The organism is Variovorax sp. Varisp46, from assembly GCF_059491885.1.
Window position 1 is genome coordinate 5,238,468 of record NZ_CP168515.1, and the last position, 55,275, is coordinate 5,293,742.

Below are 55,275 nucleotides of genomic sequence, written 5' to 3' on the forward strand. Positions count from 1 at the left end.
GCGGGCGTTCCGGGGCAAGGGCCCCAAGCCGCAGGAGGACAGCGGCAATCTGGTGGCGCTGCCCGCGCCGTGGACGCTGGCACCCGTGCCGCTGGCACAGCTGCGCTGGCGCGACGTGGTCTGGATCGACCGGCGCGATATTGCGCTGGCCTACGACGGCGACATCCGCTTCGACCCCGGCTGGCGCCCGCGCCAGGCCCGGCTCGAACGGGCCGGCGCCACGACACTCACGCGGCTTCGGCTGGACCGCCTGGACGGGCAGGACCGCTGGCGCACCCGCATCGAAGTGGGCGGCGGCACGTGGAACGGCGTCGCCCGCCTCGAGACGCCGCCCGGCGGCAAATTGCGGGTGTCGGCCGAGCTGGAGCCGCGCCAGGTCGACATCGAAAGCCTGGTGCAGGCCTTTGGCCGCCGCACTTCGGTGGCGGGCAAGGTCTCGGGCCACACCACGCTCAGGACCGAGGCCGGCGATGCCGAGGAACTGGGCGCGCTGATCCGCGGCCTGCACACCCGCACCACCTTCTCGGTGCAGCCCGCCATGCTCACGCGGCTGGACGTGGCCAAGGCCGTCACCACCGCCGGCATCAGCCGCGGAGGCACCACCGCGCTGGACGAACTCACCGGCACGCTCGACACCCAGGGCACCGAAGACGGCGTGGTAATGCAGTACAGCAACCTCAAGGCCCGTTCCGGGGTGCTCACCGCGAGCGGCAACCTGAAGCTGTTCAACCGCAGGCTCGACGGCGAGATCGCGGTGGACCTCGTCGACGGCGTGGTCGGCGTCCCGCTCAAGGTGAGCGGCACCATGAGCGACCCCGAGCTGTCGTTGACCGGCGCTGCGCTCACCGGCGCGGCCATCGGCAGCGCGGTGCTGCCGGGCGTGGGCACGGCGATCGGAGCCCGGATGGGGCAGCAGGTGGAGAAGCTGTTCGGCGGCGGGAGCGAGCCGAAGAAGAAGGCCGCGCCCAGGCGCTGAAGCCAGGCGCTCAGTGCCCGAACTCGCCGTGGCGGCCGGCGCCTCTTGCGAAGCGCGCGGCGCCGGCTTCGCCCTCGGCGAAGACCATCGGCACGCCCAGCGCGCCTTCGCGGCGCAGCGCTTCGGCCAGCGGCAGGTCCCATTGTTCGTAGGCGCTGCGGCGGTCGGCCAGCATGCATCGCTGCGGGAACGCAGCGAGCTGGCGGGCCAGTTCCTGCGCGGCGGCCAGCGCGCCGCCCGGTGGCGTGACGCGGTTGACGAGGCCCATCGCCAGCGCCTCGGCCGCGCCCACCGCACGGCCCGAAAGAATCATGTCGAGCGCGCGGCCCATGCCCACGATGCGCGGCAGCCGCACCGTGCCGCCGTCGATCAGCGGCACGCCCCAACGGCGGCAGAACACCCCGAACACCGCGTCCTCGTCGGCCACGCGCAGGTCGGCCAGCAGCGCGAGTTCGAGGCCGCCCGCCACCGCGTGGCCGTTCACCGCCGCGAGCAGCGGCTTCGACAGCGCCATGCGCGTCGGCCCCATCGGGCCGCTGCCGCCGCCTTGGGGATCGAGCTCGTTGCGGCGGGCCGGGTCGCCCACGGCCGAGAGATCGGCACCCGCGCAGAAATTGCCGCCCGCACCGGTCAGCACCGCGACGCGCAGCGCGTCGTCGGCCTCGAAACGCTCGAAGGCTTCGCGCAGCTCGGCGGCCATGGGACCGTCGACGGCGTTGCGCTTGTTCGCGCGGTTCAGCGTGATCGTGCACACCGTGTCTTCGATGTCGTATGTGACGTGCTGCATGGCCATGTCTCCAACAGTCGGGATTCGGGGTTCAGCCCGGGCGCACCACCTGCGCGTCGCCGGACGCATGCAGCCGCGCCACGTCGGTCGCGCGGCGCGTCAGCACGGCGCGCTGGTTGATGTAGCCCTTGTCGGTGATCTCGCCCGCGTCGAGGCTTGGGGGCTCGGCCAGCACCAATGCGCAGGCCGGGCATTGCGAGGAGCCCGCGCCTTCGTCGCGCAGCGCGCGCAGCATGCCAGCGATGCGTTCGCGCAGGGCATCGGGCGCGAGCGCAGCGCCTTGCGGGCTGGGAAACACCAGCATGCCGATCTCGTCGCGGTCGTGGCCGGTGAGCACCACGTCCTGCGCATGCGGCGCAAGCAGCGACACCAGCTTGACGCGCAGCGTGCCCACCGACACCCAGGTGCCGCTCGAGAGCTTGAAGTCTTCCGCCACGCGGCCGTTGAAGATCACGCCCTGCGCGGGCTGCGCCGGGTTCGCGAGGAAGCCGGCGTCGCCGATGCGGTAGTAGCCCTCTTCGTCGAAGGCCTGCGCCGTCTCGCGCGGTGCATCGCGATAGCCCGGAAACACCGAGACGCCCTTCACGCGCATCTCCAGCTTCTCGCCGTTGGGCACGAACTTCAGCTCCAGCCCGGGCAGCGGCGCGCCGATGCAGCCGGCGCCGTCGAGCTTCCAGTGTGCGGAGGTGATGGCGGGCGAGGTCTCGGTCGCGCCCCACGAGGTGGTGAGCCACAGCGGCCGGGTAGGGCGTACGCGCGCAGCCACCGCTTCGAGCCGCTGCCAGGTGGAAGGCGCGAGCGCCGCCGCCGCGTAGAAGGCCAGCCGCAGGCGCGAGAACACCTCGGCGGCCAGCGCGTCGTCGGCTTCGAGAAAGGGCAGCAGCATGTCGAAGCCGCGCGGCACGTTGAACAGCAGCGTGGGCTTCACCTCGCGCAGGTTGCGCACCGTCTTCTCGATCAGGCCCGGCGCGGGCCGGCCCTCGTCGATGTAGAGTGCGCCGCCGTGGCACAGCACCATGTTCAGGTTGTGGTTTGCGCCGAAGGTATGGCTCCAGGGCAGCCAGTCGACCAGCACCGGTGCTTCCCGCGTGAGGAAGCGCCAGGTCTGCGCCATCATCTGCTGGTTGGCGCAGAGCATGCGGTGCGTGTTGATGACGATCTTGGGCTTGCCGGTCGAGCCTGAGGTCAGCAGGTACTTGGCGTGCGTGTCGGGCAGCACGTCGGCGAAGGCCTGCATGACGGCGGGCGTTTCCTTCGCCGCGAGCAGCCGCTCGAACGCCATCGCACCGGGATGCGCCTCGGCGTTGCGGCTGAACACGGTGACCGCCTCGACGCCGCAGCCGGCGAGCGAGCCGCCGTACACCTTCGCATCCGATGCGTAGATCAGCCCCGGCTTCAGCGCCTGCAGCATGCCGTGCAGCCGCGACGGGTCTTTCGCCATGCGCGAGTAGGCGCTCGACAGCGAGCACGCGGTGCGGCCGATGTGCATGGCGGCCAGCATCAGCACCGCGTGGTCGATGGCGTTGTCCGACAGGATCACGACCGGCTGGCCCTGAGGCAGGTTCATGTCGAGCAGCGCCTGGGCGACGGCGCCCACGGCGTGACGCAATGCGCGGTAGTCGAGCTTGCGCCAGCCTTCGCCTGTTTCGTCGCGCTCGGCGAAGGCCAGTGCGTCGGGTGTCTCATGCGCCCAGCGCTCGATCCATTCGCCGATGCAGCGCGCATAGGGCTTCAGCGCCATTGGCGATCGCAGCGCGAAGGAGCCATCGTCGAAGTCGATGCGCACCGTGCGGGGCGGGGCGATCAGGTTTTCGTCTTGGAGGAAGTCGGCCATTTCAATCGAGTCTGCCGGTGTTGCTCTTGGCGCGAATCAGGTCTAACAGCAGGGTGTCGCGGGCGGCTTCGAGGTCGGCCGTGCGTCGAGCGCCCAACTCCTCGGACACGCCTTGCACCACCTTCTGCCTGAGCTCGGCCGTCATCGACGGCGCACCCAAGTCTTTCCACCAGTCCTCGATCGGCCCGCCCAAATGCGCGAGCAGGTGCTCGATGCCGCCCGCGCCGCCCGACAGATGCAGGTTCATGAACGGCCCCATCACCGCCCAGCGCAGGCCGGGGCCGTGGGCGATGGCCGTGTCGATATCGGCCACGCTCGCCACGCCTTCGTTGACCAGGTGGAACGCCTCGCGCCACAGTGCGGCCTGCAGCCGGTTCGCGATGTGGCCTTTCACCTCGCGCTTCACGTGGATCGGCCGCTTGCCGATGGCCGCGTAGAAGGCCATCGTGCGTTCGATGACCTCGGCCGAAGTCTGCTCGCCGCCGATGACCTCGACGAGGGGAATCAGATGCGGCGGGTTGAACGGATGCCCCAGCACCACGCGCTGCGGGTGCGCGCAGCCCGACTGCACGCCGCTGATCGCCAGGCCCGATGAGCTCGATGCGAGGATCGTCTCCGCTGGCGCAGCCGCATCCATGCGTCGGAACAGGTCGATCTTGAAATCCATGCGCTCGGGGCCGTTCTCCTGCACGAAGTCGGCCACGGACACCGCGTCTTCCAGGCTGTCGTGGAAGCGCAGGCGGTCCGCCGACGCGCCCTCGGCCAGCCCGAAGCGCTGCAGCGTCGGCCAGTGCTGCGCCACCGCTTCGCGCAGCCGTTCTTCCGCGCCGGGCGAAGGATCGATCGCGTTCACGTCGAGCCCGTGCGCCAGGAAGTACGCAGCCCAGCTCGCACCGATCACGCCGGTGCCGACCACCGCCACCCGCTTCACGTCCGGGGCAGTGCGGGAAATGTTCATCTGCGTGTCTCCGTTCATTGTTGTCGTGTCACTCAGCCCAGCGCGAACTCGGGCCGCGGACCGCCCGTGCGCGGCAGGCCCATGATCTGCCGCGCCTCGGCCGGCGTCGCCACTTCCATGTCGAGCTCGCGGATCACCCGCACGATGCGCTCGGTGAGCTGCACGTTGGTGGCCAGCTCGCCCTGGCGGAAGTAGAGGTTGTCTTCCAGCCCCACGCGCGCATGGCCGCCCAGCAGCAGCGCCGCGACGTTGGCTTCGAGCTGCGACATGCCGATGCCGCTCACGCCGAAGATCGCCCCCTTGGGCAGCGTGTCGACCATCATCTGCAGGTTGCGCGGCGAGTAGGGCATCGCGTTCTGGAAGTTGCGGTGCACGTTCATCACGAGGTTGATGAAGTAGGGCTCGTCGTCGTGGCCTTCCTCGATCAGCGTGGTCGTGTCCTGCAGGATGTGCGTGGGGCTGAACACCTCCCACTCGGGCTTGATGCCGCGCGCCTTCATGCCGGCGGCCAGTTCGCGCCCGCGCGTGATGGGCGTGTCCATCAGGATCTGCTTGCCCTCGAAGCTCAGGTTGAGCGTGGTGGCGTCGAGCGTGCACATCTCGGCGCCGGCGTCCATGCCCTTGATGCGTTCTTCCCACGCGATCTCCCAGCGCTCGCCGGCCAGCGGTTTCACCATGTCGCCGTGCACGCCACCGCCGGTGGAGTTGTTGAGCACGATGTCGCTGCCGAGCGCGCGGATGCGGCTGTTGATGTCGCGGTACACCTCGGCGTTGCAGGTGGCGCCGTCGTCGGGGCGGCGCGCGTGGATGGCCACCACGCTCGCGCCGGCGTTCCAGCAGCGCAGCACGTCGGCGGCGATCTCGGCGGGCTGCGTGGGCAGGTGGGGGTTCTGCGACTTGTGCGCCATGCCGCCGGTGGGGGCGATGGTCACGATCACTTTGCGCTTCGACATGGTCGGTGGCTCCTGGTGTCTTTCATGGGGGGCGCGCTATTATTTTTGGCTGCGCGGGCACACTCAGTCATCGCGACGACATTTGGGCTCAGGGTTTACGCACCCGCGCCTTCAGGAGCTTTCATTCCATGCCCACGACGAAGCCGGCCCCCCAGGCGGCATCGCTGACGATTCCGCAATTGCTGCAAGGCTCGGCCTGGTTCCCGCTGCTCGATGTGGCGGCGGGCGAGCGCGTGCTCGACGAGATGCGCGAGGTCGAGGTGGCGGCCGGCGCCGCGCTGTGCCGGCGCGGCGACACGCCGGTGCACTGGTACGGCACGCTCGAAGGGTTGCTCAAGTGGTCGATCACCTCGAGCGACGGGCGCTCGGTGACCTTCGGCGGCCTGTCGGTGGGCAGCTGGTTCGGCGAAGGCACGCTGCTGCGCGCGCTGCCGCGTTCGGCCGACATCATCGCGCTGCGGCCGAGCAGGGTGGCGCAGCTGCCGCTGGAAACCTTCGAGTGGCTGCACCGCACGCAGCGCGGCTTCGATCACTTCCTGCTGCAGCAGATCAACGAGCGGCTGCACTGGTTCATGGGCAACTATGCGGCGCACCGGCTGCTCGACACCGACAGCCAGGTGGCGCGCGCGCTGGCGGGGCTGTTCCACCCGTGGCTGCATCCGGGCAGCGAACCGCACCTGCAGACTTCGCAGGAGGAGATTGCGAATCTCTCGGGCGTGTCGCGTCAGCGGTGCAATGCGGCGTTGAACCGGTTGAAGGAAGCGGGGTTCCTGCGGATCGAGTACGGGGGGATCACCGTGATCGATCTTGAAGGGCTGCGGCGGTTCATCGAGTAGCGCCGGCTCCCCCGCCGTCACACGCCCAGCAATTCCTCCAGCGCCTGCGGCTCGGCGAGCAGATCCGCCGAGGCCCCATGCCGCACGATCTGCCCCTTCTCCATCACCACCGCGAGGTCGGTGTGCGCCAGCACCTTGCGGTAGTCGCGGTCGACGATCAGCGTCGCGATGCCGGTCGCGCGGATCTCGCTGATCACGCGCCAGATCTCGGCCACGATCAGCGGCGCCAAACCTTCGGTGGCCTCGTCGAGGATCAAGAGGCGCGGGTTGGTCATCAGCGCGCGGCCGATCGACAGCATCTGCTGCTCGCCGCCCGACAGCTGCTGGCCGCCGTGCGACAGCCGCTCCGACAGGCGCGGAAAGGTGGCCATCACGCGGTCGAAGGTCCAGTTGCGCCGGCCGTCGATGCCCGCGCGCTCGCTCATCACGAGGTTCTCGCGCACCGACAGATTGGGGAAGATGCCGCGCCCTTCGGGCACGTAGCCGATGCCCAGCCGCGCCATCTTCTCGGGCGGCAGGCCGGTGACGGTGCGGCCGTCGACCTGCACTTCGCCCGAGGCGGGGCGCACGTAGCCCATCATCGTGCGGATCAGCGTGGTCTTGCCCATGCCGTTGCGCCCGAGCAGGCCCACCGAAGTGGCCGTGGGAATGCCGGCGTGCACGCCGCGCAAGATGTGGCTGTTGCCGTAGTAGGTGTTGAGGTCGCGAACGATGAGCATCAGTGGTCTCCCGCCGGGCCGCCCCAAGGGAGGCCAGCGCCTCCTCGGGGGGCAGCGAATACACGAAGTGACGAGCGTGGAGGCATCAGTGTTCCTCGCCCAGATACGCGGTGCGAACCTCGGGGTTCTCGCGGATCTCCTGCGGGTTGCCGGTGGCGATGACCGTGCCGTTCACCATCACGGTGATGCGGTCGGCAATGCGGAACACCGCGTCCATGTCGTGCTCCACCAGCAGGATCGCGTGCGTGGCCTTCAGCCGCGCGAGCAGCGTGAGCATGCGGTCGGTTTCTTCGGCGCCCATGCCGGCGAGCGGCTCGTCGAGCAGCAGCACGCGCGGGTTGGTGGCCAGGCACATCGCCACTTCGAGCTGGCGCTGCGCGCCGTGGCTCATGGTGCCGGCGATGCGGTGCGCTTCGTGGGCGAGGCCGGCGGCTTCGAGCGCGGCGTCGGCCGTGGCGTTGCTGGTGGCGCAGTCCTGCGACGGCTGCCAGAAGGCCCAGGGCCTGGGCGTGGCGGCCTGCGCGGCGAGCCGGCAGTTCTCGTGCACGCTGAACTCCGGGAAGATGGTCGTGCGCTGGTAGCTGCGGCCCACGCCGTCGCGCGCGCGCTTCGACTGGGCGCGGCCGGTGATGTCCACGCCGTCGAGAGCGATGCGGCCTTCGGAGGCTTCGAGCTCTCCGGAAAGCATGTTGATCAGCGTCGACTTGCCGGCGCCGTTGGTGCCGATCACCGCGTGGACCTCGCCGACGTGCAGGTCAAGCGTGACGGCGTTGACGGCGGTGAGGCCGCCGAAGCGGCGGGTGAGCTTTTCGACGGACAGCAGTGCGTTCATGGTGTTGCTCCTTCCCCCTTTGGGGGAAGGTTGGGATGGGGGCAGGCAGAGCGCGCGATGGAGGCGCCGCTTGCCCCCACCCCGGCCCTCCCCCAGCGGGGGAGGGAGAAATGCAGGGAACACCGCGCAGCCGGCTTTGCCGGGCCGCTGGTGTTGCTCCCGGTGAGGGGGGTGGCGAAGCGACACGAAGTGCGCGAAGCCTGGGGGAGAGCTGACTTCACACGGCCTCCTTCGGCGACAGGCGCTTCACAAGCCCGATCAGCCCCTTGGGCAGCAGCGCCACGAACACGATGATCGTCAGGCCCAGCGTCAGCTGCCAGTGGTCCGCCATCGGGCCCATCACCGCATGGGTCGAGAAGATCTCCTTCAGCAGCGTGAACGCGATGGCGCCGATCACCGCGCCGCGCAGGTGGCCGAGGCCGCCGAGGATCACCATCAGCAGCACCTCGCCCGAGTTGTGCCATGCCATCAGTTCCGGGTTGACCACGCCATCGCGCGAGGCCAGCAGGAAGCCGGCAAGCCCCGCCAATGCACCCGCCAGCACGAAGGCCGCGAGCTTGTAGGCATACACCGAGAAGCCCGCGGCGCGCATGCGCTGCTCGTTCACGCGGATGCCCGCCAGCGCCGCACCGAAGCGCGAGCGGCGGATGAGCGCCAGCAGTCCGTAGGTGAACACCAGCGAGGCCAGCACCACGTAGAACAGCACCGTGCGGTTCTCCATGTCGAGCACGCCGAGGGCGGGCCGCACGTACATGTAGATGCCGTCGCTGCCGCCGCCGACCTTGGTGTCGTGGAACACGAAGAAGGCCATCTGCGCGAAGGCCAGCGTCACCATGATGAAGTACACGCCGCGCGTGCGCAGGCTCAATGCACCGACGAACAGCGCATACAGCGCCGCCGCACCCATGGCCAGCGGCAGCAGCAGCGCGAAGTTGCCGCCTTCGCTGCCTGAAGCGAGCACCGTGACGTATGCGCCGATGCCGTAGAAGGCCGCATGGCCCAGGCTCACGAGCCCGGTCATGCCGACCAGCAGTTCGAGGCTCAGCGCGAAGATCGACAGGATCATGATCTTCACGACGAAGTCGGAAACGTAGTTGCCCATGAACGGGCCCGCCACGCCGATGAGCACGGCGCACAGCACCGGCACGAGGAATGCGGTCTTCTTCATGGCCGCCTCCCCATCAGCCCTTCGGGCTTCCATATCAGCACGATGGCCATCAGCAGGTAGATGCCGATGCCGCTCAGGTCCGCGAAGAACACCTTGCCGAAGGTATCGACGAAGCCCACCAGCAGCGAGGCCACCAGCGCGCCCGTGATCGAGCCGATGCCGCCGATCACCACCAGCACGAAGCAGATGATGAGCACGCTCGCACCCATGTTCGGGTACACCGAGGACATCGGCGCCGCGATCATGCCGGCCAGCGCCGCCAGCGCCACGCCCGCCGCGAACACGATGCGGTAGAGCCGCTTCACGTCGATGCCCAGGCCGCGCACCATGTCGCGGTTGCTCGCACCAGCGCGGATCATCATGCCCAGCCGCGTGCGGTTGACCACCCAGTACAGCGCCACGGCCAGCACGATGCAGGCGGCCGAGGCGAAGAGGCGATACCACGGATAGCTCATGACGTTGCCCAGCGCGAAGCTGCCGTCGAGCCATGCCGGCACCTTCACGCCGTGCACGTCGTTGCCCACGAGGATGGAGCGCAGCTCCTCGAACACCAGGATGAGCCCGTAGGTCATCAGCACCTGCTGCAGGTGGTCGCGCTGGTAGAGGTAGCTGAAGAAGGCCCATTCGAGCAGGTAGCCGAAGACGGCCGCCAGCACCACGCCGGCCACCAGCATCAGCAGGAACTGGTCGCCGAACAGCGGCGCGAGCGCGAACGCCATGTACGCGCCGATCATGTAGAAGCTGCCGTGCGCAAGGTTGATGACACCCATGATCCCGAAGATCAGCGTCAGCCCCGAGGCCACCAGGAAGAGTAGGAGCCCGTACTGAACCGAGTTCAGGCACTGGACCAAGAAGGTTCCGAAATCCACGTTAGGTCATCCCTGTGAGACCGAAAGAGAGCGTGGCGCGATAGCGCCCGCGATGTTCGGGAGACACCGCGGAACCGGCTTTGCCGGGCCGCAGGTGTCGCCCCCGGAGAGGGGGAAGGCGAAGCGACACGAAGTGTGCGCAGCCTGGGGGAGTGCCTTGTCTACATCCGGCAACCGCGAGCGGGGTCGGCGAGACCCTTGATCGCGGTGCTCACCAGCTTGTTTTCCTTGCCTTCTACCTTGCGCAGGTAGATGTCCTGCACCGGGTTGTGCGACTTACTCACCGTGAACGTGCCGCGCGGGCTGTCGATCTTCGCCTTCTCGATGGCGGCCGTGAACTCGGCCTTCTTGCCGATGTCGCCCTTGGTGGCGGCCAGGCCCACGCCCAGCATCTGCGCTGCGTCGTAGCCCTGCACGGCATACACGTCGGGCTGCAGCTTGAAGGCCTTGGCGTAGCCGACGCGGAAGGCGTTGTCGCGCGCGGTGTTGAGGCCGTCGGCATAGTGCAGCGTGGTCAGCATGCCTTGCGCGGCTTCGCCCTGCGCATCCAGGGTGCCGTCGGTCAGGAAGCCCGGGCCGTAGAGCGGAATCGTCTTGTTGAGGCCTGCGGCCTGGTAGTCCTTGACGAACTTCACCGCGCCGCCGCCCGCGAAGAAGGCATACACCGCATCGGGCTTGGCCGCCGCGATCTCGGTCAGCAGCGCCTGGAATTCCACGTTGGGGAAGGGCAGCGTGAGCTGCTTGTCGACCTTGCCGCCGTTCTTTTCGAAGCCTTCCTTGAAGCCTGCAACCGACTCGTCGCCGGCCGCGTACTTCCAGGTGATGGTCATCGCCTTCTTCTTGCCCTGCTGCTTGGCCGCCACCTCGCCCATCGCGTAGGCCGGCTGCCAGTTGCTGAACGAGCTGCGGAAGATGTTGGGCGCGCACATCGGGCCGGTCACCGCGTCGGCACCGGCATTGGGCACGATCAGCACGGTGCCGCTTTCCTTCGCGGCCTTGGCCATGGCCATGGCGACGCCCGAGTGCACGGTGCCCACGATCACGTCGACGTTGTCGCGCTTGATGAGCTTGTTGACGTTGTCGGTCGCCTTGGCAGGGTCGGACTCGTCGTCGACCTTGAAGTATTCGATCTCGCGGCCGGCGAGCTTGCCGCCGTGCTCGTCCACGTAGAGCTTGAAGCCGTTCTCGATGGCCACGCCCAGGGCGGTGTAGGTGCCGCTGTAGGGCAGCATCAGACCGACCTTGAGCTTGCCTTGCTGGGCGTGGCCCAGCGTGGCGATGCAGGCCAGGGCGAGGGCCGTCAGGGTGGTGCGGGCGATGCGGGTGCTCATGTGATCTCCTGGCGTGGTATTGAAATGAAAGGGGAACGGCTTGAAGACGGGGGCGACGGGTTGGGGCGCGTGTCTTCACGACGCGCCGCCGCTGGCGCAGATACTTTAAGGGTAAATCATTTATCTCTCAAACACGAGTTTTCCCTGACCGAGGATTCCGGTCGCCCATGAATGAAACGGTCGCCACTATCGCTTTTTCGGGCTGGTCGCGATGCGGGGAATGCCCGCAGTCAGGCAGCTCCAGCAGCTCGGTGCCCGGCACGCGCCTGGCGATGCCGCGAATCTGCGCGAGTGTGCCGTACTCGTCGTCAGTACCCTGCATAGCAAGAATCGGGCAACGGATGCCATCGAGCTCGGCTTCGATATTCCATTGCCTGAAAGGCGGATGGAGCCAGACGCGGTTCCAGCCCCAGAAGGCCGAATCGACGTCGTCGTGATAGCGGCCCAGCTTCTTCGGCAGGTCGGTCTCCAGGTAGGCCAGCCGGGCCTGCTCGATGTTGGCCAGCGTCACGTCCTCGACGAAGATGTGCGGCGCCAGCACCACCAGGCCGGCCACGCGCTCGGGAAAGCGCGCCGCATACAGCAGCGAGATCGAGGCGCCGTCGCTGTGGCCGAAGAGCCAGGGTTTCTCGTCGCCGAGCTCGAGCGCGGCGAAGAAGGCGGGCAGCACTTCATGCGCCTGGCGGTGCATGAAGTCGACGTCCCAGGTCTCGTCGCCGGCGCGCGGGGTGGAGCGGCCGTAGCCCGGGCGCGAGAAGACAAGGCCGCGGGCGCCGGCGGCTTCGCACAGCCGCGTCGGGAAATCCTTCCACATGGCGACGGAACCGAGGCCTTCGTGGAGGAAGACGATCAATGGCGCATCGGTGCGCTCCGGGGCGATCCATTGGCACTCGATGCGGACCGGGCGGCCGCGCCAGGTGATGTTGGCGAACGCCGTGCTCATCATGTTGCCTCCGGCTGTTGCTCCTTCCCCCTTTGGGGGAAGGTTGGGATGGGGGCAAGCGGTGCCTGCAAGGGCTGCGCGTGCATGAAGGCCGATGCCCCCACCCCGGCCCTCCCCCAGCGGGGGAGGGGGAAAGAGGAAGACGGGGTGCGTATCACGCCTGCTTTTCCCTCTCGCGCAACCTGAACCGCTGGATCTTCCCCGTCGCCGTCTTCGGCAGCTCGCTCACGAACTCCAGGAACCGCGGGTACTTGTACGGCGCGAGGCGTTCCTTGACGAAGGCCTTCAGCTCTTCCTCGGTCACCGCGGCGCCATCCTTCAGAACGACGAAAGCCTTGGTCTTCGTCAGCCCTTCGGCGTCCTCCTTGCCGATCACCGCGGCTTCCAGCACCGCCGGGTGCTGCATCAGCGTGGCCTCGACCTCGAAGGGCGACACGTAGATGCCGCTGACCTTCAGCATGTCGTCGCTGCGCCCGGCGTAGGTGTAGTAGCCGTCGGCGTCGCGCGTGTACTTGTCGCCGCTCTTGGTCCAGCCGCCCTGGAAGGTCTCGCGCGACTTCTCGCGGTTGTTCCAGTACATCAGCGCCGAACTGGGGCCGCGGATGTAGAGGTCGCCCACCTCGCCGTCGGGCACGGGGCGGCCGTCCTCGCCGCGCAGCTCGACCTCGTAGCCCTCCACCGGCCGGCCGGTGGTGCCGTAGCGCACGTCGCCGGGCCGGTTGGAGATGAAGATGTGCAGCATCTCGGTCGAGCCGATGCCGTCGATGATCTCGCAGCCGAAGTGCGCCTTGAAGCGCTGCGCGAGTTCGCCGGGCAGCGCCTCGCCGGCCGAGGAGCACATGCGCAGCGCCACGGCTTCGCGCGCCGGCAGCTTCGGCGAGGCGAGCATGCCGGCAAAGCCGGTGGGCGCGCCGAAGAACACGGTGGGCTTGTGCTCCACCCAGCGGCGGAAGGTGGCGTCGGGCGTGGGCCGTTCGGCCATCAGCACCACGGTGGCACCGACCGACAGCGGAAAGGTCAGCGCGTTGCCCAGCCCGTATGCGAAGTACATCTTGGCGGCCGAGAAGCACACGTCGTTCTCGGTGAGGCCGAGCACGGGCTTGCCGTAAAGCTCGGCCGTCCACCACAGGTTGGCATGCGTGTGGACCGTGCCCTTGGGCTTGCCGGTGGAGCCGGAGGAGTAGAGCCAGAAGCCGGGGTCGTCGGAAGCGGTCTGCGCCGGCGATGCCAGGGGCGGGGCGGCGGCGAGCGCGGCTTCGAATTCCTGTGCGCCCTCGGGCAGCGTACCCGCGGGCTGCGACACGATCAGCGCCTGCACTTCATGGCCGCCGCGCGCCATCGCCTGCTGCAGCGTCGGCAGCAGTGCGCCGGACACCAGCACGGCCTGCGCGCGGCTGTGATCGAGCATGTAGGCGTAGTCGTCGGGCGTGAGCAGCGTGTTGACGGCCACGGGCACCACGCCGGCATAGAGGCAGCCGAGAAAGCTCACCGGCCAGTCGTTGCCGTCGAGCATCAGCAGCAGCACGCGCTCTTCGCGGCGGATGCCTGCCGCCTTCAACGCGGCGGCGAGGCGGCGCGCGCGGTCTTCGAGCTGGCCGTAGCTCAGCGTGCCGCGGTCGTCGATGTAGGCGGTGCGATCGGCGCGGCCTCGGTTGAGGGCGAACAGGTGCTCGGCGAAGTTGAATCGTGTGGGCAGGGTCATGGTCTTGTCTCCTTCGGCCGTGTCTCTCGTTCTAGAGGCCGAGTGCGGCGAGCACGCCGGGGCTTGCCTGCACCGCGCTTCGGCGGTGATAGAAATCGAGCGCGCGCAGGCCGCCCAGTTCGGCGCCGCCGCCCGCGCGGCCGGGACCGCCGTGCATCGACATCGGCATCACGTTGCCGTGGCCGGTGTGGGCCTGCGCCACCTCGGGGGTGATGACGTGCACGCGGCCGTGGCTCGGTGCGACCGACAGCGCAGCTTGCGCGAGCGCGGCGTCGTCGCTGCCATACAGGGAGGTCACGAGCGAGCCCTGGCCGCGGTGCGCAAGTGCGATGCCGTGCGCGAGATCGCGGTACGGCAGCAGCGTGGCCACCGGCCCGAACACTTCCACATCGTGCACGCGCTGCGCCGCATCGGCGTCGCGCGCGCCCAGCAGCACGGGTCCGATGCAGGCGGCGACCTTCGGGTCGGCATCGATGAACGGCTTGTTGCGGCTGTCGTGCAGCACGGTGGTCTGCGTGGCCAGCGCGTCGAGGCCGTCGCGCACCGCATTCAGCTGTGCGCGGCTCACGAGCGAGCCCATGCGCACGCTCTCGCTGCGCGGATTGCCCACCGTGATGCCCGCGAGTTTGGTGCCGATGGCTTCGGCCGCGGCGTCGTACACCTCGGCCGGCACCAGGATGCGGCGGATGGCGGTGCACTTCTGGCCCGACTTCACCGTCATCTCGCGCACCACTTCGCGCACGAGCAGGTTGAAGGCCTCGCTGGCAGGCGCTGCGCCGGGCAGCAGCAGGGCGCTGTTGAGGCTGTCGGCCTCGATGTTCACGCGCACCGAGCGTTCGGCCACTGCGGGGTGCGAGCGGATCACCGCGGCCGTCTCGGCCGAGCCGGTGAACGAGGCCACGTCGAAAGGTTGCAGCGCATCCATCAATCCGGCCGAGCTGCCGCAGACGATGGACAGCGCGCCGGCGGGCAGCACGCCCGCGTCGACCACGTCCTTCACCATGCGCTGCGTGAGCCACGCGGTGGCCGTGGCGGGCTTCACGATCACGGGCACGCCCGACAGCAGTGCGGGCGCGGCCTTTTCCCACAAGCCCCACGACGGGAAGTTGAAGGCGTTGATGAACAGCGCCACGCCATGCGTCGGCACCTGCAGGTGCTGCGACTGGAACACCGGCTCCTTGCCGAGCTTGACCGCCTCGCCGTCGCGCAGCGCACGCACGTCGCCGAGCGTGTCGCCCCACTTGGCGTACTGGCCGAGCGTGAAGATCGCGCCGTCGATGTCGACGGCCGAGTCGTTCTTCACGGTGCCGGAGTTGGCGGTGGCGATGTCGTAATAGGCGTCGCGGTTGGCCTGCAGCACTTTCACGATGGCTGCGAGCAGCCCAGCGCGCTGGCGGTAGGTGAGGGCGCGCAACGCATTGCCGCCCTGTTCGCGGGCGAAGGCAAAAGCTTCGGGCAGGTCGAGGCCGGTGGCGTCGATGCGTGCGAGCTCGGTGCCCAGGACCGGGTCGAACAGGGGCGTGCCGGCGCCCGATCCGCTTTGCCAGCGGCCGGCGACGTAGTTGGGAAGGAGTTCGGTCATGGGGTGAACTTGATCTGCCCTTCGGGCAGCAGATAGAGAACGAGCGCGCGGCCTTGCGCCACGGTCGGGCGGTGCGCGGTGCCGGGCCCGTAGACGCACCAGCCTGCCGGGCGCCCGTCGAAGGTGGCGTCGGCGCTGCCCTCCAGCGGCATGATCAGGTCGATCTCGCCGTTGGGGTGCGTGTGGTGCGGGCCGGCGATGTCCTGCATGTCGACCACGTCGACCGAGAAGCGGTGCAGCGCGTCCTCTGCCTTGAAGACGCGGCCGTACCGGATGCCGCCGCCCTCGCGCTCGCACAGCCAGCCTTCGGCGACGCCGCCGATGCAGGCCTGGCGCAGCTGCTCGAAGCGGGCGCTGCCTGCGCCGTGGGTGGCGTTGAGCCACTGGTCGAGCGCGCTGTCGAGCGGCCTGCCGGCGATCTCGGCGGTCAAGCCTGCAATCAGCTGGTGAAATGCTTCCTTGCCTGTGGCGGCGGTGCTTCGGTCGGACATCGTGGGGCCTCGAACTTTTGAACTACCTTGCAGAATCTCTGCGTGTGCAGTATCTTGCGTGTGGCCGAACGATAAGCATCGAGACAATGAGTGTCAAGCAATATAGTGCATCCATGGTGTTTACCCTGAGCGCGCACAATTCCGGTGAAGAACGAGGAATTGCATGAACGAGCATGTAGACGCGGTGCTGGCCACCGCGCCGGAAAGTGGCGGCCCCGGCAACGGCCTTGCGCCTGCAGGAGAGGCGAAGAACCCGCTGCTGGCGGCATTGGGCGATCGGGTGCGCAACCTGCGCGCGCAGCGCGGCCTCACGCGCAAGGCCGTGGCCGTTGCAGCGGAGGTGTCGGAGCGCCACCTCGCCAATCTCGAATACGGCATCGGCAACGCGTCGATCCTCGTGCTGCAGCAGGTGGCCGGCGCGCTGCACTGCTCGCTGGCCGAGCTGGTGGGCGACGTGACGACCAGCTCACCCGAGTGGCTGCTGATCCGCGAGCTGCTCGAACACCGCAGCGAAGCCGACCTGCGCCGCGTGCGCGTGGCGCTCGGCGAACTGCTGGGCACGGCCTCGGTCGATCCGGCGCGGCACCGCCGCATCGCGCTCGTGGGCCTGCGCGGCGCGGGCAAGTCGACGCTGGGGCAGATGCTGGCGGAAGACCTCGAGATCCCGTTCATCGAACTGAGCCGCGAGATCGAGAAGCTCGCGGGCTGCAGCGTGCGCGAGATCCACGACCTGTACGGCACCAACGCCTACCGTCGCTACGAGCGCCGCGCGCTGGAGGAGGCGGTGCAGATCTACAGCGAAGTGGTCATTGCCACGCCCGGCGGCATCGTGTCCGACCCGGCCACCTTCAACGAGCTGCTCGCGCACTGCACCACCGTGTGGCTTCAGGCCGCGCCCGAGGAGCACATGGGCCGCGTGGCCGCGCAGGGCGACACCCGTCCGATGGCCGCCAGCAGGGAAGCGATGGAAGACCTGCGCCGCATCCTGAACGGCCGCGCCGCCTTCTATTCGAAGGCCGACCTGTCGGTGGACACCAGCGGCAGGACCTTGTCGCAGAGCTTCCAGGCGCTCCGTGCGGCGACCCGCCAGTCGATGGGTCTGGGCGCCTGAGTGTTCAGGGCGCGCTCAGGCCGACGGGGTACCTTGCTCCGCGAATGTCCTCCGGCCTGCGGCCTCCCCCTTTATTTCGCTGCGCAAGGCACCCCGCCGGCGTGAGCGTTCAGAGCACTGGTTGATTGGCTGCAAACCAGCAGCGTGCCCTGTGCGCAGGGCATCGGGTGCTCCCCGCAGCGAAATAAAGGGGGAGCCCGAAGGGCGGAGGACATTCGCGGAGGGGAGTACCCGGTGGCCTGCGCACTTCCCCGAATCCCCAGCCCAGCCCGAAATCTGAAAAAAAGTGCAGCAGGCATTGACTTGCCTACATGCATGCAGCATGATGCATGTCATCGGAGCAGTAAAGTGCACTATCTTTCCTGTTCACGGTTTCCGAACACTGCCCCACAGGAGACTTCCGCATGACCGACACCACCACGCTCCAGGCGCCCCCGCGCGTCGACTACCGCACCGAACCCGGCCAGTACCGCCACTGGTCGCTGAGCTTCGACGGCGCCATCGCGCGCCTCGTGCTCGACATCGCGGAAGACGGCGGCATTCGCCCCGGCTACAAGCTCAAGCTCAACAGCTACGACCTGGGCGTGGACATCGAGCTGAACGACGCGCTCAACCGCGTGCGCTTCGAGCACCCCGAAGTGCGCAGCGTGATCGTCACCAGCGGCAAGGACCGCATCTTCTGTTCGGGCGCCAACATCTTCATGCTCGGCGTTTCGGGCCACGCCTGGAAGGTCAACTTCTGCAAGTTCACCAACGAAACCCGCAACGGCATCGAAGACACCTCGAAGCACTCGGGCCTGAAGTTCCTCGCGGCCGTGAACGGTGCCTGCGCCGGCGGCGGCTACGAGCTGGCACTGGCCTGCGACGAGATCCTGCTGGTGGACGATCGCTCCTCCGCCGTGTCGCTGCCCGAAGTGCCGCTGCTCGGCGTGCTGCCCGGCACCGGCGGCCTGACCCGCGTGACCGACAAGCGCCACGTGCGCCATGACCTCGCCGACATCTTCTGCACCAGCGTCGAAGGCGTGCGCGGCCAGCGCGCGGTCGACTGGCGCCTGGTCGACGCGGTGGCCAAGCCCGCGCAGTTCGCCGCCGCCGTGCAGGAGCGCGCCTCGCAACTCGCGGCCGGCAGCGATCGCCCCGCCAACGCCAAGGGCGTGGCGCTGACCCGCCTGGAACGCACCGACAGCGCCGACGGCATCGCGTATTCGAACGTCAACGTGCAGATCGACCGCAGCAAGCGCACCGCGACCATCACCATCAAGGCGCCCACCGGTGCGCAGCCGGCCGACATCGCCGCCATCGAAGCCGCGGGTGCCGCCTGGTGGCCGCTCGCGATGTGCCGCGAACTCGACGACGCCATCCTCAACCTGCGCACCAACGAGCTCGACATCGGCACCTGGCTGCTCAAGACCGAGGGCGACGCCGCCGCAGTGCTCGCGTCCGATACGGTGATGCTCGCCCACAAGGACCACTGGCTGGTGCGCGAAACCATCGGCGCGCTGCGCCGCACGCTGGCGCGCCTGGACGTGTCCTCGCGCAGCCTGTTCGCGCTGGTGGAAGCCGGTTCGTGCTTCGCCGGCATGCTGGCCGAGCTGGCCTTCGCGGCCGACCGCACCTACATGCTCGCGCTGCCCGACGACGCCGAGCGCGCACCGAAGCTCACGCTGAACGAATTCAACTTCGGCTTCTTCCCGCTGGTCAACGACCAGAGCCGCCTGCAGCGCCGCTTCTATGAAGAGGCCGCGCCGCTCGAAGCCGCGCGCACCGCCGCCGGCAAGCCGCTCGACGCCGACGAGGCGCTGAAGCTCGGCCTCGTGACCGCCGCACCGGACGACATCGACTGGGACGACGAGATCCGCATCGCCATCGAGGAGCGCGCCGCCATGTCGCCCGACGCGCTCACCGGCCTCGAAGCCAACCTGCGCTTCGCAAGCAAGGAGAACATGGCCACCCGCATCTTCGGCCGGCTCACCGCCTGGCAGAACTGGATCTTCAACCGTCCCAACGCCGTTGGCGAAAAGGGCGCGCTGAAGGTCTACGGCACCGGCCAGAAAGCCGGCTTCGACATGAACCGCGTCTGACAGAACAGCAGTCCGTACAACCCAAGGAACAACGATGAGCACGATCAACTACAGCGAGAAGATCCCCAACAACGTCAACCTCGGCGAAGACCGCACGCTGCAGCGCGCGCTTGAGGGCTGGCAGCCCAACTTCATCAACTGGTGGGACGACGTGGGCCCCGAGGGCTCGACCAACCATGAGGTGTACCTGCGCACGGCCGTGAGCGTCGATCCGCAGGGCTGGGCCCAGTTCGGCCACGTGAAGATGCGCGACTACCGCTGGGGCATCTTCCTGAACCCGGGCGACGCCAACCGCGAGATCCATTTCGGCGACCACAAGGGTGAAAAAGCCTGGCAGGACGTGCCCGGCGAGCACCGCGCCAACCTGCGCCGCATCATCGTGACGCAGGGCGACACCGAGCCCGCGTCGGTCGAGCAGCAGCGCCACCTGGGCCTCACGGCACCGTCGATGTACGACCTGCGCAACCTGTTCCAGATCAACGTGGAAGAAGGCCGCCACCTGTGGGCCATGGTCTACCTGCTGCAGAAGCACTTCGGCCGTGACGGCCGCGAAGAAGCCGATGCGCTGCTGCAGCGCACCTCGGGCGATGCCAACAACCCGCGCATCCTGGGCGCCTTCAACGAGAAGACGCCCGACTGGCTCGCGTTCTTCATGTTCACCTACTTCACCGACCGCGACGGCAAGTTCCAGCTGGCCGCGCTGGCCGAGAGCGCGTTCGATCCGCTGGCGCGCACCACCAAGTTCATGCTGACCGAAGAGGCGCACCACATGTTCGTGGGCGAGAGCGGCGTGTCGCGCGTCATCGCGCGCACGGCACAGGTCATGAACGAGCTGAAGACTGACGACGTGCAGAAGATCCGCGCTGCCGGCTGCATCGACCTGGGCACCATCCAGCGCTACCTGAACTTCCACTACAGCGTGACTATCGACCTGTTCGGCGCCGACCAGTCGAGCAACGCCGCCATCTTCTACAGCTCCGGCCTGAAGGGCCGCTACGAAGAAGGCAAGCGCACGGACGACCACATCCTCAAGGGCCAGACCTACAAGGTGCTCGAGGTGAAGGACGGCCAGCTGGTCGAGAAGGACGTGCCGATGCTCAATGCGCTCAACGAAGTGCTGCGCGACGACTTCATCAAGGATTCGGTGGCCGGCGTCGGCCGCTGGAACAAGGTGCTCGAGAAGGCCGGCATCCCGACGCGCCTGACGGTGCCGCACAAGGCCTTCAACCGCCAGATCGGTGCGCTCGCCGGCATCAAGATGTCGCCCGAAGGCCGCGTGGTGAACGACATCGAATGGGCCGCCAAGCGCGACGAATGGCTGCCGAGTTCCGAAGATTTCGCTTTCGTGGCATCGTTGATGGGCCGCGTGGTCGAGCCGGGCAAGTTCGCCGGCTGGATCTCGCCGCCGGTGATGGGTATCAACCGCCAGCCGGTGGATTTCGAGTACGTGCGGTTCGGTTGATCTGGGATTTCGGTATTGCTCCTTCCCCCGCTGGGGGAAGGCTGGGATGGGGGCAAGCGGCGATAGCGCCCACGACAGAGGCCGCTTGCCCCCACCCAACCCTCCCCCAAAGGGGGAGGGCTTCAGGTTAGGAGAACAACATGGACATGGCCGTTGAAGCCGGGGTCATCAAGCAGCACCTGATCGACCCCGAGATCTGCATCCGCTGCAACACCTGCGAGGCGACCTGCCCCGTGAACGCGATCACGCACGACGACAACAACTACGTCGTGCGCGCGGACGTCTGCAATGGCTGCATGGCCTGCATCTCGCCGTGCCCGACGGGTTCGATCGACAACTGGCGCACGATGCCGGTGGTGCGCGCGTACTCGATCGAGGAACAGCTCACCTGGGAATCGCTGCCCGCCGAACTCTCGCCGGAAGAGCTCGAAGCCGCCGGCGTGTCCGCTGAAGTGGCCGGCGACCCCGCGGCGGCCTTGCCCGCGCAGACGCAAGCCCAGGCGGCCGCCGAATCGATCGAGCCGGCCTTCAATTCGGCGCAATACGGCGCCACCGTGCCGCCCTGGTCGGCCGCGCACGCGTACACCAATCTCTTCCCGCCGAAGACGCCGACCACCGCCACCGTGGTGGGCAACTTCAACTGCACCGAGGCCGGCTTCGACAGCGAGACGCACCACATCGTGCTCGACTTCGGCGTGGTGCCGTTCCCGGTGCTCGAGGGCCAGTCGATCGGCATCGTGCCGCCGGGCGTCGATGCCATCGGCAAGCGCCACCATGCACGCCAGTATTCGGTGGCCAGCCCGCGCAATGGCGAGCGGCCCGGCTACAACAACGTCTCGCTCACCGTGAAGCGCGTGACCGAAGACCACCAGGGCGACGCCGTGCGCGGCGTGTGCTCCAACTACGTGTGCGACCTGAAGGTGGGCGACACGGTGCAGGTGGTGGGGCCCTTCGGCTCGTCGTTCCTGATGCCGAATCACCCCAAGTCGCACATCGTGATGATCTGCACCGGCACCGGCAGCGCTCCGATGCGCGCCATGACCGAATGGCGCCGCCGCCTGCGCAAGAGCGGCAAGTTCGAGGGCGGCAAGCTGATGCTGTTCTTCGGCGCGCGCACGCAGCAGGAGCTGCCGTACTTCGGCCCGCTGCAGTCGCTGCCCAAGGACTTCATCGACATCAACCTCGCGTTCTCGCGCACGCCGGGGCAACCCAAGCGCTACGTGCAGGACCTGATGCGCGAGCGCGCCGCCGACCTGGCCGCGCTGCTGAAAGATGGCGCGAGCCACTTCTATGTGTGCGGCCTGAAGAGCATGGAAGAAGGCGTGGTGCTCGCACTGCGCGACGTGGCGAAGGAAGCGGGGCTCGATTGGGACACGGTCGGCGCTGCCTTGAAGCGCGAAGGCCGCCTGCACCTCGAAACCTACTAGGCCGCGGCGGATGAAGTTCGCCGACTTCCACGCGGGGCAGGTCATCGAGGCCGGGCCCTACGTGCTCACCGAAACGGAGCTCCTGCAGTTCGCACGGGCCTACGACCCGCAGTGGTTCCACACCGATGCAGAGGCGGCGGCCGGCAGCTCCTTCGGCGGGCTGATCGCCAGCGGCTGGCACACGTGCTCGATCGCGATGCGGCTGGCCGTCGACGCAGCGCTTGCTGGTTCTGAATCGTTCGCCTCGCCGGGGCTCGATCATGTGCGCTGGCCGAATCCCGTGCGGCCCGGCGATGCGCTGCGGCTGGTGGCCGACGTGACCGAGGTGCGCCGCTCCGAAAAGCGCCCGACGCTCGGCATCCTGCGCTGGCGCTGGCGGCTGTTCAACCAGCGCGAGCTGATGGTGCTCGACATGGCGGTCACCAGCCTGTTCAAGCTCAAGCCGGCCAACTGAGGCGTTCGCCCGAAAAAAAGCCCGCAACGCGCGAGCGCTGCGGGCTTTTGTCCGGCCGGGGCCGGCGGGCCGATTACTTCTTGATGTCGACGGCGCCCGAGCCCTGCGCCTTGCCGCTCGCCTTCGCGCCAGCGCTCCCCGGCTTCACGGCATTGGTGGCCGAACCCACGGCGCCGGTTGCGCCATTCAGCGTGCCGCCCACGGTGTTCGTTACGCCGCCTGCCGCATTCGTGGCACCGCTGACGGCGCCAGTGGCACCGCCCAGCACGCCACCGACGGCGTTGCCCACACCGCCTGTCGCGCTGCCGGCCGTGTCGGACGTGGCAGCGCCGGCATTCGTGTTCGCGCCTGCGGCCGCACCTGTGCGTGCCGCGGCACCGCCATGGGTGGAGCCAGCGCCTGCGGCGCCCGAGGTGTTCACGTCTGCATTGACCCCCACGCCGACCCCGACGCCTTGCGCCTGGGCTGCGCCGCCGATGGCCAGGAGGCCGGCGAGCACGGCGCCGAGGAAGATGCGGTTGTGTTGCTGTTGCTTCATGGGTGACTTTTCCTTTCGTAGCTGGTCACGATTTCAAGAACCGACCGGGGTTCGGTCGGCTCGGGTGCAACCATGGCCGGGCCGGCCTTTGTCGCCATGTGCGCCACAGCCGCCCACGCGTGTGGGAACTGGCTGTCGGCGAAACAGGAGGCTCGAACGTTGCCCCCGCGGTGCGAATCATGGCAGCAGATGCGTGCTGAAGAAGGCCGTTGTCTTCTGGTTAACTTCCGGTAACACGCCGGCGCGGTCGAAGCCCGGCGGGTCGTTGAGCAGGTCGCCGATCAGTCCCGTGAGGTCCGGCGGTAGCGGAGACAACAGCGAGCCGTGCCCACCGGTCGGCATGTCCGCGATCAGCTCGCAGCGCGGCAGGCAGGCCGCAAGCACCCGGTCGCTGTGGAAGCGCGGGATCAGCCAGCGGTCCTGCGCGGCGGTGATCAGGCCAAGTGGTACGCGCGGCGCCGCGAGCGAGGCCATGTCGAAATCGGCCGAACCCGGCACGCCTGCAACGATGGCGGCGATGCGCGGATCGGTGTGCTTGCGCGGCGCGGCGTCGTCGCCGAAGCGGTGGCGGATGAGGAGCAATGCGGCCCATTTCTTGATGCCGTCGAGCGGTCCGCCGGTCAGCCGCGTGATGAGGCCGACGCAGGACTGGAAGTCGTTCACCAGGTCGACCTCGCAGTGCTGCGCGAACGCGGCCGGCGACCAGCGCCCGCCCGCGAGGCTCAGGGCCGTGTGGCCGCCCGCCGACATGCCGTACATGCCGACCCTGTCGAGCCGCAGCAGCGGCGCGAAGCGTGGGTCGCGCGCCACCGCGTCGATGGCGCGCGACACCTCGGCCGGGCGCATGGTCCAGCTGTCGGGACCGGGGTTGCTGTCGTCCTTGTAGTTGTCGGCCTTGTGCTCGGGCATGGCGACGACGAAGCCGGCCTCGACGAGGCCGCGCGCGATGTCCGCGTGCACCCAGGGCGCGCCGCCCGAGCCGTGCGAGACGATCACCAGCCGGCCATTGCCGGGTGCCGGCTTGCCCTGCGCGGCCACGTCGAGCGTGAAGCGGGCACGCCGGGTCGGCTGGGGCGCGTCGGTGGACGGATAGAACACCGTGACCGGGCCGTCGCCGGGCGCGGCGGGAAGTTCCGCCATGCCCATCGAGGCTCGCGCCCAGCCGCAGCAAAGCGCGAGGAGCAGGAAGAAGAGAGAGGAAAAAGAAAGACGTCGCATGGGGTGGTTCCTTGCCTTTGAAGGCCCGCACGATGCCGGGACGCCGCCGTCGAGTCTTGCCGAAAGCCGCAAGCGCGGCTTTCGGCAAGAGATTTCAGGATCCGGCCAGCTTCTGCCTGCGGAATTCGGTGGGCGTGAGGCCGGTGGCGGCCTTGAACGCGCGATTGAACGGGCCGATGGACTGGAAGCCCGCGGTCAATGCGATGGTCAGCACCGGCAGCTCGCGCTTGGAAGAATCGGCCAGCGCCGCCATCGCCTCGGCCAGGCGGAGGCCGTTGACGAAGGCGTTGAAGTTGCGATGCCCCAGCCGCTGGTTGATGAGGCGGCGCAGGCGGTATTCCGGCACTGACAGCCGGGCGGCCAGGCCGGCGATGCTCAGGTCTTCGCTGCGGTAGGCATGTTCCACCGCCATGGCGTGCCGCAAGGATTCCGCGAGGCGGTCCCCGGCGGGGTCGGGGGCTTGTTCGGGCTCGGGTTCCGCAGGCGCGACGGGGACTGGTGCGACGGTCTCTTGCGCAGGAATCGCAACGGGCGCCCGTGAAGCCGGAAACAGCTCCGACCCCGCCAGCCGCACCATCCGCCATGCCACCACGGCCACGATCAGCAGCAGCATCGCCACATCGGCCGTCGCCGACAGGCTCGACAGCCGGCCCTGCGGCGAGGCCAGCCGCACGGCCAGCATGCCGATGCTGTAGCCGACGCCCGCCACCACGATGAACGCGCGCAGCCGGCGCCGTCCCTCCACCAGGTCTGCCCGCCACTGCGAAGCCGCCGCCATCGCGGCAAGCACCGCGAACACCAGCGGCACCGCGCGCTGCAGGCCCAGCGTCACCGGCGCGAGCACCGAGGCGCTGCCTGCCACGACCGCGCAATTGAGCGCGGCCAGCGCCGCCACCGCGAGCCACGCGGCGACGTGCATCGGCCGCAGCCGGAAGTTGTCGTCGAACAGCGCTTGCACGAACACCCAGAACAGCACGGCGTTGCCGACGGAGACCGCGACAAGAGGCGCCTGCCACCCGCGCGGCACGAGCGCCTCGAACAGCGGCGTGGAGCCGATGGCCTGCACGCACAGGCCGAGCGCGAGCAGCACGCCCGCGCGCGCGACCGGCAGGCGAGGACGATCGCGCCCGAGGACCAGCGCGAGCACCAGCAGCAAGGCCAGCAGCACGCCGCGCAGGGCAGCGTCGAGAAGGGTGGTCGGTGTGGGCGTCATGGCGGGGTCGATTCTCGTGCCTGTGCCGTGACAAGCGATGCGGCATGCCGAACTCCCGAAGACCCTTCGGCATGTCATGGAAAACTTATGCAACTAATAATGTTGCATGAAACGAGACAGCAAGCTTTCGGGCGTTCTCCATGTGCTGCTGCACATGGCCGAGATGAAAGGCCCCGTCACGTCCGAGGCGCTCGCGGCCGCGATGCACACCAACCCGGTCGTCGTGCGCCGCGTCATGGCCGGACTGCGGCAGTCGGGCTTCGTCAGTTCGGCCAAGGGCCATGGCGGAGGCTGGGTGCTGTCGTGCTCGCTCGCGGCAGTCACGCTGGGCGACATCCACAACGCCGTCGGCGCGCCCGCGCTGCTGGCCATGGGCAACCGCACCGAGAGCCCGGGCTGCATCGTCGAGCAGGCCGTGAACGCGGCGCTCAACGGCGCCTTCCAGGAGGCCGAGGCGCTGCTGCTGAAGCGCTTCAACAGCATCACGCTGGCCGATCTTTCCAGGGACTTCCACCGCCGCATGACAGGCGGCGGCTTCACATTGAAGGACATCGAACATGCGCCATGACGCTCTGATCGTGGGCGGCAGTTTTGCCGGCCTTTCCGCTGCGATGCAACTGGCTCGCGCGCGCAGGAACGTGTGCGTCGTCGACGCGGGCGCGCCGCGCAACCGCTTCGCCGCCGCGTCGCACGGCTTCTTCGGGCAGGACGGCACGCCGCCGCTGGAGATGATTGCCGGCGCGCGCGACAAGCTGCTCGCCTATCCATCCGTCGAGTTCATCAAGGGCAGCGTGGTGGCCGGGAGCGCGGACGGCGCTGGAGGCTTCACGGTGTCGCTGCACGGCGGGGAAGAGATCTCGACGCACAAGCTGCTGCTGTCGTTCGGCGTGCAGGACGGCCTGCCCGACATCGCCGGGATCGGCGAGCGTTGGGGCAAGAGCGTGCTGCACTGTCCCTACTGTCATGGCTACGAGTTCGGCGGCCGCTCGCTGGGCTTGCTTTTCCACAGCGGCGCGCCGGCGGACCACGCGCTGCTGATCGCCGAGTGGGGCCCGACCACGCTCTTCCTCAATGGCGGCGAAGGGCCCGACGCCGAGGTGCGTACGAGGCTGCGGTCGCGCGGCGTGGCCATCGAGCCGGGACGCATCGCCGGCCTGGAAGGACAAGGGACGGATCTTGCCGGCGTGCGCATCGACGATGGCCGGCTCGTGCCGGTCGAGGCGATGTTCGTGGCGCCGCACACGCGCCCGGCCAGTCCGCTCGCCGAGCAGCTCGGCTGCGCCTTCGACGACGGTCCGATGGGCCGCGTGCTGCGCGTCGACACTATGAAGATGACGACGGTGCCCGGCGTCTATGCGGCAGGCGACCTCGCCATGACGTTCAGCAATGCCACGCTGGCCTCGGCCGATGGGTTGATGGCCGGCGTGTCGATGCACCGGTCGCTGGTATTCGGTGCTTGAACGAACTTTTTTCTCGGGCTCGGTAAAAACGGTCTCAATTCACCCTATAATCGAGGGCTCCACGCGGGAGTAGCTCAGTTGGTAGAGCGCAACCTTGCCAAGGTTGAGGTCGAGAGTTCGAGACTCTTCTCCCGCTCCAGATTAAAGAAAAGGCCACCTCATCGGGTGGCCTTTTTCTTTGGTGCTTCTGCTCAACTCCTGGCTGGCAGCACCGTTCCACGGCTTTCCCCGAAACCGATGCGCGCATGCCCCGGCTTCTCGCACCAGCCGCGCAGCAGCACCGCATCGCCGTCTTCAAGAAAACCACGCTGCTCGCCATTGGCCAGCGTCACCGGGCTTTGCGCTGCGCGCGTCAGCTCGATGATTGCGCCGGCCTCGCCCGCGCCGGGCCCCGAGATCGTGCCGCTGCCGAACAGGTCGCCCGGGTTCAGGCTGCAGCCGCCCATCGTGTGGTGCGCCACCATCTGCGCAACGCTCCAATACTGGTGCCTGAAGCTCGTGGACGACAGGCGCGACGGCCCGGCCTTGTCCTTGCGCGCCTTCTCGCTTTCGAGCCAGACCTCCAGGCGGATGTCGAGCGCGCCGCTCTCGCGGTTCGCCGTACTTTCCAGATACGCGAGCGGCTGGGGCTCGTGGGCCGCCCGCGTCCAGGCCTGGCGGTAGGGCGCGAGCGCTTCCATCGTCACGATCCATGGCGAGATCGTGGTCGCGAAGTTCTTCGCCAGGAACGGCCCGAGCGGCGCCATCTCCCAGAACTGGATGTCGCGCGCCGACCAGTCGTTGAGCAGGCAGATGCCGAAGATGTGTTCGTCCGCGCGTTCGAGCGGAATGGGTTCGCCCTGCGGGTTGCCGATGCCGATCCACACGCCGAGCTCCAGCTCGTAGTCGAGCCGCGCGCAGGCCTGGTACGTGGGCGCCTTCGCGCCCGGCGCCATCGCCTGCCCCATCGGTCGGTGAAAGCGCTGGCCGCTCACGCCGATGGTCGACACCCGCCCGTGGTACGCAGTCGGAATCCAGCGGAAGTTGGGCGTCACGTCGCCGTCGGGGTTCATCAGGCGGCTGATGTTCAGCGCATGGTCGATCGATGTGTAGAAGTCGGTGTAGTCGCCGATGCGCGCGGGCACGGTGTATTCGACCTCGGCCTGCGGCACCAGGCATTCGCGCACGGCCTGCACCGAGGCCACGGGCGCGTCGTTCTTCAGCAGGTCGAACAGTGCGTGGCGCAACGCCTTCCACGCGGAGCGGCCGAGCGCGAAGAAGTCGTTCAATGCCGGCAATGCGGCGGCGCGCGCCGCGTCGAGCGCCAGGCCGTCGAGCTGCTGGCGCGCGACCAGCGCGGCGAGGTCGAGCACCTCGCCGCCGATGGCGATGCCGCCGCGAAACGGCTCGGCGCTGCCCGCGCGGCGGAACACAGCGTGCGGCAGGTTCTGGATCGGGAAGTCGCCGCCTGCCGCATTGGCCGATTCGACCCAGCTGCGCGCGTGGAGGTCGTGCGTGCGGTTGAGCGCGTTCATGAATCGGCCCTCACACCGACGCCATCAGCGCATCGTCGAAGATCGCCACCGCGCGCGTCCACCCGGCCGACGCGCCGCGGATCTTGTGCGGGAAGCAGCTGATGAAGAAGCCCGTGGGCGGCAGCGCCTCGAGGTTGTGCAGCTTCTCGATGTGGCAATAGCCGATGTCGCGCCCGGCCTTGTGGCCTTCCCAGATCAGCGAGGCGTCGTGCGTCTCGCCGTACTTCTTTGCGGTGTGCACGAAGGGCGCGTCCCAGCTCCATGCGTCGGTGCCCGTGAGGCGCACGCCTCGTTCCAGCAGGTACATCGTCGCCTCGTAGCCCATGCCTGCGCCGGCCGACACGTAGTCCGGATGGCCGTAGCGCGAACCGGCGCGCGTGTTGACCACCACGATCTCCAGCGGGCTCAGCGTGTGGCCGATGCGCTTGAGTTCGGCCTCGACGTCGTCGGCCGTGACCACGTAGCCATCGGCGAAGTGCCGGAAGTCGAGCTTCACGCCCGGCTGGAAGCACCATTCGAGCGGCACGTCATGGATGGCGATGGCGGGCTTCTTCTCACCCAGCGCCTTGTCCATGGTCGAGTGGAAGTGATAGGGCGCATCGAGGTGCGTGCCGTTGTGCGTCGACAGCTGCACCAGTTCCACGGCCCAGCCTTCGCCGTCGGGCAGGTCTTCCTTTTTCAAGCCGGGAAAGAAGGGTTCGATCTGCTCGTAGGTCTGCTCATGCGTGAAGTACTGGATCTTCGGCGCGAAGGCCGGTGGATCGGAGAGCACATCGTTTTCGAGAAAGATCGAGAGATCGACGAATTTGCGTGGCATGAAGAGGCTCCTTGTGGGGTGTTCGTGTTTGGGGAGAGAAGCAATCGGGGAGTCAGGGGCGCTGCCAACGCAGCAGCCGTTGCTCGGCAAGGGCCAGCAGCGCGTTGCTCACGAAGCCGATGAGTCCGAGCAGCACGATGCCGGCGAACAGGTCGCTCGCGCGGAAGGCGCGCGCCGCCAGCAGGATGGCCTGGCCCAGGCCGTTTTGCGAGGCGATCATTTCGCCCACCACCGCGACGACCAGCGCGATGGTCAGCGCGAGCCGCATGCCGGCCAGGATGTCGGGCATGGCGTTGGGCAGGCCCATCTTCCAGGTGTACGCCGCGCGCGACATCTGCAGGCAGCGCGCCACTTCCGAAAGGCGTGGCTCCACGGCCGCGAAGCCGTGCACCGTGGCCAGCAGCACCGGCCACATCGCGCCGAATGCGACCACGAAGAGCACCATGCCGGGGTTCAGCCCGAAGATGGAGATGGCCAGCGGCAATAGCGCCGAGGCGGGCAGCGGGCGGATGAATTCCAGCGTCGGCTGCACCCACGCACGCACCTGGGGCGATACGCCGATGGCCGCGCCCAGCAGCACGCCGAAAAGCGACGCGAGCAGCCAGCCTTCGACCATGCGGCCGACCGTGGCCTGCGTGAAGGCGAGCAGTTCACCGTTGCCTGAATTGCCCGAAGAGAGATTGAGCCCTTCGAGCAGGCTCGCAAACGTGGCCTGCGGCGTCGGCAAAAACACGCGGCTGACCCAGCCCGCGTTGCTCGCCACCCACCACAGCGCGACCAGTGCGAGCAGCATGCCCACCGACCCCAGCCACCCCAAGCCGAACCGGTCGTTGCGGTGGTTGTTCATGGCTGCACCCCCATGCGGCGTGCGACCCAGGCCTGCAGCCGCACCATGCCCGCGTTGACCACGAAGCCGACCACGCCGATCCAGCCCAGCCACGCGAGCATCAGCGCGGGGTCGAAGCTCTGCTGCGCGATCATCATCGCGTAGCCCATGCCGTTCGGATTGGCCGCGATCTCCACCGTCACGGCCACCACCAGCGCCACCGCCACGCCCAGCCGCAGCGCGACGAACAGGCGCGGCACGATGGCCGGCAGCACGATCTTGAAGGCCCGCTCGCGCGACGACAGGCCCAGCACGCGGCTCACCTCGAGCAGCCGCGGCTCGACCTGCTGCACCGCCGACTGCACCAATACCAGCAGCGGCCAGAAGGTGGCGAATGCGACGATGGCCAGCTCCATGCGCACGCCGAATCCGAAGCCCAGCATCGCGAGCGGAATCAGCGCGACGGATGGCACGGGCCGAAGTACTTCGATGGAGACAGAGCCGAGCTGCGCCGCGCGGCGCGAGAGCCCGAGCACCAGCCCCAGCGCAATGCCGAGCACGGCGCCCAGCAGCAGGCCGAGTGCCGCCGTGCCGAGCGTGAAGCCCGTGGCCAGCCAGAGCGAGCCGTCCATGGCCGCGCCGACGAAGGCCTTCGCCGCCGCGCTCGGCGGTGCGAGCGCGTCGCTGCCCAGCGCGGCCGCGCGCCGCGCGTACCACTCGAACAGAGCCAGGAGCAGCAGCGGCAGTACAAAGGGACGGACCTTGCCAGGAACACCGCGGAACCGGCTTCGCCGGGCCGCAGGTGTTGCCCCCGGCGAGGGGGTAGGCGAAGCGACACGAAGTGCGCGAAGACTGGGGGTGTGCCTATTCATGGCCCTGCTCGATGAAGGCGAAGAGCTCGCGCCGCAGGTGCAGGTATTCCGGATGCTCCTTGGTCGTGAGCTGGTCGCGCGGGCGCGGGATCTTCACGTCGATCATCCGCGCGAGGCTCGGCCGCCCCGGCCCGGGGTTGGCCTGCAGCGCGATCACGCGGTCGCCGAGGTAGATGGCTTCTTCGAGGTCGTGCGTGACGAACAGCACCGTGAGCCCGTCGTCGCGCACCAGCCGCGCCAGCTCGTCCTGCAGGCTCTGGCGCGTGAGCGCGTCCAGCGCGCCGAAGGGCTCGTCCATCATCATCAGGTCGGGCTTCTGCGCGAGGCAGCGGGCGATCTGTGCGCGCTGCTGCATGCCGCCCGACAACTGCACCGGAAACTTGTGCGCATGCTTCGCGAGGCCGACCTTGGCGAGCACATCGGCAATGCGCGGCGCGCGTTCCGCCGCCGGCACGCCGGCCGCTTCCAGTGCGAGGCTCACGTTGCCTTCCACCGTGCGCCAGGGCAGCAGCGCGCGGCCGTAGTCCTGGAACACGAAAGCCACTTCGCGCGAGGGCTCGGTCATCTTCGCGCCGTTGCGCCGCACCTCGCCCGCGCTCGCGCTGACGAGCCCGCTGGCCGCGCGCAGCAACGTGGTCTTGCCGCAGCCGCTCGGGCCGACGATGCAGACGAACTCGCCGCGCGCCACGTCGAACGAGGTGGGCGACAGGATCTCGCGTCCGCCGAGGCGGATGGTCACGCCGTCGAAGCACAGGAAGGGGGTGGCTTGCATCGTGGGGACGGTCGGCGAACGAAAGGCGCTCGCCGACAGTGCGGCGCGCGCGGTGACGGGGGCGGGTGCTGCGATCACTTCGCCACCAGCTTCGCCACGTCGATGCTCGTCTTGAGCATTTCCTGCTCCTTCATCAGCCCGGTCCAGTAGGCGAGCTGCTTTTCCGTCACCACGGGGCCGGGCGGCGAGATCTGCACCTTGGCCAGCACCTCGGGCGGGAGCTTGATGTACTTGCCGATGGCCGCGCGCACCTTGGCGTCGTTCCTCGGCTGCTGCATGAAGGCGGCCGATTCGACCAGCGCCTCGCGGAACGCGCGCGCAGCGGCCGGGTTCTTCGCCACCCACTCGCGCTTGGCCGCATGCACGATGGTCTGGTTGTTCTCCGGCAGGAAGGTCGAGTAGTACGAGGCCACGTAGCCCGCACCGCTCTCGGTGATGCGGCTCATGAACGGGTCGGCCGACACCACCGCATCGACCGAGCCGCCGCGCAGCAGGTCGGCGTGCTGCGGGAACGCGGCCTCGACGAAGTTCACCTTGCGGTAGTCCACGCCGCTGTCCTTCAGCCACGCGCGGAAGGTCACGTGCAGGAAGGCGCCGAGGCCCGGCACGCCGATCTTCTTGCCCACGCAGTCCTGCGGCCCCTTGATGCCCGAGCCCGCGCGCGCCACCAGGCCGAAGCCGGTGATCGTCTTCGAGGTGAGGCCGCCGCCGGCCACCAGCACGAGGTCCAGGCCACCATCCACCGCCTGCAGGAAGACCGAGGGCGTGGGTCCGCCAATCTGCAGCGAGTCGGACTGCAGTGCCGCCGGGATCGTCGAATTCAGCGGAATGAACTTGAGCTCGACGTCGAGGTTGCGCTTCTTGAAGTAGCCCTCTTCGGCCGCCACGAACACCGAGGCGAAGTCGGTCACGGCCGTGTAGCCGAACACGATCTTCGGGTTGGACTGGGCGCGCGAAGGCAGTGCGGCGGCGGCCGATGCTGCGGCAAGCGCCGACAGCAGGGTGCGTCGTTTCATCATGTCTTTTATCTCCTGGGGGTGGTTCTCGTGCGTGGGGTTCTGGCGGTCTTCGGGCGCGGCAGTGCGGCGCGCAGGCCGCCGACGATGAAGTTCACGAGCATCGGCGCCACGGCCGGGTCGGCGCGCCTGTTCTCGCCGCGCGTGAGGCGTTCGATGCGGCTGTCGTTCAGGTGGTGCAGCAGCGCGCCCAGCGCGAACTGGTAGCCCCAGGCCGCCTGGCTGCGCGTGGCGTGCGGCAGCGCGAGGTGCAGCGCGTCGATGTAGGCCTCGGCCAGCGGGTCGAAGTAGCTGCGCAGCACGCGGTCGGCTTCCTCGGTGGCGTGGTAGAGCTCGCGCGCCACCAGCAGCGCGTAGTACTCGCCCTCGGCGCTCGCGCGCAGCGCCAGCACGGGCGCGGTGAAGGCATCGATGATGCGCGGCAGCGTGCGCGCGTCGTCGGGGTCGACGTTCACCGCTGCCAGTCCCGCGAGCCGCGCCTCGATGGAATGGCTCCAGTGTTCGAAGATCGCGTGAAACAGCTCGTGCTTCTGGCCGTAGTAGTAGCCCACCAGCGCCAGCGGCACGCCGGCCTCTTCGGCGATCTGGCGGATCGTCACCACGTGGTAGCCGTGCTGCGCAAAAAGTTTCTCGGCCGCCAGCAGGATCGCCTGCTTGCGGTCGGGCCGCGCAGTCTCGATGGTGACTGCGGCGGGGGCTGGCGTCGCGGCACGCGAGGTGCTGCGCCTTGCGGTGGGTGTGCGGGTGCTCATCGGGGCGTATTGAACGCTTGTACAAAAACATTGAACACGCGTACAAACCCTGAGGTCAACCCCCATTGAGCACGCTCGTTCGCGGCGCTACGCTCGTGCCATGCCCGCCCCCAACATCCCCCAGATCCGCCTCTATCAAGACTGGCTGCGCGAGACGCGCGGCCTTCGCTTCGACAGCTACGACGCCCTGTGGCGCTGGTCCGTCACCGAGCTCGACGCCTTCTGGCAGAGCATCTGGGATTACGCCCGCATCGAGTCGCCCACTCCGCACACGGCCGTGCTCGCCGAGCCGCGCATGCCCGGCGCGCGCTGGTTCCCCGGCGCGCAGGTCAACTACGCCCGCGAGGTGCTGCGCCATGTCGACGCGGCGCACGCGGCCGGCATGCCCGCCATCGTGAGCGACAACGAGCGCGGCGAAGTGCGCGAGATGTCGTGGCCGGAGATGCGGCGCCAGGTCGCGTCGGTCGCGCTCATGCTCAAGTCGCTCGGCGTGCGGCGCGGCGACCGCGTTGCGGCCTACATGCCCAACGTGCCCGAGACCATGGTCGCGTTCCTCGCATGCTCCAGCATCGGCGCGATCTGGAGCGTGTGCGCGCCCGACATGGGCACGGCCGCCGTGGCCGACCGCTTTCGCCAGATCGAGCCCAAGGTGCTGATCGCCGTCGATGGCGTGCACTATGGCGGCAAGCCGCTCGACCGCAGCGCCGTGCTGCAGGAGCTGCGCGGCCAGCTGCCGAGTGTGCAGAAGTTGTTGCTCGTGAAGTCGCCGTATGCCGCCAGCGCCGTGCCGCACGACGTCGAATGGACACAGGCCATCGCGCGCAACGATGCCGAGGTCGCCGCCTTCGAGCCCGAATGGCTGCCCTTCGACCATCCGATCTGGATCGTCTATTCGAGCGGCACCACAGGCCTGCCCAAGCCCATCGTGCACGGGCAGGGCGGCATCATCCTCACCATGCATGCCTGCGGCCTGCACAACGACGTGGGCGCGAGCTACGGCGCCAACAACTTCGGCGAGCGCTACCACTGGTACAGCTCCACGGGCTGGGTCATGTGGAACTCGCAGCTCTCGGGCATGGCCTTCGGCGCCACCATCTGCATCTATGACGGCAACCCGGCGGGCAGCAAGGAGAAGCCCGACTGGGGCGTGCTGTGGCGCTTCGTCGCGAAGCACCGCGTCACCTTCTTCGGCGCGGGTGCGGCCTATTTCACCAACTGCATGAAGTCGGGCCTCGTCGCGAAGGAATGCGGTGACCTGTCGCGCGTGCGGGCGCTCGGCAGCACCGGCTCGCCGCTGCCCGAGGAGGTACAGCGCTGGGGCTCGCAGCAGATCCTCGACGCGGGCTCGAAGGAGGTGTGGTGGTGCAACATCTCCGGCGGCACCGATTTCTGCGGCGCTTTTGTCGGCGGCAACCGCGACCTGCCCGAAGTGCCGGGCCAGATGCAGTGCCGCGAGCTGGGCCATTCGGTCGAGGCCTGGAACGAGAACGGCCAGCCCGTCGTCGGCGAGGTCGGCGAGCTGGTGTGCACCAAGCCGATTCCGTCGATGCCGCTCTACTTCTGGGGCGACGAGGGCAACGCGCGCTACCTGTCGAGCTACTTCGACACCTATCCCGGCGTATGGCGCCACGGCGACTGGATCAAGATCGGCACCGACGGCGGCTGCATCATCTACGGCCGCAGCGACGCCACCATCAATCGCCAGGGCCTGCGCATGGGCACGAGCGAGATCTACAGCGCGGTCGAGGGCCTGCCCGAGGTACTCGACTCGATGGTGGTCGATCTCGAATACCTGGGCCGCGACAGCTACATGCCGCTGTTCGTGGTGCTGCGCCCCGGCGTGGCGCTCGACGAGGCCATGCGCGCGAAGATCAACAACGCCATCAAGACTTCGCTGTCGCCTCGCTTCGCGCCCAACGACATCTTCCAGGTGGCCGAGATCCCGCGCACGCTCTCGGGCAAGAAACAGGAGCTGCCGATCAAGAAGCTGCTGCTGGGCCAGCCGATCGAGAAGGTGGTCAACCGCGAGGCGATGGCCAACCCCGGCAGCCTCGACTGGTTCGTGGCCTTTGCCGCGCAGCGTGCCTCCGCATGATGGGCGCGTGAGCTTCGCGCCCACGAGCAAGCTCAGGCCGTGAGCTCATAGAGCACCATGCGCGTCTGCCGGCCGCGCAGCTCCACCAATTCCTCGATGCGGCGTGCATGAAGCCGGCCGCCGAGCCCCGCGAAGGTGGCCTCGGAAATCAGCGTCTGCGTTCCGAGCTGCTTGTTGATGCCTTCGATGCGGCTCGCCACGTTGATCGCGTCGCCGAACGCGGTGTAGGACAGCCGATCGTTCGAGCCGAGCACCCCCGCGATCACCATGCCGGTGTGGATGCCGATGCGGGTGCGGAACCTCGGCAGCCCCTGCTCGTGCCACTTGCGGTTGAGTTCGTCCATCTCCACGTGCAGCTCCAGCGCGGCCACGCAGGCCTGGTATTCCGCGTCCTTCAGGTCGGAGGGCGCGCCCCACAGCACCATGATGCCGTCGCCGATGAACTTGTCGACCACGCCGCCGTGCCGCGCGAACACGCCCGCCGCCAGGTTGAAGTACTCCGTCAGCATGCCCACCAGCACGTCGGTGTCCAGCGATTCCGAGATCGAGGTGAAGCCCTCCACGTCGGTGAACATCACGGTCACGCGGCGCGACGAACCGGAGGGCGCGAGCGCATGGCCCTCGTCGATCAGCTGGTTGATCACGTCCACCGGCACGAACTTGCTGAAGGCCTTCAGGCTGCGCGCCGAGTCGTCCAGCGCCTGGTCCAGGTGCTGGATCTCGAGCACGCGGCTCGGTTCGCGCGGCAGGTTGTCGAGTTCCAGCAGGCCGATGCTGCGCGCGATGTGCGAGAGGTTCTCCACCGGCGAGGTCACCAGCTTCGACAGCTTCAGCGAGATGAACAGCGCGATGGCCAGGAAGGCCAGCGCCAGCAACAGGCCCCACAGCACCGAGCGGTTCAGTTCGCCCAGCAGCATGTCTTCGGGCACCCAGCTCACGAGCTGCCATCCGGTGCTGGGAATGCGCGAGGCCTGCACCAGGTAGCGGCGACCTTCGTAGGTAAAGGAGAACTTCTTGTTCGAGCCACTGTCCGCCGTGCCGCCGGTCACCGTGTTCGCGTACAAGGCGCCGAGCACGCCGGCCGGCGGCTCCAGCTGATGCAGCACGCCCGGCATGTCGCTGCGCGCGAGCACCCGGGCGTCGGCGCTCAGCAGGGCGCTGTCGCCGTAGCCGTCGTTGCTGAACTGGCGCACGAATTCCGACAGCCGCCCCAGCGACACATCGCCCGCCACCACCATGGCCTGCGCCGCGCTGTCCGCATAGCTGCGCTGGCTCGGCAGCGCGTAGGTCACGCCCAGCTCCTGCGCGGCGGCGAATACGTATGGCTGCGTCCAGACCGGCCCCTGTGCCTTGCGGGCCTGCACATACCAGCCGCGTTGCGTCGGGTCGTAGCTGCTGCGGAAGGACGCGAGGCGCTGCGTGGCGAAGCGCTGCTGCACGTCGGCCTCGGCGTCCTGGGGCAGCATGTACTGCCACGTCTCGGTGGTGAATCCCGCGCCGCGCTCGATATGGCGCATGGCCGGCACAGGGTAGCGCAGTGCCATCAGCATCTGGCCCTTCTCGTTGCTGACGTAGATGCTGTCGAGCTCGGGCGACTGCTGCAGCAGCGTCCAGAGCAGCTCGGCTGTTCTTTCGGCGTGTTCGCCCGCCGGGCGCAGGCTGGGGGCTGTGCCCACAGCGTTGACGACCGACTCGGCCTTCTGCAGGAAGGCCAGCACCTTGTCTTCGGTGCGGTGGTGGTTGGCCTTGTGCGCGGACACGCCGATGCGCGACACCAGCCGCTGCGACCCCCAGTAGCCCAGCGAGACCAGCAACAGCGACTGTGTCAGCGCCACGGCACTGACGATGGTGCCCACGTCCACCCTGAAGCGGCGCGAACGCCCGGGCGGTGCGGCCGGCGCGGCCGCAGTTTCGATCGACGGCTTTCCCGCCGCTTCCGGATTCCCGGACGACTTCTTGTTCATACAGCTCCCTGACGACCATTCGAGCGCGCCCGCTGCATCGAGGCCGCGGGCCGCTTCCGGCGGGCTCACGGCCCCGATCGTTGGTGTCGGGGATCCTGGTGGGCGCCGGAGGCAGGCGTGATTTTCGCTCGACTTCGCCCTTCGGGCGCGGCGGCCCGGGCCTGCCGGGACCGGCCGCGGCAGCGGCTCGTCAGCGGGCGTCGTGAAAGATGATGCCCAGCGTATGCCGCCGCCCCGAGCGCACGCGGCTCACGCCGTGGCGCATCGTCACGCGGTAGCTGCCGCGCGTGCCCGCCACCGGCCGCTGATTGACCGCGAAGATCACCGCCTCGCCCTGCGCGAGTGACACCACCTCGGCGCGCGACTGCATGCGCGGGCGCTGTTCGGTCAGCACGAACTCGCCGCCGGTGAAGTCTTCGCCGGGCCGGTTCAGCAGCACGGTGAGCTGCAACGGGAACTGCAGGTCGCCGTACAGGTCCTGGTGCAGGCAGTTGTAGTCGCCCTCGTCGTAGCGCAGCAGCAGCGGGGTGGGGCGCAGCTGGCCCGCCGCGTGGCAGCGCGCGAGGTAGGCCGCGTGGTCCGGCGGGTAGTCGGCCGGAAGGCCCATTGCCGCGGCCCATGCATTGGCCAGCGGCGCGAGGCGTTCGTACAGCGCGCCGCGCCATGCCGCGAGCTTTGGCGGCAGCGGGTTGGCGAAGTACTGGTACTCGCCCTGGCCGAAGCCGTGGCGCTGCATGATGACGCGGCTGCGGAAGTGGCGGGGCTGGTCGTACATGGCCGCGAGGGCGGCGCATTCCTTCGGAGTGAAGAGCGCGGCGCCGGTGGTGGCGCAGCCGCGGGTGGCAAGGTCGTCTTCGATGCGGGGCCAGTCGAGGGCGTCGACCTGGGAGGCTGGGGCTGTCATGCGCGCAGTGTCTCGCCTGCGGGCCTGCGAGGCTCGCCGTTTCCGGACGCGGGTATGCGGCGGTGCGGGCTTTGGCGCAGCAGGTGGCAGGCGGCTTCCGTTTTGAGCGATCATCCGGCCATGGCAAGAGCAAAAACCATCGCACGCGAAGGCTCGGCAGGGCAAATGGTCCAGGGCCGATCGGTTGCGACCCTGGGGCGCGGCATGGCGCTGGTCAAGGTCGGCAAGGCTCCGCGCGCCGTGGTCCGCCCCGAGGACAACACGACGGAACTGTTGAAGAAGGCGGCCCGCGCACTCGACAAGCCCGGCATCGACAGGTCGGTCGTCTTCCGCGGACCCAACGCGGCCCGGATATTCGCCTACTCCGCCTACCCGCAGGACCCGACCCAGGTCATTCGCGAAGCAGCCGACGGCACCAAGGTCATTGGCCGCCTGGTCGACGGCAGGTTCCGCGCGAGCAAGGCGTGAGCCGCCGCCCACCGAAGCTCGGGAAGCTCCTCGAGCAGACGCGCGGCCCGCGTCCGGTGGCCTTCGTCCTGGCGGGCCACAACGGCTCCGGAAAATCCACGCTCTGGTATTCGCGCCTGGCGGCATCGCTGCAGATGCCGCTGATCAACGCCGACCGGATGATGATGTCCATCCTGCCGGATGCCGACCCCGCCACCGGGCACATCCCCGCCTGGGCCCAGCGCCTGCGCGACGACGACGAGAAATGGCAGGTCCTGTCGCAGGAAGGCGTGCGCGCCTTCAAGAGCCTGGTGATGGACCAGCGCATGCCGTTTGCGTTCGAGACGGTGTTCTCCCACTGGAAGCCGCTGCCCGGCGGCGGCCATGCGTCGAAGGCGGACGACATCCGCGCGATGCAGGAGGCGGGGTATTTCGTCGTGCTGCTTTTCGTCGGCCTGGTCTCGGTGGACATGTCCATCTTCCGCGTGAGCACCCGCAAGCAGCAGGGCGGCCACGACGTGGACCGCGGGAAGCTGGTCGAGCGCTTTCCCCGCACGCAGGCAGCGGTCGGCCATGCGGCACAGATCGCGAACATGACGCTGATGTTCGACAACAGCCGTTCCGGGAAGAGCGCTTTCGCACTGGTGCGGGCGCAGGCGAAAAAGTCGGTCCTGTTCGATGCGCGCGATCCCAAGTTCGACATGGACCCTGAACTGCGGGCCGTCTGCGATCCGTGGCTCGAGAAGGTCGCCGGTCCCTTCAAGCCGTCTCGCGCCCGGGCTCCTGCCGTGCCTGCGCCAGCAGCCAGTCGCTGAAGAACTTCAGCAGCGGCCGCTGGTCGGCGCGCTCCGGCGTCACGAGGTAGTAGTTGCGCTCGCCCGACAGCGGCCGCGCGCAGGCCACCACCAGTTCGCCGCGCGCCAGTTCGTCGGCCACCAGCATCGTCGGCATCAGCGCCACGCCGAGCCCGTGCGACGCGGCCGCGGCCAATATCGAGAACAGCTCGTAGCGCGGGCCGCCGCGCGCATTGGGCGCGTCGATCTGCTGCGCATCGAACCACTGGCGCCAGCCGTCGGGCCGGGTGCTCTGCTGCAGCAGCGGCATCTTCGCGATGGCTGCCGGCGCCACGGCCTTGCCGCGTGGCAGCAGGGAAGGGCTGCACACCGGCACCACGTCTTCATGCATCAGCAGCAGCGCGTGCGTGCCGGCCCAGTTCTCGACCTGTGCGGGCGTGCCGGCATACAGCGCCGCGTCGAACTCCGCATCGGCGAACAGGAAGGGGCGGGTGCGCGTCTCGATGTGCACCACCACGTCGGGCTGCAGTGCCGCAAAGCCCTTCAGGCGCGGCATCAGCCAGCGCGTCGCAAACGTGGGCACGGCCGCCAGCGAGAGCGAGCCGCCTTCGCCCTGGTGGGCCATTGCGTCGAGCGTGTCGCGCTCCATCGCTTCCAGCCGCTTGGTGATCTGCCGCGCGTAGGCCGCGCCGCTGGCCGTGAGCGCCACGCCGTGCCGCGTGCGGCGGAACAGCGCCACGCTGAGGAAGGCTTCGAGCGTGCCGATCTGGCGCGACACGGCGCTTTGGGTGAGCGCCAGTTCCTGCGCAGCGCGGGTGTAGCTCTCGTGGCGCGCGGCGGCGTCGAAGCACACGAGGGTTTGCAGGGGTGGGATCTTGCGGCGCATGTATGCCTCGGGTGTATGTATGAAACCTCGGCCTCACCAATGGAGAGGCCGATCGAACATCTTGCAAGACATTCTACGAACGCATATCTGGGTGCGGAATCATCGTTTGCGTCATGCCCCCCGCATGGCTAGCATCGGCCCCATTCCCCCTCTTTTCACCTTTCCCCTAATTTCCGGAGACAGCCACATGGCCGCCAAAGCGCAATTCCACTGGGACGACCCCCTTCTTCTCGACCAGCAACTGACCGACGAAGAACGCATGATCCGCGACGCGGCCAATGCCTACTGCCAGGAGCGCCTCGCGCCCCGCGTCATCGAGGGCTTCCGCACCGGCGAGACCGACCCCGCCATCTTTCGCGAAATGGGCGCACTCGGCCTGCTCGGCCCCACGATCCCCGAGCAATACGGCGGCCCCGGCCTCAACTACGTGGCCTATGGCCTGATCGCCCGCGAAGTCGAGCGCGTCGACTCCGGCTACCGCTCGATGGCCAGCGTGCAGAGCTCGCTGGTGATGGTGCCCATCTTCGAATTCGGCACCGAAGGCCAGAAGCAGAAGTACCTGCCCAAGCTCGCCACCGGCGAATGGATCGGCTGCTTCGGCCTGACCGAACCCGACCACGGCTCCGACCCCGGCAGCATGGCCACGCGCGCCAAGAAGGTGCCGGGCGGCTATTCGCTCAGCGGCTCGAAGATGTGGATCAGCAACTCGCCCATCGCCGACGTGTTCGTGGTGTGGGCCAAGGAAGTCAGCGAAAGCGGCACCGTGGGCCCGATCCGCGGCTTCGTGCTCGAGAAGGGCATGAAGGGCCTGAGCGCCCCCGCGATCCACGGCAAGGTCGGCCTGCGCGCCAGCATCACTGGCGAAATCGTCATGGATGGCGTGTTCTGCCCTGAAGAAAACGCCTTCCCCGAAGTGCAGGGCCTCAAGGGCCCGTTCACCTGCCTGAACAGCGCCCGCTACGGCATCTCGTGGGGCGCGCTCGGTGCCGCCGAAGACTGCTGGCACCGCGCCCGCCAGTACACGCTGGACCGCAAGCAGTTCGGCCGCCCGCTGGCCGCCAACCAGCTCATCCAGAAGAAGCTGGCCGACATGCAGACCGAGATCACGCTGGGCCTGCAAGGCAGCCTGCGCCTGGGCCGCATGAAGGACGAAGGCATTGCTGCCGTCGAAATCACCTCGATCATGAAGCGCAACAACTGCGGCAAGTCGCTCGACATCGCCCGCATGGCGCGCGACATGATGGGCGGCAACGGCATCAGCGACGAGTTCGGCGTGGCACGCCACCTGGTGAACCTGGAAGTGGTCAACACCTACGAAGGCACGCACGACATCCACGCGCTCATCCTTGGCCGCGCCATCACCGGCATCGCAGCGTTTTCGAACTAACCCCCAGTCTTACTCACTTCGTGTAGACGCCAACCCCCTTTCAGGGGGCGATGCCAGCGGCCCGGCAAAGCCGGTTCCGCGGCATCCCTCGAACTGCAAGACAACACTGACGTAGATGACGATGAACAAACCTGCTGCGGCACTCGACGGCATCAAGGTCCTCGATCTGTCCCGCGTGCTCGCGGGCCCGTGGTGCACGCAGATCCTCGCGGACCTGGGCGCCGACGTCGTCAAGATCGAACGCCCCGGCGTCGGCGACGACACGCGCACCTGGGGCCCGCCCTTCATCAAGGACGCGGACGGCAACGATACCGACCAGGCCAGCTACTTCACGTCCTGCAACCGCAACAAGCGCTCGGTCACCATCGACATGGCCACGCCCGACGGACAGGCGCTGCTCAAGCAGATGGCGGCGCAGGCCGACATCGTGGTGGAGAACTTCAAGACCGGCGGCCTGAAGCAATACGGCCTCGACCACGAGAGCCTGCGCGCGGCCAACCCGCGCCTCATCTACTGCAGCGTGACCGGCTTCGGCCACGACGGCCCGTACGCCGAGCGCGCGGGCTACGACCTGATGATCCAGGCCATGACCGGCATGATGAGCATCACCGGCCGCCCCGACGACGTGCCCGGCGGCGGCCCGCTGCGCGTGGGCGTGGCGCTGACCGACCTGTTCACCGGCGTCTACGCCAGCACGGCCATCCTCGCGGCGCTGCAGGTGCGCGACCGCACCGGCGAAGGCCAGCACATCGACATGGCACTGCTCGACGTGGGCATGGCCATCCTCGCGAACCAGGCCAGCGCCTTCCTCAACACCGGCAAGGCGCCCGGGCGCCAGGGCAACACGCACCCGAGCCTCGCGCCTTATCAAGACTTTCCGACGCAGGATGGTTCGATGCTGCTGGCCATCGGCAACAACGGGCAGTTCGCGCGCTTCTGCGAAGCGGCCGGCCACGCGGAATGGGCGAGCGACGCACGCTTCGCGACCAACACGCTGCGCGTGAAGCACCGCCTGGTGCTGATCCCCATGATGGAAGAACTCACGCGCACCCGCACCACGGCCGCGTGGGTCGCGCTGCTCGAGGACAAGGCCGTGCCCTGCGGCCCGATCAATGACATCGCGCAGGCCTTCGACGATGCGCAAGTCCAGGCGCGCGGCCTGAAGGTCACGCTGCCGCGCGACGCGGGCGACGGCATCGCCAGCATCTCCGGCGTGGCGAGCCCGCTGCGGCTCACGGCCACGCCGCCGGTGCTGCGCCATGCGCCGCCGGCGCTGGGGCAGCACACGCAGGAAGTGCTGGCGGAAATGGGCATCGATGCGGCACGCTTCGATGCCCTGCGCTCAGCCGGCGTAGTCTGAAGAGGCGCACATGACGAGACCGGTGCGCCCACCGTTCTCGGTGCTGCGCATCGACCACATCGTGCTGCGCGTGAAGGACATGGAACGCGCCGTCGCGTTCTATGTCGACGTGCTCGGATGCAACGTCGAGAAGCGCCGCGACGACCTGGGCCTGGTGCACCTGCGTGCCGGCGCCAGCCTCATCGATCTCGTCACACCCGACGGCCCGCTGGGCCGCCAGGGCGGTGCGTTGCCCGGCGCCGAGGGCCGCAACGTCGACCACCTCTGCCTGCGCATCGAGCCCTTCGACGAAGCGGACATCCGCGCGCTGATGGCGCGCCACGGCGTGGCCCTTCACGGCGATGTGCAGAACAACTTCGGCGCCGAGGGCTACGGCCCGTCGATCTACCTGAGCGACCCCGACGGCAACACCGTCGAGCTCAAGGGCCCGGCCGCCTAGCTGCAGCCCGGCCGCCAGGCTGCTCCTGAGCGCCCGCTCTTCGGTTTTCTCTTTCGGTTTGTACGCCACTGTGTCTGGCCGGCGCAGCGTACACACGCGCATGCAAATCTGCCGGTGGCCCGACACATCGTGGATACAGCCCGCCGATGTAATTCATGCATCGCCACCGACGACACATGCACCGAGGAGGCGATGGTGTTCAACCGACTCCTTCACCCTTCGTCTTTGAAAGACATTGCCATGAAAACCACCAAGCTCCTGATCGCCGCCGCCGCTCTTTCCGCTTTCGCCATCGGCGCCAGCGCAGAGGACTACCAGGGCGTCCTGCAATTCCAGTCGTCCGCCAGCCGCACCGCCGTGCAAGCCGCGGGTGTGGTCGCCGCCCACGGTGCCGACCCGTACGCCGACGGCGCCACCGCAGGCGTGCCCGCCGTCATGGCCGGCCTGAGCGACCGTGCCCAGGCTCGCGCCGGCGCCATCGCCGCGGCCCGCGCCGGCAACATCTACGCAGACGGTGCAGGCGCCGGCCCCGACGAGCGCTTCACCAGCACGCTGGACCGCGCCGCGGTGCGCGCCCAGGCCGTTGCCACGGCCCACGGCATCGACCGCCTGGCCCTCTGAGCCCGGCCCGCACAACGCCACTTCCACCACGATCCCCTCTCATCCAAAGAAGCACCATGACCGACAAGCAAGTTCTCTACACCGGCAAGACCCACACCACCGGCGGCCGCCAGGGCGCATCGCGCAGCAGCGACGGCAACCTCGACATCCAGCTGTCGCCCCCCGGCGGCAACGGCACGGGCACCAACCCCGAGCAACTGTTCGCGGCCGGCTGGTCGGCCTGCTTCATCGGTGCCATGGGCAAGGCCGCGGGCGGCCTGAAGGTCAAGCTGCCGGCCGACCTGGCGGTGGATGCCGAGGTCGACCTGGTGCTGCAGGAAGGCCAGTACGTGCTGCAGGCGCGCCTGGACGTGAGCCTGCCGGGCCTGGACCGCGAGACCGCGCGCGCCGTGGTCGACACCGCGCACCAGACCTGTCCTTACTCCAAGCTCACGCGCGGCAACATCCATGTCGAGCTGAATCTGGCCTGAGCCTTTTCGCCGATATGCGCGAGCCCGCCCCCTGTTTGCAGCGGGCGGGCTCGCGCATAGACTCCGCCTTCTCTGCAACCCAGGCCGGCTTCGCCGCCGGAAAGCGACGTATGAGCAGCAAGGTCTTCTTCGACGTGGGCATCTCGCTCGACGGGTACATGGCCGGTCCGAACGCCAGCCCCGGCAATCCGATGGGCGACGGTGGCCGAGCCATGCACGGCTGGATCTTCCAGACCGCCACCTTCCGCGAAATCCTCGGCATTCCCGGCGGAGGTGGCGAGCAGGGCACACCCGACGACGCGCGGGTCCAGCATGTGTTCGCACGCACCGGTGCCTACGTCATGGGCCGGCGCATGTTCGACGAAGGCGAGGTCGGCTGGCCCGAGAACCCCCCGTTCCGCGGGCCCGTGTACGTGCTCACGCATTCGCCCCGCGAACCCTGGGTGCGCCAGGGCGGCACCACCTTCCATTTCGTGACCGACGGCCTCGCGAGCGCGCTGGCGCAAGCCAAGGCCGCGGCCGGCGGCAAGGACGTGCGCATCTCCGGCGGCATCGACACCGTCCGCCAGGCCATCAGGGCAGGCTTGCTCGATGAATGCACGATCCACGTCGCGCCGAACCTGCTGGGCGCGGGAAAGCGGCTGCTCGACGGCCTCGCACCCGGCGAGATGAAGCTGGTGCCCGTGCGCGCCGACGGCTCGGCGCTGGTGACGCACCTGGACTACCGTTTCGCCCAGGCTTCGTGAGGCAGGGGGGCGTGGCGGGCGCTGCCTACCCCGCCCGTCCCATGGTCGCCACCCCGAACACCACGACCCCCAGCGCCAGGTTCACCATCACCAGCTGGCGCACGGTGTTCAGCCGCGCGGCCGCCGCTGGCCATGCGCTTTCGTCCACCGCGCGCCGCAGCGCCCTGAACACCGACGCGCGGATGTAGACATAGATCGCGGCCATCACGATCGCGATGCTCATCATCGCCTCGATGCGCCAGTGCACGGCGCGGAAGCCGCCGGCCGAGAGGATCATCGTCACGCCGGTCACGAACAGCAGCGTGACGGCCGCATCCACGCCGACGAAGAAGCGCCGCAGCGTCGCGGCCATCATGCGCAGCCGCAGCGGCGGCTCCAGCGTGGCGACCGCCGACGGGCGCACCGCGAAGTGCATGGTGGCCATGCCGCCGACCCAGAAGGCGGCGCACAGCAGGTGGATGAAAAGCGCAATGACGTAGGACATGGGGCCCGATCAGAACACCGAAAGGGCCGGGCGCGCAATGCGGCCAGTCATGCCGCGGCCGCCCGGCCGCGCGTGGCCGCGCGCTTCTCCTTGCCGGGCGTCTCGTCGGCATAGCGCCGCATGTCCGCCACGATGCGCCGCAGCAGCTCCGCTGCAGCCGGCGACAGCATGCGGCCGTGCCGCGACACGATGTGCGAGCGCCCTTGCGACAGCAGCGGGTTCTTCATCGGCAGCTCGATCAGCTCGGGGTTGCTGGCATTGGGCGTGAGCGAGATGCGCGTGCCCAGCGTGTAGCCGAGCCCGGCCGACACGAAGTGGCCCAGCGCGCTGAACGAGGTGGTGGTCAGTACCGAAGGCAGGCGCACGCCTTCGCTGATCTCGGCCGCCTCGATGTGCTGGCGCACGCCGAAGTTGCGGTGCAGCGTGGCGCCGGGGTAGGGCAACAGGTCGGCCAGCTTGAGCGGGCGGCCCAGTTGCGCGAGCGGGTGCGAGCGCAGCACCATCGCCTGGATCGGCTGCGGGTGCGACTGGTGCGAGGTCAGCCGTTCGTCCTTCGGCGGCTGGAACAGCATGCCGATGTGGGCGCGCTCCTCGACCACGCGGCGCACGATCTCGTCGGTGCTGGCCACGTCGAGGTCGACGGTGATCTTCGGGTGCGTGGTCATGAAGTCGCGCAGGCTGCGGCGCATGAGCCAGTCGATGTAGCCCTCGCCCGCCACGATGTCGATGTGGCCGCGCTCGATCTTGCGGATGCCATCCATCTGCGCCATGAGGTGCTGCTTCTGGCTGTTCTGGCGCCGCACGTAGCCGGCCAGCATTTCGCCCGCGTCGGTGGCCACCACGCCGCGGCCGTGGCGCTCCAGCAGCGGCACGCCACACTCCTGCTCCAGGATGCCGATGGCGCGGCTCACGGCCGAGGGGTCCATGTCGAGCACGTCGGCAGCACCGCGCACCGAGCCGCTGTCGAGCACCTGCATGAAGTAGCGCACGCGGCGCGTGTCGAGCTTGTCGTCCATGGCCCGGCCTCCTGAGTGTTGCATTCAATGCATCGAATATCTCGATTTACTGTCATTGATGCAATAGGCCTACATGCGGAAACTTGCCGGCATTCGTTCCAACCGCGCCAGATGAGCCCCCACCGATGACCTCTGCAGCCTCCGTTCTCGCCACCGCCGCGCCCTCGAGCGCCTCCGGAAAACTCAAGCTCGCGCTCGTCACCCTGGCCATCGTGGCCGCGGCCGAGCTGATCGGGCCGGTGCAGTTCAGCGTCGGCCCGGGCAAGGTGGCGCTGCTGCCGATGCTGTGGGCGCTGCTGATCGCGGCCGCGTGGGGCATTGCGCAGCGCCGCGTGCCGGTCGTGCTGCGCGTGGCCACGGCCGAGCAGTCGTTCGCCGGTGGCCTGCTGAACGCGGGCCTGCTGCTGTTCGTGGTGAAACTGGGCCTCACGGTCGGCGCCGCGCTGCCGCAGGTGAAGCAGGCCGGCTGGGCGCTGCTGTTCCAGGAGTTCGGCCATGCGCTGGGCACGCTGGCGCTGGGCCTGCCGCTGGCGCTGCTGCTGGGCATCAAGCGCGAAGCCGTGGGCGCCACTTTCTCGGTGGGCCGCGAGGGCAACCTGGTGATCATCGGCGAGAAGTACGGCATGGCCTCGCCCGAAGGCCGCGGCGTGCTGGCCGAGTACATCACCGGCACGGTGCTGGGCGCGCTCTTCATCGCGGTGCTGGCGGGCTTCATCGCCAGCCTGCACATCTTCGACCCACGCTCGCTGGCCATGGGCGCCGGCGTGGGCTCGGGCAGCCTGATGGCGGCGGCACTGGGCGCCATCGCCGCGCAGCAGCCGGCCGAGATGCTGCCGCAGCTCACCGCCATTGCCGCCGCTTCGAACCTGCTGACCACTGTGGCCGGCTTCTATTTCACGTTGTTCCTGTCGCTGCCGCTGTGTTCGTGGCTTTACGGCAAGCTGGAGCCGGTGCTGGGCCGCCTCTCGAAGCGCGGCGCGCAGGCGGCGGCTGGCACGGGGGCCATGTCGCAGATTGCGCAGGCCGGCATGCCGCACGGCGGCGCGATGTCGCTGCGCGACACGCTCATCGCCTGGGCGGTGGTGGGGGGCGGCGTGCTCATCGGCAATTCGCTGACCTACAAGGTGCCGATGCTGGTGTCGCTCGAAGGCATGGCTGTGGTGGCGCTGATCGCGCTGACGGTCGAGGGCATCAAGCGCCTCGCGCCGCGCCTGCCGATGGTGCTGGTGCTGTCGGTGGTGGCTACCGTGGCGGGCATTCCGGGGCTGTTTCCGTTCTCCGACGCGCTGATCGCGCTCACCGGCAAGCTCAACTTCCTGGCCTTCACCACGCCCGTGCTGGCACTGGCCGGCTTCTCGGTTGCGAAAGACGTGCCGATGTTCCGCCAGTTGGGCTGGCGCATCGTGGTGGTGTCGCTCACAGCCACGGCCGGCACTTTCCTCGGCGCTACGTTGATCGCCGAATTCTTCCACTGACAACCAAGGCTCGCCCCCAGGCTTCGCGCACTTCGTGTCGCTTCGCCAACCCCCTACCGGGGGCAACACCTGCGGCCCGGCAAAGCCGGTTCCGCGGTGTTCCCCGCAAAGTCCATCCAGTTCCTGTTCATCCACCGAGATCAATCCCATGTACCGCGATCCCGAAATTGCCGAAGACACCCGCGCCCGCATGCTGAGCTGGCGCCGCGACATCCACGCCAACCCCGAGACCGCCTTCGAGGAACACCGCACCGCCAACGTCGTTGCCAACGCGCTGATGCTGATGGGCCTGTCGGTGCATCGCGGCCTGGCCGGCACCGGCGTGGTCGGCACGCTGAAGAACGGAGAAGGCCCGAGCATCGCGCTGCGCGCCGACCTCGACGCGCTCAACATGCAGGAGCTGGGCACGCAGGCGCATGCCTCCAAGTGCGTGGGCAAGATGCACGCCTGCGGCCATGACGGCCACACCGCCATGCTGCTGGGCGCGGCCGAGCACCTGTCGCGCCACAAGCCCTTCAAGGGCACGGTGCAGTTCGTGTTCCAGCCCGCCGAGGAGAACGAAGGCGGCGGTCGCGTGATGGTGGAGGAGGGCCTGTTCGAGCAGTTTCCGGCCGATGCCGTCTACGGCATGCACAACTTCCCGGCGCTGCCGCGCGGCCAGTTCGCCATCCGCAAGGGCACGATGACGGCCTATCTCGACACCTTCGAGATCATCATCACCGGCAAGGGCAGCCACGGCGCCATGCCAGAGACCGGCATCGACTCGGTCGTGGTCTCGGCCCAGCTCATCAATGCATTGCAGACCATCGTGAGCCGCCGCACCGGCGCGACCGACTCGGCCGTGGTCAGTGTCACGCAGATCCACGGCGGCGACACCTGGAACGTGATCCCCGAAACGGTGGTGCTGCGCGGCACCGTGCGCACGCTCGATGCCGCCATCCAGGGCAAGACCCAGGCGGCCATGCAGCAGATCTGCGACGGCGTGGCCGCCACGCACGGCGCGAAGGTAACGCTCGACTATCGCCGTGGTTACCCCGGCGTGGTCAACACGCCCGCCGAGACGGACGCCGCCATCGCCGCCGCCGCCAGCCTGGTCGAGCGCGCGCAGGTGCACACCGACATTCCGCCGGCCATGGGTTCGGAAGACTTCGCGTTCATGCTGCAGAAGCGCCCGGGTGCGTACATCGGCATCGGTGCAGGAGAAGGCCCGAACGACCCGAACGTGCACAACCCGTACTACGACTTCAACGACAACATCCTGCCGCTGGGTGCCGCCTACTGGGTGGCACTGGTCAAGCAGCAGCTTCCCGTCGCATGATGCGCTGATGCTCTCCGCCTTCGACATCTTCAAGATCGGCATCGGCCCTTCGAGTTCGCACACCGTGGGGCCGATGCGCGCCGCGCTCATGTTCGCGCAGTCGCTCGAACGGCAAGGCGTGTTGGCGCGGGTCGCGCGGCTGCATGTGGACCTGTTCGGCTCGCTCGGCGCGACCGGCCACGGCCACGCCACCGACCAGGGCGTGATCCTCGGGCTCTTCGGCGACGCGCCCGACACCGTGCGGCCCGAGACCGTGCAGCCCCGCCTGGATGCACTGCGCCGCACCGGGCAACTGAGCCTGCTGGGCACCACACCCATCGCCTTCGACCGCGTGCGCGACATTGCCTTTCGCGGCGAGGAGTCGCTGCCCGAGCACCCGAACGCCATGCGCTTCACGGCTTTCGCGGCCGATGGTGCCATGCTGGCCGAGGCCGCGTACTTCTCGGTCGGCGGCGGCTTTGTGGTCGAAGGCGGGCAGGCCGTGGCCGAGACGGCGGCCGCCGCGTCCAGCGTGCCGCATCCCTTCTCGACCGGCGACGAGCTCATGGCGCAGTGCCGCGCCACCGGCCTCTGCGTGGCCGCGCTGGTCATGCGCAACGAATGCGTGTGGCGGCCCGAAGCCGAAGTGCGCAGCGGCCTGCTGCGCATCTGGAGCGTGATGCAGCAGTGCGTGCAACGCGGCTTCGGCATCGACAACCCGCTGGCCGCGCTCGCGTTGCCCGGGCCGCTGCGCATGCGCCGCCGCGCGCCCGAGCTGAACCGCGAACTGCTGGCGCAGGCCGGCGCGGCCGACCCGCTCGCGGTGATGGACTGGGTCAATGCCTTCGCGATGGCGGTGAACGAAGAGAACGCGGCCGGCGGCCGCGTGGTCACCGCGCCCACCAACGGCGCGGCGGGCGTGGTGCCGGCCGTGATGCACTACTACCAGCGCTTCGCGCCGCAGGCGAGCGACGACGGCATCGTCGATTTCCTGCTCACCGCCGCCGCCATCGGCATGCTCTACAAGGCCAACGCATCGATCTCGGGCGCTGAGGTCGGCTGCCAGGGCGAGGTGGGCGTGGCCTGCTCGATGGCGGCCGGCGCACTGGCCGCGGTGCTCGGCGCCACGCCCGCGCAGGTCGAGAACGCGGCCGAGATCGGCATGGAGCACAACCTGGGCCTGACCTGCGACCCGGTGGGCGGCATGGTGCAGATCCCTTGCGTGGAGCGCAACGCGATGGGCGCGGTGAAGGCCATCAACGCGGCGCGCATGGCGCTGCGCGGCGACGGCAGCCACTACGTGTCGCTCGACGCCGTGATCCGCACGATGAAGCAGACCGGCGAGGACATGAAGTCCACCTACAAGGAAACCTCGCTGGGCGGGCTCGCGGTGAACGTGGTGGAGTGCTGACCCAGAGCGCCGGGCCGCGGGGGCTGCGTCAGAATGCAGGGCTCGTTGTTGCCACGCACGCAGAAAGATGAGGCTCCCATGACCCGCACCGTCGCCCAGAAACGCGCCGACTTCCGCGCCCTTCACGAACGAGGCTGCTTCGTCATCCCGAACCCCTGGGACACGGGCAGCGCGCGCTACCTCGAAGGCCTGGGCTTCAAGGCACTGGCCACCACCAGCTCCGGTTTCGCGTGGTCGCAAGGCCATGCCGACGGCGCGATGTCGCGCGAATCGATCCTTGCTCATCTGCGTGAGCTGGTGGATGCCACCGACTTGCCCGTGAACGCCGACTTCGAGAACGGTTTTGCCGTCGACGCGCAAGGCGTGGCCGAGAGCGTGCGCCTGGCCATCGAGACCGGCGTGGCGGGCCTGTCGATCGAGGACTCGACCGGCAACGCGGCCGATCCGCTCTTTGCCATCGACGGGGCGGTCGAGCGCATGCGCGCCGCGCGCCAGGCCATCGACGCCTCGGGCGCCGACGTGCTGCTGGTGGGCCGCGCCGAGAACTTCTTTGTCGGCCGGCCCGACCTCGACGACGCCGTCGCGCGGCTCAAGGCCTACGCGAACGCGGGCGCCGACTGCCTCTACGCGCCCGGCATCAAGACCCGCGAGCAGATCGCGGCGGTGGTCGCGGCCGTGGCGCCCAAGCCGGTCAACCTGCTGGTCGGCGGGGTCAGCGAACTGCGCATGGTGGACATCGCCGAACTGGGCGTGCGCCGCGTCAGCGTGGGCGGCGGCATGGCGCGCGCGGCCTGGGGCGGCTTCATGCGCGCCGCGCGCACGCTCGCGGACGAGGGCCGCTTCGACGGTTTCGCGGATGCTGCGGCGGGAAGCGAACTCAACGCTTTCTTCCGTCCGTTCGCCGGCTGAGGCCCGTGGACGCGCTGCTCGCCGAGATCCGCAGCTGCCGCGTCTGCGCCGAACACCTGCCGTTGGGGCCGCGTCCCGTTGTGCAGGCCAGTGCCGGCGCGCGGCTGCTGATCGTCGGGCAGGCGCCCAGCCTCACCGTTCACAAGACCGGCGTGCCGTGGGACGACAAGAGCGGTGAGCAACTGCGCCGCTGGCTCGGCGTCGACCGCGCCACTTTCTACGACGCGGCACGCATCGCGCTCATGCCGATGGGCTACTGCTATCCCGGCCGCGGTAACAGCGGCGACCTGCCGCCGCGCAAGGAATGCGCGCCGCTGTGGCAAGACAGGCTGCTCGCGCAGATGCCGCGCATCGAGCTGACATTGCTCATCGGCCAGTACGCGCAGCGCCACTTCCTGGGCAAGACCGCGCGCGCCAACGTGACCGAGACGGTCGAGGCCTTTGCCGACTACGCACCGCGCTTCATTCCGCTGCCGCATCCGTCGCCGCGCAACACGGGCTGGTTCAAGCACCACCCGTGGTTCGAGAGCGAGGTGCTGCCGGTGCTGCGCGAGCGCGTGCGGCACGCGTTGGAGCCCGCCTTGTCTTACGGCGCCACGGCCACCGAAGTGCCCGCCGCCTCGAAAGGCCGCGCGGCGTAGACCACGCGCCCGCCCACCACGGTCATCAGCGAAGTGGTCTTGCCAATGCGCTCCAGCGGCACGGTGAAGAAGTCCTGGTCGAGCACCGCGAAGTCCGCGAGCTTGCCGACCTCCAGCGTGCCGCGCCTGCCTTCGTCGAAGCTGAACCACGCGCTGCCCGCCGTGTAGAGCCGCAGCGCCTGCTCGCGCGTGGGTGTCTCGTCGGGCCCGCGCATCGTCTTGCCGCTCACGGTCTTGCCGTCGAGCATCCACTGCAGCGCGACGAAAGGGTTGTACGAGGCCACGCGATGCGCATCGGTGCCAGCGCCCACGTTCACGCCGGCGCGCAGGGCCGTGCCGATGGGCGGCATGCGGCGCGCTGCGTCGCCGCGCACGGCGAGCGCGCGATCGCCCTGGAAGTACATCGCGTCCTGCATCGTCCAGCCGATGCCCAGCGCCTTCATGCGCGCGAGCGTCTCGGGCGAAGCATCGTCCAGGTGCGCGATGGACCAGCGCAGGCCGTTGATTGGCACCTCGGCGTTCAGTTTTTCGTACAGCCCGAGCAGATGATCGACCGAGCCGTTCTCCTGCCAATGGATGGTGACCGCGAGCTTCTTCGTGGCCGCCCATTTGATGAGCTCATAGAACTTCGCCTTCACTGCCTCGTCGGGGAAGTTGTTGTTGTACATCGCGAGCGTCACGCGCTCGCCCAGGCCGTTGAACTTCAGCATGTCGTCGCCGAAGCCCATCGGCAGCATCTGCGTGAGGTCGCGAAACTCCTGCAGCTCGGCGCCGGGCTTCTGTGCGAACACGCTGTAGGCCACGCGCAGCGTCAGCGCCTTCTCGCGCCACAGCTCGAACAGCGCCGCGTACTGCGAGGGCGCAATGCTGAAGCCGCCCGGGTCCACCAGGCCGGTAATGCCGAGCCGGTTCAGCTCGGTGAAGAAGGCGCGCGTGCCCGCTACGTTGTCGTCGTAGGTCGGCTTGGGCAGCTTGTCGAACAGGGCCGAGATGCCGACGATGTCGCCGGTCATCCAGCCCGGCGCACCGTCGGGCGAGGGCTTCATGCCCGCAGGCAGGGTGCCGGCGGGAACGCCGAGTGCCTCGAGCGCCTTGGGCGTCATCACCACCGCTTCGTAGAAGAGCTGCACGTACACCGGGTGGTCCGGCGCGGCCTCCTGCAGCTCGGCCATCGTCGGACGCCGGCGCTCGGCGAACTGCTGCTCAGTCCAGCCGCCTGCAACGATCAGCCAGCCGCCGGGGCGGGCATTGGCAGCGGCGGTGCGGATGCGCGCCATGGCTTCGGCGATGGTGCCTGCGCCGATCCAGTTGACTTCGGTCGAATAGCTCAACGCCGCGCGCACCGCGTGCATGTGCGAGTCGATGAGACCGGGAATGACGGTGCGTCCGCCCGCATCGACGGCGCGTGTCGCGGAGCCCGAGAGTGCGCGCATCTGCGCGGCATTGCCGACGGCCACGATGCGGCCGTCGCGCACGGCGAGTGCTTGCGCGGTGGTGCCGGCGGCATCGAGCGTGGCGATCTTCGCGTTGATGACGACGAGGTCGGCCGGCTGCGCCTGTGCGGCGCCGGGCATGAGAAAGCCGGCGACGAGGGCGGCCGCCGTGAAGAGCGTGCGGGTCATGTCAGTCGACCTTGATGCTCGCGGCCTTGACCACCTGCTGGGCCTTGCCGGTCTCGTCCACGAGGAACTTGTTGAACTGCGCCGAAGGCATGGTGAACGGCTCGGCACCGAGCTTCTCCAGCCGTTCCTTCAGCTCGGGCGACACCATGATCTTCGCGACCTCGGCCTGCAGCCGGTCGACCACCGGCTGCGGCGTCTTCGCGGGCGCGAACAGACCGACCCAGAACAGGTACTCCGAGCCCGGCACGCCGGCCTCCGCGGTGGTCGGCGCATCGGGCAGCGCCGACGAGCGCTTGCCCGTACCCACGGCCAGCGCCTGCAGCCTGCCGGTCTTGATGAGCGGCAGGGCGGACACCATCGGCGCGAAGAACCAGTCGACGCGCCCGGCCATCACCTCGGTCATGGCCTCGGGCGTGCCACGGAACGGCACGTGCTGCGCGTCGATGCCGGCCGCGAGGCGGAACACCTCGGCGTTCATGTGCGTGGCCGAGCCGTTGCCCGCCGAGCCGTAGTTGAAACCGCCGGGCTTGGCCTTGGCCTTCGCGACGAGGTCCTGCACGTTCGCGAAATGCGAGGGCGCGGTGACCAGCACGTTGGGCAGGCTGGCCATCGGCGTGATGCCGGTGAAGTCCTTGATCGTGTCGTACGACAGGCCCTTGTAGATCCACGGGTTCACGAGGTGGCCGGCCGAATGCACCAGCAGCGTGTAGCCATCGGCCGGCGACTTGGCCGCAATGGCCGCGCCCAGCGTGCCTCCGGCACCGGGCTTGTTGTCGACGATCACGCTGGTGCC

53 protein-coding genes and 1 tRNA gene (2 of these 54 running past the window's edge) are annotated in these 55,275 nt (G+C 68.6%); 24 read left to right on the forward strand and 30 right to left on the reverse strand.

The genetic code is table 11. From position 1 onward, the window contains the following. Positions 1-976, forward strand: the 3' portion of a protein-coding gene (locus ACEN9N_RS24860; RefSeq protein ID WP_495654753.1) for an AsmA family protein. Its footprint begins 350 nt before the window's first position; the window shows 976 of its 1,326 coding nt (coding positions 351-1,326); its start codon lies beyond the left edge, outside the window; it ends in the stop codon at positions 974-976. Positions 977-986: 10 nt separating this feature from the next. Here the strand turns inward: ACEN9N_RS24860 and ACEN9N_RS24865 are convergent, their stop codons facing one another. The 4 genes from ACEN9N_RS24865 to ACEN9N_RS24880 are packed head-to-tail and all read right to left on the reverse strand — an operon-like array spanning position 987 to position 5,508. Then, a complete protein-coding gene (locus tag ACEN9N_RS24865) occupies positions 987-1,769 on the reverse strand; it encodes a crotonase/enoyl-CoA hydratase family protein (protein WP_495654754.1) in 783 nt (260 codons plus the stop codon). A 25-nt stretch (positions 1,770-1,794) separates the two neighbouring features. After that, on the reverse strand, positions 1,795-3,597 hold the full coding sequence (locus ACEN9N_RS24870; protein WP_495654755.1) for a feruloyl-CoA synthase: 1,803 nt from the start codon (positions 3,595-3,597) through the stop codon (positions 1,795-1,797). A 1-nt stretch (position 3,598) separates the two neighbouring features. Beyond that, positions 3,599-4,555 (reverse strand): 3-hydroxyacyl-CoA dehydrogenase NAD-binding domain-containing protein, encoded by a 957-nt coding sequence (locus ACEN9N_RS24875; RefSeq protein ID WP_495654756.1) that lies wholly within the window; start codon positions 4,553-4,555, stop codon positions 3,599-3,601. Positions 4,556-4,587: 32 nt separating this feature from the next. Continuing rightward, positions 4,588-5,508 carry a beta-keto acid cleavage family enzyme gene (locus tag ACEN9N_RS24880; protein ID WP_007836836.1) on the reverse strand — a complete coding sequence of 307 codons (921 nt, stop codon included), beginning with the start codon at positions 5,506-5,508 and terminating at the stop codon, positions 4,588-4,590. A gap of 128 nt (positions 5,509-5,636) precedes the next feature. On the opposite strand from ACEN9N_RS24880, the gene ACEN9N_RS24885 reads away from it, so the two are divergent. Further along, complete coding sequence (locus ACEN9N_RS24885; protein ID WP_056600148.1) at positions 5,637-6,344, forward strand: Crp/Fnr family transcriptional regulator; 708 nt, start codon at positions 5,637-5,639, stop codon at positions 6,342-6,344. 17 nt (positions 6,345-6,361) lie between these two features. Here ACEN9N_RS24885 and ACEN9N_RS24890 read toward each other — a convergent pair whose 3' ends face one another. The 9 genes from ACEN9N_RS24890 to ACEN9N_RS24930 all read right to left on the reverse strand — a co-directional run bounded on the left by ACEN9N_RS24890 (position 6,362) and on the right by ACEN9N_RS24930 (position 15,981). After that, positions 6,362-7,063: an ABC transporter ATP-binding protein gene (locus tag ACEN9N_RS24890; RefSeq protein ID WP_495654757.1), complete on the reverse strand. Its 702-nt coding sequence runs from the start codon at positions 7,061-7,063 to the stop codon at positions 6,362-6,364. A gap of 85 nt (positions 7,064-7,148) precedes the next feature. Beyond that, positions 7,149-7,895, reverse strand: coding sequence for an ABC transporter ATP-binding protein (locus tag ACEN9N_RS24895; protein WP_007836839.1), 747 nt, complete (start codon positions 7,893-7,895; stop codon positions 7,149-7,151). A gap of 217 nt (positions 7,896-8,112) precedes the next feature. Beyond that, the gene (locus ACEN9N_RS24900) at positions 8,113-9,063 is read right to left on the reverse strand and encodes a branched-chain amino acid ABC transporter permease (protein ID WP_495654758.1); all 951 of its coding nucleotides are present in this window, start codon (positions 9,061-9,063) and stop codon (positions 8,113-8,115) included. Beyond that, positions 9,060-9,932, reverse strand: a complete 873-nt coding sequence (locus ACEN9N_RS24905; protein WP_007832654.1) for a branched-chain amino acid ABC transporter permease — start codon at positions 9,930-9,932, stop codon at positions 9,060-9,062. The genes ACEN9N_RS24900 and ACEN9N_RS24905 overlap by 4 nt, the downstream gene beginning before the upstream one ends. A gap of 161 nt (positions 9,933-10,093) precedes the next feature. After that, positions 10,094-11,263: an ABC transporter substrate-binding protein gene (locus ACEN9N_RS24910; protein WP_495654759.1), complete on the reverse strand. Its 1,170-nt coding sequence runs from the start codon at positions 11,261-11,263 to the stop codon at positions 10,094-10,096. A 127-nt stretch (positions 11,264-11,390) separates the two neighbouring features. Continuing rightward, on the reverse strand, positions 11,391-12,206 hold the full coding sequence (locus ACEN9N_RS24915) for an alpha/beta fold hydrolase (protein ID WP_495656420.1): 816 nt from the start codon (positions 12,204-12,206) through the stop codon (positions 11,391-11,393). A gap of 154 nt (positions 12,207-12,360) precedes the next feature. Then, positions 12,361-13,908: a benzoate-CoA ligase family protein gene (locus ACEN9N_RS24920; RefSeq protein WP_007832646.1), complete on the reverse strand. Its 1,548-nt coding sequence runs from the start codon at positions 13,906-13,908 to the stop codon at positions 12,361-12,363. 31 nt (positions 13,909-13,939) lie between these two features. Continuing rightward, entirely contained in the window at positions 13,940-15,490 is a 1,551-nt protein-coding gene (locus ACEN9N_RS24925; RefSeq protein ID WP_495654760.1) for a 3,4-dehydroadipyl-CoA semialdehyde dehydrogenase, read from the reverse strand. Continuing rightward, on the reverse strand, positions 15,487-15,981 hold the full coding sequence (locus ACEN9N_RS24930; RefSeq protein WP_007832641.1) for a 4-hydroxylaminobenzoate lyase: 495 nt from the start codon (positions 15,979-15,981) through the stop codon (positions 15,487-15,489). Before ACEN9N_RS24930 ends, ACEN9N_RS24925 begins: the two co-directional genes overlap by 4 nt. Positions 15,982-16,144: 163 nt before the next feature. Here ACEN9N_RS24930 and ACEN9N_RS24935 point away from each other — a divergent pair, with 163 nt between their 5' ends. The 5 genes from ACEN9N_RS24935 (at position 16,145) to ACEN9N_RS24955 (ending at position 22,516) form a co-directional block, all read left to right on the forward strand. Then, on the forward strand, positions 16,145-17,092 hold the full coding sequence (locus tag ACEN9N_RS24935; protein WP_007832639.1) for a helix-turn-helix transcriptional regulator: 948 nt from the start codon (positions 16,145-16,147) through the stop codon (positions 17,090-17,092). A gap of 404 nt (positions 17,093-17,496) precedes the next feature. Beyond that, the gene (gene boxC / locus ACEN9N_RS24940; RefSeq protein ID WP_495654761.1) at positions 17,497-19,173 is read left to right on the forward strand and encodes a 2,3-epoxybenzoyl-CoA dihydrolase; all 1,677 of its coding nucleotides are present in this window, start codon (positions 17,497-17,499) and stop codon (positions 19,171-19,173) included. A 34-nt stretch (positions 19,174-19,207) separates the two neighbouring features. Next, positions 19,208-20,635: a benzoyl-CoA 2,3-epoxidase subunit BoxB gene (gene boxB / locus ACEN9N_RS24945; protein ID WP_007832636.1), complete on the forward strand. Its 1,428-nt coding sequence runs from the start codon at positions 19,208-19,210 to the stop codon at positions 20,633-20,635. Between the two features lie 140 nt (positions 20,636-20,775). Then, positions 20,776-22,062: a benzoyl-CoA 2,3-epoxidase subunit BoxA gene (boxA, locus tag ACEN9N_RS24950; protein ID WP_413315010.1), complete on the forward strand. Its 1,287-nt coding sequence runs from the start codon at positions 20,776-20,778 to the stop codon at positions 22,060-22,062. 10 nt (positions 22,063-22,072) lie between these two features. Beyond that, on the forward strand, positions 22,073-22,516 hold the full coding sequence (locus ACEN9N_RS24955) for a MaoC family dehydratase (protein ID WP_495654762.1): 444 nt from the start codon (positions 22,073-22,075) through the stop codon (positions 22,514-22,516). Positions 22,517-22,589: 73 nt separating this feature from the next. On the opposite strand, the gene ACEN9N_RS24960 is transcribed toward ACEN9N_RS24955, so the two are convergent. The 3 genes from ACEN9N_RS24960 to ACEN9N_RS24970 all read right to left on the reverse strand — a co-directional run bounded on the left by ACEN9N_RS24960 (position 22,590) and on the right by ACEN9N_RS24970 (position 25,485). Continuing rightward, complete coding sequence (locus tag ACEN9N_RS24960; RefSeq protein WP_007832630.1) at positions 22,590-23,054, reverse strand: hypothetical protein; 465 nt, start codon at positions 23,052-23,054, stop codon at positions 22,590-22,592. A 177-nt stretch (positions 23,055-23,231) separates the two neighbouring features. Further along, the gene (locus tag ACEN9N_RS24965; protein ID WP_495654763.1) at positions 23,232-24,272 is read right to left on the reverse strand and encodes an alpha/beta hydrolase family protein; all 1,041 of its coding nucleotides are present in this window, start codon (positions 24,270-24,272) and stop codon (positions 23,232-23,234) included. 94 nt (positions 24,273-24,366) lie between these two features. After that, a complete protein-coding gene (locus ACEN9N_RS24970) occupies positions 24,367-25,485 on the reverse strand; it encodes an AraC family transcriptional regulator (RefSeq protein ID WP_495654764.1) in 1,119 nt (372 codons plus the stop codon). 106 nt (positions 25,486-25,591) lie between these two features. On the opposite strand from ACEN9N_RS24970, the gene ACEN9N_RS24975 reads away from it, so the two are divergent. From ACEN9N_RS24975 to ACEN9N_RS24985, 3 genes are all read left to right on the forward strand, one after another. Then, positions 25,592-26,053, forward strand: a complete 462-nt coding sequence (locus ACEN9N_RS24975) for an RrF2 family transcriptional regulator (protein WP_495654765.1) — start codon at positions 25,592-25,594, stop codon at positions 26,051-26,053. Continuing rightward, a complete protein-coding gene (locus tag ACEN9N_RS24980; protein ID WP_495654766.1) occupies positions 26,043-26,945 on the forward strand; it encodes an NAD(P)/FAD-dependent oxidoreductase in 903 nt (300 codons plus the stop codon). Before ACEN9N_RS24975 ends, ACEN9N_RS24980 begins: the two co-directional genes overlap by 11 nt. Positions 26,946-27,008: 63 nt before the next feature. Beyond that, a tRNA-Gly gene (locus ACEN9N_RS24985) sits at positions 27,009-27,084 on the forward strand. Positions 27,085-27,136: 52 nt separating this feature from the next. Here the strand turns inward: ACEN9N_RS24985 and fahA are convergent. The 7 genes from fahA to ACEN9N_RS25020 are packed head-to-tail and all read right to left on the reverse strand — an operon-like array spanning position 27,137 to position 33,514. Beyond that, positions 27,137-28,459: a fumarylacetoacetase gene (fahA, locus tag ACEN9N_RS24990; protein ID WP_007832622.1), complete on the reverse strand. Its 1,323-nt coding sequence runs from the start codon at positions 28,457-28,459 to the stop codon at positions 27,137-27,139. Between the two features lie 10 nt (positions 28,460-28,469). Then, positions 28,470-29,276 carry a cyclase family protein gene (locus tag ACEN9N_RS24995; RefSeq protein WP_007832619.1) on the reverse strand — a complete coding sequence of 269 codons (807 nt, stop codon included), beginning with the start codon at positions 29,274-29,276 and terminating at the stop codon, positions 28,470-28,472. A gap of 52 nt (positions 29,277-29,328) precedes the next feature. Continuing rightward, a complete protein-coding gene (locus ACEN9N_RS25000) occupies positions 29,329-30,123 on the reverse strand; it encodes an ABC transporter permease (RefSeq protein WP_413335253.1) in 795 nt (264 codons plus the stop codon). Beyond that, positions 30,120-30,974, reverse strand: a complete 855-nt coding sequence (locus tag ACEN9N_RS25005; protein ID WP_495654767.1) for an ABC transporter permease — start codon at positions 30,972-30,974, stop codon at positions 30,120-30,122. The genes ACEN9N_RS25000 and ACEN9N_RS25005 overlap by 4 nt, the downstream gene beginning before the upstream one ends. Beyond that, positions 30,967-31,824 (reverse strand): ABC transporter ATP-binding protein, encoded by an 858-nt coding sequence (locus tag ACEN9N_RS25010; RefSeq protein WP_413315019.1) that lies wholly within the window; start codon positions 31,822-31,824, stop codon positions 30,967-30,969. Before ACEN9N_RS25010 ends, ACEN9N_RS25005 begins: the two co-directional genes overlap by 8 nt. Next, entirely contained in the window at positions 31,821-32,765 is a 945-nt protein-coding gene (locus ACEN9N_RS25015) for an ABC transporter substrate-binding protein (protein WP_413315020.1), read from the reverse strand. The genes ACEN9N_RS25010 and ACEN9N_RS25015 overlap by 4 nt, the downstream gene beginning before the upstream one ends. Positions 32,766-32,770: 5 nt before the next feature. Then, complete coding sequence (locus ACEN9N_RS25020; protein ID WP_495654768.1) at positions 32,771-33,514, reverse strand: TetR/AcrR family transcriptional regulator; 744 nt, start codon at positions 33,512-33,514, stop codon at positions 32,771-32,773. Between the two features lie 100 nt (positions 33,515-33,614). Here ACEN9N_RS25020 and ACEN9N_RS25025 point away from each other — a divergent pair, with 100 nt between their 5' ends. Then, the gene (locus ACEN9N_RS25025; RefSeq protein ID WP_413315021.1) at positions 33,615-35,609 is read left to right on the forward strand and encodes an acetoacetate--CoA ligase; all 1,995 of its coding nucleotides are present in this window, start codon (positions 33,615-33,617) and stop codon (positions 35,607-35,609) included. Positions 35,610-35,641: 32 nt separating this feature from the next. Here the strand turns inward: ACEN9N_RS25025 and ACEN9N_RS25030 are convergent, their stop codons facing one another. Both ACEN9N_RS25030 and ACEN9N_RS25035 read right to left on the reverse strand, forming a co-directional pair. Beyond that, positions 35,642-37,573, reverse strand: coding sequence for an adenylate/guanylate cyclase domain-containing protein (locus ACEN9N_RS25030; RefSeq protein ID WP_495656421.1), 1,932 nt, complete (start codon positions 37,571-37,573; stop codon positions 35,642-35,644). A gap of 190 nt (positions 37,574-37,763) precedes the next feature. Beyond that, positions 37,764-38,477: a 2OG-Fe(II) oxygenase gene (locus ACEN9N_RS25035; protein ID WP_495654769.1), complete on the reverse strand. Its 714-nt coding sequence runs from the start codon at positions 38,475-38,477 to the stop codon at positions 37,764-37,766. A gap of 120 nt (positions 38,478-38,597) precedes the next feature. On the opposite strand from ACEN9N_RS25035, the gene ACEN9N_RS25040 reads away from it, so the two are divergent. Both ACEN9N_RS25040 and ACEN9N_RS25045 read left to right on the forward strand, forming a co-directional pair. Beyond that, entirely contained in the window at positions 38,598-38,945 is a 348-nt protein-coding gene (locus ACEN9N_RS25040; protein WP_237726085.1) for a hypothetical protein, read from the forward strand. Continuing rightward, entirely contained in the window at positions 38,942-39,739 is a 798-nt protein-coding gene (locus tag ACEN9N_RS25045) for a zeta toxin family protein (RefSeq protein WP_007832599.1), read from the forward strand. Before ACEN9N_RS25040 ends, ACEN9N_RS25045 begins: the two co-directional genes overlap by 4 nt. Here ACEN9N_RS25045 and ACEN9N_RS25050 read toward each other — a convergent pair. After that, a complete protein-coding gene (locus tag ACEN9N_RS25050; protein WP_495654770.1) occupies positions 39,684-40,604 on the reverse strand; it encodes a LysR substrate-binding domain-containing protein in 921 nt (306 codons plus the stop codon). The two genes, ACEN9N_RS25045 and ACEN9N_RS25050, sit on opposite strands and share 56 nt — an antisense overlap. Positions 40,605-40,791: 187 nt before the next feature. On the opposite strand from ACEN9N_RS25050, the gene ACEN9N_RS25055 reads away from it, so the two are divergent. The 6 genes from ACEN9N_RS25055 to ACEN9N_RS25080 all read left to right on the forward strand — a co-directional run bounded on the left by ACEN9N_RS25055 (position 40,792) and on the right by ACEN9N_RS25080 (position 45,627). Beyond that, on the forward strand, positions 40,792-41,991 hold the full coding sequence (locus ACEN9N_RS25055; protein WP_007832596.1) for an acyl-CoA dehydrogenase: 1,200 nt from the start codon (positions 40,792-40,794) through the stop codon (positions 41,989-41,991). A gap of 115 nt (positions 41,992-42,106) precedes the next feature. Continuing rightward, positions 42,107-43,351, forward strand: coding sequence for a CaiB/BaiF CoA transferase family protein (locus tag ACEN9N_RS25060; RefSeq protein WP_495654771.1), 1,245 nt, complete (start codon positions 42,107-42,109; stop codon positions 43,349-43,351). Positions 43,352-43,361: 10 nt separating this feature from the next. Continuing rightward, positions 43,362-43,790, forward strand: coding sequence for a VOC family protein (locus ACEN9N_RS25065; RefSeq protein ID WP_007832591.1), 429 nt, complete (start codon positions 43,362-43,364; stop codon positions 43,788-43,790). Positions 43,791-44,030: 240 nt separating this feature from the next. Continuing rightward, positions 44,031-44,411, forward strand: a complete 381-nt coding sequence (locus ACEN9N_RS25070; protein ID WP_042673279.1) for a hypothetical protein — start codon at positions 44,031-44,033, stop codon at positions 44,409-44,411. 56 nt (positions 44,412-44,467) lie between these two features. Next, positions 44,468-44,881: an organic hydroperoxide resistance protein gene (locus tag ACEN9N_RS25075; RefSeq protein ID WP_007832587.1), complete on the forward strand. Its 414-nt coding sequence runs from the start codon at positions 44,468-44,470 to the stop codon at positions 44,879-44,881. 110 nt (positions 44,882-44,991) lie between these two features. After that, positions 44,992-45,627 carry a dihydrofolate reductase family protein gene (locus ACEN9N_RS25080; protein WP_007832585.1) on the forward strand — a complete coding sequence of 212 codons (636 nt, stop codon included), beginning with the start codon at positions 44,992-44,994 and terminating at the stop codon, positions 45,625-45,627. Between the two features lie 25 nt (positions 45,628-45,652). Here the strand turns inward: ACEN9N_RS25080 and ACEN9N_RS25085 are convergent, their stop codons facing one another. Together ACEN9N_RS25085 and ACEN9N_RS25090 are read right to left on the reverse strand one after the other, a co-directional pair. Further along, positions 45,653-46,111, reverse strand: a complete 459-nt coding sequence (locus ACEN9N_RS25085; RefSeq protein ID WP_413315025.1) for a CopD family protein — start codon at positions 46,109-46,111, stop codon at positions 45,653-45,655. A gap of 47 nt (positions 46,112-46,158) precedes the next feature. Then, on the reverse strand, positions 46,159-47,127 hold the full coding sequence (locus tag ACEN9N_RS25090; RefSeq protein ID WP_413315026.1) for a LysR family transcriptional regulator: 969 nt from the start codon (positions 47,125-47,127) through the stop codon (positions 46,159-46,161). Positions 47,128-47,252: 125 nt separating this feature from the next. On the opposite strand from ACEN9N_RS25090, the gene ACEN9N_RS25095 reads away from it, so the two are divergent. From ACEN9N_RS25095 to ACEN9N_RS25115, 5 genes are all read left to right on the forward strand, one after another. After that, positions 47,253-48,602, forward strand: a complete 1,350-nt coding sequence (locus ACEN9N_RS25095) for a DUF3100 domain-containing protein (protein WP_495654772.1) — start codon at positions 47,253-47,255, stop codon at positions 48,600-48,602. Positions 48,603-48,750: 148 nt separating this feature from the next. Next, entirely contained in the window at positions 48,751-49,920 is a 1,170-nt protein-coding gene (locus ACEN9N_RS25100) for a M20 aminoacylase family protein (RefSeq protein WP_495654773.1), read from the forward strand. Between the two features lie 4 nt (positions 49,921-49,924). Then, on the forward strand, positions 49,925-51,310 hold the full coding sequence (locus ACEN9N_RS25105; protein ID WP_495656422.1) for an L-serine ammonia-lyase: 1,386 nt from the start codon (positions 49,925-49,927) through the stop codon (positions 51,308-51,310). A gap of 78 nt (positions 51,311-51,388) precedes the next feature. Continuing rightward, positions 51,389-52,219, forward strand: a complete 831-nt coding sequence (locus tag ACEN9N_RS25110) for an isocitrate lyase/PEP mutase family protein (protein ID WP_413315029.1) — start codon at positions 51,389-51,391, stop codon at positions 52,217-52,219. Between the two features lie 5 nt (positions 52,220-52,224). Further along, a complete protein-coding gene (locus ACEN9N_RS25115) occupies positions 52,225-52,860 on the forward strand; it encodes a uracil-DNA glycosylase family protein (RefSeq protein ID WP_413315030.1) in 636 nt (211 codons plus the stop codon). Here the strand turns inward: ACEN9N_RS25115 and ACEN9N_RS25120 are convergent. Next, complete coding sequence (locus ACEN9N_RS25120; protein WP_413315031.1) at positions 52,806-54,482, reverse strand: amidohydrolase; 1,677 nt, start codon at positions 54,480-54,482, stop codon at positions 52,806-52,808. The two genes, ACEN9N_RS25115 and ACEN9N_RS25120, sit on opposite strands and share 55 nt — an antisense overlap. Before the next feature lies 1 nt (position 54,483). Further along, positions 54,484-55,275, reverse strand: partial view of a tripartite tricarboxylate transporter substrate binding protein gene (locus ACEN9N_RS25125; protein ID WP_413315032.1) — the 3' portion only. 198 nt of this gene lie beyond the right edge of the window; 792 of the gene's 990 nt are visible here — the last part of the coding sequence; the start codon falls outside the window, past its right edge — the gene reads right to left on this strand; the stop codon is at positions 54,484-54,486.

Coding starts and splice junctions, on each gene's coding strand:
- ACEN9N_RS24865 (WP_495654754.1), bottom strand. CDS start 1,769: ATGGCCATGCAGCACGTCACATACGACATCGAAGACACGGTGTGCACG.
- ACEN9N_RS24870 (WP_495654755.1), bottom strand. CDS start 3,597: ATGGCCGACTTCCTCCAAGACGAAAACCTGATCGCCCCGCCCCGCACG.
- ACEN9N_RS24875 (WP_495654756.1), bottom strand. CDS start 4,555: ATGAACATTTCCCGCACTGCCCCGGACGTGAAGCGGGTGGCGGTGGTC.
- ACEN9N_RS24880 (WP_007836836.1), bottom strand. CDS start 5,508: ATGTCGAAGCGCAAAGTGATCGTGACCATCGCCCCCACCGGCGGCATG.
- ACEN9N_RS24885 (WP_056600148.1), top strand. CDS start 5,637: ATGCCCACGACGAAGCCGGCCCCCCAGGCGGCATCGCTGACGATTCCG.
- ACEN9N_RS24890 (WP_495654757.1), bottom strand. CDS start 7,063: ATGCTCATCGTTCGCGACCTCAACACCTACTACGGCAACAGCCACATC.
- ACEN9N_RS24895 (WP_007836839.1), bottom strand. CDS start 7,895: ATGAACGCACTGCTGTCCGTCGAAAAGCTCACCCGCCGCTTCGGCGGC.
- ACEN9N_RS24900 (WP_495654758.1), bottom strand. CDS start 9,063: ATGAAGAAGACCGCATTCCTCGTGCCGGTGCTGTGCGCCGTGCTCATC.
- ACEN9N_RS24910 (WP_495654759.1), bottom strand. CDS start 11,263: ATGAGCACCCGCATCGCCCGCACCACCCTGACGGCCCTCGCCCTGGCC.
- ACEN9N_RS24915 (WP_495656420.1), bottom strand. CDS start 12,206: ATGAGCACGGCGTTCGCCAACATCACCTGGCGCGGCCGCCCGGTCCGC.
- ACEN9N_RS24920 (WP_007832646.1), bottom strand. CDS start 13,908: ATGACCCTGCCCACACGATTCAACTTCGCCGAGCACCTGTTCGCCCTC.
- ACEN9N_RS24925 (WP_495654760.1), bottom strand. CDS start 15,490: ATGACCGAACTCCTTCCCAACTACGTCGCCGGCCGCTGGCAAAGCGGA.
- ACEN9N_RS24930 (WP_007832641.1), bottom strand. CDS start 15,981: ATGTCCGACCGAAGCACCGCCGCCACAGGCAAGGAAGCATTTCACCAG.
- ACEN9N_RS24935 (WP_007832639.1), top strand. CDS start 16,145: ATGAACGAGCATGTAGACGCGGTGCTGGCCACCGCGCCGGAAAGTGGC.
- boxC (WP_495654761.1), top strand. CDS start 17,497: ATGACCGACACCACCACGCTCCAGGCGCCCCCGCGCGTCGACTACCGC.
- boxB (WP_007832636.1), top strand. CDS start 19,208: ATGAGCACGATCAACTACAGCGAGAAGATCCCCAACAACGTCAACCTC.
- boxA (WP_413315010.1), top strand. CDS start 20,776: ATGGACATGGCCGTTGAAGCCGGGGTCATCAAGCAGCACCTGATCGAC.
- ACEN9N_RS24955 (WP_495654762.1), top strand. CDS start 22,073: ATGAAGTTCGCCGACTTCCACGCGGGGCAGGTCATCGAGGCCGGGCCC.
- ACEN9N_RS24960 (WP_007832630.1), bottom strand. CDS start 23,054: ATGAAGCAACAGCAACACAACCGCATCTTCCTCGGCGCCGTGCTCGCC.
- ACEN9N_RS24965 (WP_495654763.1), bottom strand. CDS start 24,272: ATGCGACGTCTTTCTTTTTCCTCTCTCTTCTTCCTGCTCCTCGCGCTT.
- ACEN9N_RS24970 (WP_495654764.1), bottom strand. CDS start 25,485: ATGACGCCCACACCGACCACCCTTCTCGACGCTGCCCTGCGCGGCGTG.
- ACEN9N_RS24975 (WP_495654765.1), top strand. CDS start 25,592: ATGAAACGAGACAGCAAGCTTTCGGGCGTTCTCCATGTGCTGCTGCAC.
- ACEN9N_RS24980 (WP_495654766.1), top strand. CDS start 26,043: ATGCGCCATGACGCTCTGATCGTGGGCGGCAGTTTTGCCGGCCTTTCC.
- fahA (WP_007832622.1), bottom strand. CDS start 28,459: ATGAACGCGCTCAACCGCACGCACGACCTCCACGCGCGCAGCTGGGTC.
- ACEN9N_RS24995 (WP_007832619.1), bottom strand. CDS start 29,276: ATGCCACGCAAATTCGTCGATCTCTCGATCTTTCTCGAAAACGATGTG.
- ACEN9N_RS25000 (WP_413335253.1), bottom strand. CDS start 30,123: ATGAACAACCACCGCAACGACCGGTTCGGCTTGGGGTGGCTGGGGTCG.
- ACEN9N_RS25005 (WP_495654767.1), bottom strand. CDS start 30,974: ATGAATAGGCACACCCCCAGTCTTCGCGCACTTCGTGTCGCTTCGCCT.
- ACEN9N_RS25015 (WP_413315020.1), bottom strand. CDS start 32,765: ATGATGAAACGACGCACCCTGCTGTCGGCGCTTGCCGCAGCATCGGCC.
- ACEN9N_RS25020 (WP_495654768.1), bottom strand. CDS start 33,514: ATGAGCACCCGCACACCCACCGCAAGGCGCAGCACCTCGCGTGCCGCG.
- ACEN9N_RS25025 (WP_413315021.1), top strand. CDS start 33,615: ATGCCCGCCCCCAACATCCCCCAGATCCGCCTCTATCAAGACTGGCTG.
- ACEN9N_RS25030 (WP_495656421.1), bottom strand. CDS start 37,573: ATGAACAAGAAGTCGTCCGGGAATCCGGAAGCGGCGGGAAAGCCGTCG.
- ACEN9N_RS25035 (WP_495654769.1), bottom strand. CDS start 38,477: ATGACAGCCCCAGCCTCCCAGGTCGACGCCCTCGACTGGCCCCGCATC.
- ACEN9N_RS25040 (WP_237726085.1), top strand. CDS start 38,598: ATGGCAAGAGCAAAAACCATCGCACGCGAAGGCTCGGCAGGGCAAATG.
- ACEN9N_RS25050 (WP_495654770.1), bottom strand. CDS start 40,604: ATGCGCCGCAAGATCCCACCCCTGCAAACCCTCGTGTGCTTCGACGCC.
- ACEN9N_RS25055 (WP_007832596.1), top strand. CDS start 40,792: ATGGCCGCCAAAGCGCAATTCCACTGGGACGACCCCCTTCTTCTCGAC.
- ACEN9N_RS25060 (WP_495654771.1), top strand. CDS start 42,107: ATGACGATGAACAAACCTGCTGCGGCACTCGACGGCATCAAGGTCCTC.
- ACEN9N_RS25065 (WP_007832591.1), top strand. CDS start 43,362: ATGACGAGACCGGTGCGCCCACCGTTCTCGGTGCTGCGCATCGACCAC.
- ACEN9N_RS25070 (WP_042673279.1), top strand. CDS start 44,031: ATGAAAACCACCAAGCTCCTGATCGCCGCCGCCGCTCTTTCCGCTTTC.
- ACEN9N_RS25075 (WP_007832587.1), top strand. CDS start 44,468: ATGACCGACAAGCAAGTTCTCTACACCGGCAAGACCCACACCACCGGC.
- ACEN9N_RS25080 (WP_007832585.1), top strand. CDS start 44,992: ATGAGCAGCAAGGTCTTCTTCGACGTGGGCATCTCGCTCGACGGGTAC.
- ACEN9N_RS25085 (WP_413315025.1), bottom strand. CDS start 46,111: ATGTCCTACGTCATTGCGCTTTTCATCCACCTGCTGTGCGCCGCCTTC.
- ACEN9N_RS25090 (WP_413315026.1), bottom strand. CDS start 47,127: ATGGACGACAAGCTCGACACGCGCCGCGTGCGCTACTTCATGCAGGTG.
- ACEN9N_RS25095 (WP_495654772.1), top strand. CDS start 47,253: ATGACCTCTGCAGCCTCCGTTCTCGCCACCGCCGCGCCCTCGAGCGCC.
- ACEN9N_RS25100 (WP_495654773.1), top strand. CDS start 48,751: ATGTACCGCGATCCCGAAATTGCCGAAGACACCCGCGCCCGCATGCTG.
- ACEN9N_RS25110 (WP_413315029.1), top strand. CDS start 51,389: ATGACCCGCACCGTCGCCCAGAAACGCGCCGACTTCCGCGCCCTTCAC.
- ACEN9N_RS25120 (WP_413315031.1), bottom strand. CDS start 54,482: ATGACCCGCACGCTCTTCACGGCGGCCGCCCTCGTCGCCGGCTTTCTC.